Source organism: Sphingomonas trueperi (assembly GCF_040545965.1).
Taxonomy (GTDB): Bacteria; Pseudomonadota; Alphaproteobacteria; order Sphingomonadales; family Sphingomonadaceae; genus Sphingomonas; species Sphingomonas trueperi_C.
Genome location: NZ_JBEPMV010000007.1, coordinates 57,672 through 115,342, shown reverse-complemented (window position 1 = coordinate 115,342; position 57,671 = coordinate 57,672). Strand labels below are relative to the sequence as shown.

The window sequence follows — 57,671 nt, the reverse complement described above, 5'->3', positions numbered from 1 at the left end:
TGAGCAGGAAGCGTGCGCCTGCCTCCGAGGCGAGCCGCAGCAGGCGATCGGTGCCAACCACGTTGGTTAGCATCGTATGCTCGGGATCGACCTGATACTGCGGCGGAGAGGCCGCGCAGGCGAGGTTGTAGATCTGCTTGAAGCGATGCGCGCGTTCCAGGATGGTTGCCGGCAGCTCGTCGACGATGTCCCCGCGGACGAACTCGAAACCGGGCCGCCCCTCCAGCCCGCGCAGGTTGGAGAGGTTCGAGGTCTGGAGATTGTCGAGGCACACCACCTGCTCGCCGCGGTCGAGCAGTTCGGCGCAAAGGTGCGACCCGATGAAGCCGGCGCCCCCGGCGACCAGGATCAGCGACTTTTCTGTATCGTTCGTCATCGGGGCATTCCTCTCCCGGCGCGTGCCGTGCGGCCGCGCTCTGGCTTCGTTGAGATGGGTCTCGAGTTCGACGGCGCGGTGCGCGGCGTCATGGCCTTCGAACAGGCGGCGCCGCGCGGCGGTGCCGATGGCTTCGGCCTCGCGGTGGAGTGCCTTGATGGCGTCCTCGGTAGTATCGGCGAGCAGAATCTCGTCGCCTGGGACGAACAGGCTCTCGATGCCGTCCCAGCGGTCCGAGAGGATCGGCGTGCCGCACGCCGCCGCCTCGAATAGCCGCACCGAGGGCGACCAGCCCGCCGCGATCATGTCGGCGCGGGTGACGTTCAGCGTCATCCGCGAGGCGGAATAGAAGCCGGGATGCTCGGCGGGGGGCAGATGCTCGATCCGCTCGACATTGTCGGGCCAGTCGATGCTGTCCGGATATTGCGGCCCCGCGACGGCGAAGCGCTTCTCCGGGCAGCGGCGCGCGGGTTCGAGCAGCAGTTTCTCCAGCGTCGGCTGGCGATCGGGGCTGTAGGTGCCGAGATAGGTAAGATCCCAGCGCTTCGGCACGTCGAGCGGGTGATAGGCGTCGGTATCCACCGAGCAATAGAGAGCGCGCGCGGCGGGGCTGCCGAGCTCGCGCTCAATGCGGTCGAGCGTCGGGCCGCCCGTAAAGCTTAGATAGACGTCATAGCCGGGAATCAGCGCTGGTGTGAGATACTCGAATTCGCCGCGCGCGAGCTTGGCGAGGGTGACCGGCGTGTCGATGTCGTAAAAGGCGGTGACGCCCTTAGCCGTGCCCTGGACGAACTGTCCGACCTCCACCCCGTCCGGCACATAGGAGCCAACGATGACCGCGTCGGCCTCGGCGATCGCCTCGCGCCAGGCGTCGAGATCGGCGAGCGTGCGGTAATATTCCAGCCGGCAGAAGTCCGGATCGACCAGATCGCGGTGGGCGCCGGCGTACCAGGGCACCTCACGTTCGAGGAACAGGACATCATGTCCCCGTGCGGTGAATGCTCGCAGCAAGGCGCGGAAAGTAGTGGCATGGCCATTGCCCCAAGAGGAGCCGAGGCTGAGGCCGAGGACGATCAGCTTCATGCGGCTTTCCTTTCGCGGGGCTGGTGCGACTTCAAGATCGCATCGACTTGCGCGCCGCGAAGATCGTAGCTGTGTTCCGCGAGCACCCGGGCCTTGGCCGCTTCGCCGATCGCCCGCGCGCGCTCGGGGGTGAGGGTGGCAAGATGCTTGGCAACGTCCTGCCCATCGCGGGCGACGAGCACTTCATGGTCGGGCTTGAGGAACAGCTCGATTCCCTCCCAGGCGTCGGTGATCAGGCAGGCGGCGGCGCCGGCGGCCTCGAACACGCGAGTGGCGGGGGAGAAGCCGATTGCCGCCATCGAATCGCGCGCCACGTTGAGCACCGCCTGGGGCGTGCAGTTGAAGGCGTTGTGGTCCGCGGTGCCGACATGGCCGATCGCGCGGACGTTGGCCGGCAGCCCCTTGTCGTGCCAGCCATTGCCGCCGAGCAGGAAGCGGCGATCGGGCGCCAGCGAGGCGGCGCGGAGGAAGAATTCCTCGATCCGCGCCTCGCGGTCGGGCAGCCGGTTGGCGAGCAGCGCGAGATCGGCGGTAAAGCGCGGATCGGCTGGGGCGGGGTGGTGCGTCTCCGGATCGAGCGCGTTGTAGACCGGGATGCACTCGCGGGCGCCCATTGCCGTGTACGCATCGATCACCGGCGGGCCGCCGCCATAGGTGAGCACCAGGTCGATCTCCGGCAGCATGGCGCGCACCGGATGGGCAGGGTCGCCGCGCATCTCGTCGAGCGTCGCGGCGGCATCCACGTCCCAGAAGATGCGCAGCGCGTCCGGCCGCGGCGCGGTGCGCATCGCTTCGATCAGTTCGCGATCGAACACGCCGACGCCGCTCGCCTTCACCACCACATCGGCATGGCGCGCCTCGGCCAGCACGCTGCGCAGGCCCTCGTCGGTCGCCGGGTAAACAACCACCTTGGCCCAGGACGGCGGATCGATGTCGCGGTGCTGCTGGCGATCGAAGGCGTCGGGCTCGTAGAAGGTGATGTCATAGCCGCGCGCGGCCAGCGCCTTGAGGATGCCGCGATAATAGGTCGCGGCCCCGTTCCAGTAGGAGGAGAGCAGGCTGGATCCGTAGAAAGCGATCTTCATGCGGCGTCCTTGGCAAAATGGGGGCGGGCGAGACCGGCGACGATGGCGAGCAGTTCGTCGACGCGGTGCGCGCAGCTGTGGCGGGTGCGGATCGTCTCCAGGCCGTGGGCTACTAGGGATGCGCGGAGATCCGGGTCGTCGCGCAGCGCCTTGAGGTGGCGGGTCATCTCGGCGCCGTCGCGGGCGACCAGATAATCGGTGCCGGGGCGGAACAGGCCCTCCGCATCGTCCCACGGCGCGGAAACCAGCGGGATGCCGCAGGCGAGCGCCTCGAACACGCGGATCGTCGGGATGCCGGGCAGGATCGTCGCATAATAGCGCCGCGGCACATGGACGGTGGCGAGATGCCGCGCGAAGATCTCGGGTGCGCGGGCATTGGCTGCCCAGCCATGATAGCGTGCGCCGTGCCGGGCGAGCATGGTCTTGGCTTCGTCGGGATAGCGGACGCCGTAGATGTCGAGCGGCAGGCCGGCTTCGGCAGCGGGGTGGAACAGGAAGCGCTCAAGCTCTTCGGTGCGCTCGCCATCGCCCCAGTTGCCGATCCAGACTAGACCCTCGCGCTCGCCTTCCTGCGCGGGCGGCTGGAAGCGGCGCAGGTCGGCGGCTTCGTGCCAGGTCCAGACGCGATTGCCCCAGCCCCAGCCGCGATAGACCTCCGCCAGCGTCTCCCCGAAGGCGAGCACGCCGTCATAGTCGTTCAGGTCATAGGCCTGCATCGCTGCCGGTTCGCTTACCGCGCGGTGGTGGGTGTCGTGGAACAGCAGGGTGAAGTTGCCGCCCATTGCGCGGGCATGGCCGATGCGGGAAACCAGCTTGGGATCATTCCACTCGTGCACGATCACCAGATCGGCGTCCCCGATCATCTCTGCCGGCGTGCACATCGGCGTGTAGGTGTGGGAGTTCAGCTCGGGATAGGCGTCGCGATAGGGCGCCAGGCCAGCCTGGCCATGATCGGCTAGCAGGTTGGTGAGGCTCCAGGCGTCCTCCGGCTCCCAGACCTTCACGTCATGGCCGCGGGCGATCAGCTCGCTGAGTACACCGCGCAGGAAATGGGCATTGCCATGGTTCCAGCACGAGGCGAGCGAATGGGTGAAATAGACGATCTTCATGCCGCGACCTTTCCGGCGGGCGCGCGCTCGGCAACGAGCTGGCGATAGAGGAGGAGCATGGCGTCGGCCATGCGGGTGGGCGTGTAGCGGCCCGCGCGCTCGGCAGCGGCGTCGCCCAGGCTGCGGCGCAGCGCGAGGTCGCCGATCAACTGCTCGATGGCTGCGTGATAGGCGGCGGCGTCGCGGGGCGGGACGAAGGTGGCGGCGCCGTCCCAGAGCTCGCGGAATACCGGGATGTCGGCCAGCACCAACGCGCATCCGGCTGCAGCCGCTTCCAGCACTGCAAGCCCGAAGGGCTCGAAACAGGCGGCGGAGACGAAGATCGGTCGCGCGGCGAGCCGCCTGGCGAGCGCTACGCCGTCCAACTGGCCGAGCAGATGCAGGTTTTCCAGCTGCACCGTTTCGCCGTGCGGGCCGGTCGCGGCGCCGGCGGCATGGAAGGGGACGGAGAGCTGGCCCGCCACTGCGTCGAGCAGTTCGGCGCCCTTCACGGAATCCCACAGCCGGCCAACGGTCAGCACGCAGTCCTGAGCGGGTTCGTGCTTCGGCGTGACCAGCGGCGCGCGGCCGTTGTGCACGACCGTCGGCAGCGCGGGCAGGCGGTAATAGTCCCGCACGGCCTCGGCATAGCCGACCGAAGGCGCGACCACCTGATCGGCTGCGCGGAGCCCGGCGTCGGTCAGGTCCCGGTGCCAGGCGAAGCTGGGGTCGAGCGGGGTGCCGGGCCGGCCATGTTGCCACCAGGTGGAGACGCAGCCATGCGTCACCGCCAGCATCGGCACGCCCGGATCCGCCGACGCCGCAAGGGTTGGCATGTTGAGTTGCACGAGATCGGCGCCATGCAGTCGTGCCAGACGACCGATCTCCGCGCCCGCTGCGCGCACAGGCGCCGGTCCCTCGCTCAACCAGTCGAGCGGCAGACCCGTTTCGAGGAAGGTCACACCGGGAATTGCCCGCGCCTCTGCCCGCTGCGCAGCGCTCGGCGCCGGCCCCAACTGAACCAGCACTATTTCTACGCCGCGCTCGGCCAGCGTCTCGGCAAGGTCGATGCTGTACTGCCACACGCCGCCGACCGCATCGGTGGTGAGCAGCAGTCGCAGCGGCGCGGCCATGGTCACAGGGCGGCCGCCGCCACGCGCTCGCGCTGCGCCGGACGGCCGATCGTCAAACCGCGTTCCTCGCCAAGCCAGCGGGCGAGGGCAGTCACGCCGTCCTGCCAGCCGGTCGGCGCGCCGAGGCCCAGCGCCGCACGCGCCTTGCTAGTGTCGGCGACGAAATAGCGCTGGTCGCCGGCGCGCCAATCGTCGAAATGCAGGTCGAGCGGGCGGCCGGTGATGGTCTCGACATGCGCCAGCAGCGTGCGCAGGCTCACCGCATTGGCGGGGCCGCCGCCGAGGTTGAAGGCCTGGCCCGACACCCGATCGATCTGTCGCCATGCGGCGACATAGGCGTCGACGGCATCCGACACGTCGAGGATGTCGCGCACCTGGTGGCCGTCGCCGTACAGAGTGATCGGCGCACCTTCGAGCGCGCGGATCAGGAAATGCGCTACCCATCCCTGGTCCTCGGTGCCCATTTGGCGCTGACCATAGATGCAGCTCATCCGCAGCACCGCGGTCGGCAATCCATAGCTGCGGGCATAATCGAGCAAATATTGGTCGGCCGCGCCCTTGGAGCAGCCATAGGGCGTGTGGAAGTCGAGCGGCCGCGCCTCGTCGATGCCGTTCGCGTGCACGTCGCGGTCGACGGGCTGATAGCCATTGTCGCCGAGTTCGAAGTCCAGGTCGGCAAGGTCGCCATAGACCTTGTTGGTCGAGGCGAAGATCACCGGTGGCGGGGCAGCGGCGGTGCGGGCGGCTTCGAGCAGCGCGAAGGTCGAGGCGATGTTGATCTCGAAATCGGCGGTCGGATCCGTGAGGCTGGTGGTCACCGCTACCTGCGCCGCGAAATGGAACACCGCGCGGGAAGAACGCACTGCCTCCACCAGCTTGGTCGTCTCACGAATGTCCGCGATCAGCGGGCGAATGCGGTCGCCGTGCCGCGCCTGCAGCCAGGCGAGGTTGCGCTCCACGCCGGGGCGACGCAGCGCGTCGTAGATCACCACCGTCTCGCCCTGGCGCGCCAGCCGGTCGGCGAGGTTCGACCCGATGAAGCCGGCGCCGCCGGTGATCAGGATCGGCCGTTCGTCGCTGCCGTTCATGCGACCAGGCCCCGCTTTTCGAGCTCGGCCCGTGCCTGGCCCACCCGGTCCTCGGCGGTCTGCTGCTGCACCCAGTCGGCGAGTTCGGCGAGACCGGCCTCGAAATCCTGTCGTGCCTCGAAGCCGAGCTTCTCGCGCGCCAGGCTGGTGTCACAGAAGCAATGCCGGATATCGCCGACACGCGTCTTGCCGACGATCTCGGGCGCGGCGTCGTTGCGGCCCATCGCGCGGGCGAGCGCCTCGGCGACCTGGGTCACCGAACGATCGTCGCCCGAGCCGATGTTGAAGGTCTGGCCGGCGGCCTGGGGCAGGGTGAGCGCGTCGGCAAAGGCGCGGGCGACGTCGCTAACATGGACGAAGTCGCGGCGCTGCTCGCCATCCTCGAAGATCATCGGGCGCTGACCGTTGAGCAGCCGCGAGGCGAAGATCGCCAGCACGCCGGTATAGGGGTTCGACAGCGCCTGGCCGGGGCCATAGACGTTGAACAGACGCAGGCAAGCGGTCTCGATGCCATAGGGCGCGCCCATGATATGGGTGGTGCGCTCCTGCACATATTTGTTGAGCGCATAGATCGAGGCGAGGCTCGGCCGCTTCCATTCAGGCGTGGCGACCGGCTCCAGCGGGCGGCCCTGCGCGTCGAGCGGGTTCCACTGCTGCTGGCCGTCGCGGACGATGCCGCGCTCGGCATTCTCGACCAGCTTGCCGTCCGCGTCTCGGTACAGGCCTTCGCCGTAGATGCTCATCGACGAGGCGGTGACCACCCGCCGGACGGGCGTGTCGATCAGCCGCTCGAACAGCACCGCGGTGCCGACGTCGTTGGTGGAAGTATACCGCTCGACCTCGTACATCGACTGGCCGACACCGACTTCGGCGGCGAGGTGGATGACGCTGTCGACGCCCTGCAGCGCACGGGCGACGGCATCCCCATCGCGCACATCTGCGCGGATCAGCTCGACTTCGGAGTTCAGTGCTTCCGGGCGTTCGCGGTTGCCATGGACCTGCTCCAGCATGGAATCGAGCACGCGGACCTGATGACCTCTTCGCAGCAGCTCGGCCGAAACCTGGCACCCGATGAACCCTGCACCGCCCGTTACGAGCACCTTTTCCGCCATGCCGCTGCTTTCCTGCATATAGAACTAACCTAGGTAAGTCGTGGTAAAATCATGACTTGCTAGAGAGTCATTCGCCTATGAAGCAAACAGCTTCTTCTTCATCTTTGTTCCCGATGATTGTCATGTAAAAACTACATTTATCTTGTTGAATATGCGAAGATGATCTAGGTTAATTGGAACTATTGAGGCAGGGAAGTTGTTGCGCAAGCATCTAAGTTGATGCTGATAGGCTGCAAACCTGCTGATGACTGCAAAAGTACATTTGATCCGGCACGGCGCGCATGACGATGTTGGTCAGGTGCTGAGCGGCCGCAGCGCGCGCTCGCCGCTGTCTGCTGCCGGCCATTCGCAGGCGCAGTGGCTTGCCGCCTATTTTGCGCGCGAGGAGCCGATCGCCGCCATCCATGCCAGCCCGCGCGAGCGCACCCGCGCCACCGCCGAAATCATCGGGGGGCGGATCGGCGTGCGAGCACAGGTGGTGGACGCGCTCGACGAAGTGGATTTCGGCGCCTGGACCGGCCGCAGCTTCGACGAACTGGAGCGCGATGCCGAGTGGCGCGAATGGAACCGGCAGCGTTCGGCGGTCCGCCCCCCCAATGGCGAGAAGATGGCGGAAGCCACCGCCCGCGCCGTCGGCCATCTCGATGCGCTGGTCCAGCGCGGGTGGAACGGCACGCTGCTCTGCGTCAGCCACTGCGACATCATTCGGGGCGTGATCGCCCATTATCTCGGGCTGGGCCTCGATCGCCTGCTCGCCTTCGACGTAGACCCCGGCTCGGTCAGCACGCTGCTGATCGGCAATTGGGGCGCGCGTCTGCTCAAGCTCAATGGGGGACAGGAATGAAGAACCTAGCAGCCGCGCGGTCCGTGCCAGCCGACGATCTGCGCGCGCGGATCGACGCACTGGGGCCGTGGTTCCAGAACATCCGCATCCAGGGCGTGGAGACCGCCCCGGACCACTTCCTGGGCGACTATCCCGCCTTCAAGTTCGCCCGTTTCGCCGATGCGCTGCCGGAGGATCTGGAAGGGCGTTCGGTGCTCGATATCGGCTGCAACGCGGGCTTCTATTCGTTCGAGATGAAGCGGCGCGGGGCGGGCGAAGTGCTCGGCATCGACAGCGACGAGCGCTATCTGGCGCAGGCGCGCTTCGCGGCCGAGGCGCTCGGCTTCGACGACGTCCGCTTCGAGAACCGCTCGGTCTACGACGTGGCGGCGCTCGGGCGTCGCTTCGACATCGTGATCTTCATGGGCGTGCTCTACCATCTGCGCCACCCGCTGTTGGCGCTGGACCTGATCCGCGAACATGTCGCTGGCGAGTTCATGCTGTTCCAGACGATGCAGCAGGGATCGGACAGCGTCGCGGAAGTGCCGGAGGATCACCCCTTCCACATGCCCGGCACCTTCGATCCTCCCGCCTATTTCAACGATCCCGGCTATCCCAAGCTGCACTTCATCGAGCGCCAGTTCGCCAACGACTGGACGAACTGGTGGGCGCCCAACGCAGCGGCCAGCCAGGCAATGCTGCGCGCGGCCGGATTCACGATCGAGGCAAACCCGGAGTCCGAGGTCTATTGGTGCCGCGTCGCCGAGGTGCCCTATGCGGAGTACGGCCCCGCCGCCGTCTACCCGGCGAAAGGAGATGCCGCATGATTGAAGCGGCGATGCTCTGGAACGAGCCCAACAACAAGTCGCATTGGGATCCGGCGATCGACCCCAATTGGTCGATGTTCGCCCAGCATGTCATCGCGGCCGGCAACGCCATCCGCGCGGTGAACCCTGTGCTGCCGCGCGTGCTCGGCGGCATGTCGCCGATCGATCCGCACTGGCTGAGGCGCATGGAAGCGCATGGCGCGCTCGATGCGGTCGACGTGGTGGCAGTGCATGGCTTCCCGCTCGACTGGAACCTGTGGCCGCTCTCCGCCTGGCCCGACAAGGTCGCCGAGATCCAGGCGGTCACCGACAAGCCCGTCTGGGTGACCGAAGTGGGCGTCAGCTCGTTCGGCGCCGAGGAAGTCCAGGAGTTCGGTCTGCGCCGCACGGTCGAGCTGCTGCGTGGGCGTGCCGAGCGCGTCTTCTGGTACTCGCTGTTCGACCTGCCGACCAGCTGGGGTGCGGAAACCCGCCACCGCGAGGCGGAAGGCTCCTCCTACTACCGTCACTTTTACCTGGGCCTGATCCGCGAGGACGGGACGCCCAAGCCCGCGCTCGAGGTCTATGCCGAGCATGCCGCCGAAGTGGGGCTGATGCAGTGGTTCCATTTCCACGATCCCCGGCTCGACGAGGCGGTGGCGTGGATGAAGCGGCTCGGCACGCGGCGCATCCGTACGGGGCTAAGCTGGGCGGACAGCTTCCGCGAGAATGCGGTCGACTGGTTCGACCGGCAGATGGAGGCGCTGGCGGATTTCGACGTCACTGTCACCTTCTGCTTCACCCCCGAGCATCTCGGCGTCGCGCCGCACCACACCAGCCCGGCGCGTGATCCCCAAGCTTTTGCCGATTTCTGCGCCTGGATGATCGATCGCTATGCCGGCACCGCGACGGTGACGGCGCCGGTCGCCCCCGTGGCGCTGGCGACCAGCCAACCCGAGCTCAACCCTTTGCTGTTCAACCGCGACGAGCGTCTCGCCGCCGAGAGGAGGTCCGCCTGATGCTGTCCCCAGACCGCCATGCCATCAATGTCGCGCTCGTGGGGGTCGGCAATTGCGCCAGCTCTCTCGTGCAGGGCATCGAGCATTACCGCGCCGGCGCCAACGACATGGTCGGGCTGATGCACCCGGAGCTGGGCGGCTATGCCCCCAGCGACATCCGGGTGGTCGCCGCTTGGGACGTGGACAGCCGCAAGGTGGGGAAGGACGTCGCCGAGGCGATCTTCGCCAAGCCAAACTGCACGGCGGTGTTCTGCGACGAGGTGCGGCATACCGGCGCCAAGGTACGGATGGGCAGGGTGCTCGACGGCGTCGCCGACCACATGGCGGACTACGCTCCGGACCGCACCTTTCTGCTGAGTGAAAGTGCTGAGCCGAGCAAGGACGAGATCGTCCAGGCGCTGCGTGAGACCAACACGCACGTCTTGATGAACTATCTCCCGGTCGGCTCGCAGGCGGCGACCGAATTCTACGCCGAATGCGCGCTCGAGGCCGGGGTGGCGTTCGTCAACAACATCCCGGTGTTCATCGCCAGCAATCCCGAATGGGCGGCACGGTTCGAGACGGCCGGGGTGCCGATCATCGGCGACGACATCAAGGCGCAATTGGGCGCGACCATCGTCCACCGCGTGCTGACCGACCTGTTCCGCAAGCGCGGCGTCAAGCTGGAGCGGACCTACCAGCTCAACACCGGTGGCAACACCGACTTCCTCAACATGCTCAACCGTTCGCGGCTGGCCTCTAAGAAGGAGTCCAAGACCGAGGCGGTGCAGTCGGTCGCCGAAAGCCGGCTTGAGGACGAGAACATTCATGTCGGCCCCAGCGACTATGTCGCGTGGCAGAACGACAACAAGATCTGCTTCCTTCGCATGGAAGGCCAGATGTTCGGCGGCGTGCCGATGAACTTGGAACTCCGCCTGTCGGTGGAGGACAGTCCGAACAGCGCCGGGGTGGCGATCGACATGATCCGCTGCGCCAAACTGGCGCAGGACCGCGGGCTGGGCGGCGCGATCCTCCCCGCGGCGGCGTGGTTCTGCAAGCACCCGCCCGAGCAGATGCCCGACGACGACGCGTATGCGGCGGTGGAAGCGTTCATCGCGGGGAATTGAGGTGGGATCCTCAGTCGATCCCCTTTTCCTTCCGGCTTTCGTCGAGCGCGTCGAGCACCTGAACCGGCTCCACATCGGCGTGGATCTCGGCGAAGGCGGGGTCGTCCGGCCGGATGTCCAGCTTCTCGGCGATCCGTGTGACCAGCCCTGCCAGCTTGGTCAGCTCATGCTCGGCGAGCAGGTTGACGTGCAGGTCCAGGTCCGCGCGACGATCGGCGACCGCCGCCATCCGGTTCTGGCTGATCAGCACGAAGGTCGAGAGGAAGATCGCCTCCACCGACGCGACCATCGCCAGCGCGACGAAGGTCGGGTCGAAGCGCGGCAGCACCGGCAGCACCCCCAGATTTACCGAAATCCAGACCCCGAAGAGGACCAGATGCAGCACCACGAACGTCATCGATCCCGTGAAGCGGGTGATCCGATCCGCGACCTTGTCACTGAGCGGTGCGCGCAGGGCATCCTCGCGCTGCCGCGCCGTGAGGTCTTCGATGTTCTGGCGGAGCGTGGCACCCATGCCCTGGCGTGGTTCGATCATCGTTCGACAACATCGCGTGAAATCAATTGGTTGCATGGAGAATGCGCATGATGCGCGCCGCTATCCTTGAAGGCCCGGAGCAGATCCGGATCGAGACCGCGACGCTGCCCGCGCCGGGCCCCGGCGAAGTGCGCATCCGGCTGGAAGGCTGCGGCGTCTGCGCCTCCAATGTCGAGCCGTGGCAGGGTCAGCCCTGGAGCCAGTTTCCCGGCGATCCCGGCGGGCTCGGCCATGAGGGCTGGGGCGAGATCGATGTGGTGGGCGAGGGCGTGGAGGGGCTGATGCCGGGGGACCGGGTCGCCTCGCTCTCCTTCCGCAGCTTCGCCGATTACGACGTGGCGAAGGCGGACATGGTGGTGAAGCTGCCCGACACGCTCTCCGGCCAGCCCTTTCCCGGCGAGCCCTTGGGCTGCGCCTTCAACATCTTCCGCCGCAGCGACATCCGCGAAGGCCAGACGGTGGCGATCATCGGCATCGGCTTTCTGGGCGCGGTGCTCACCAAGCTCGCCAGCGATGCCGGCGCGCGGGTGATCGCGATCTCGCGGCGGCAGGAATCGCTGGATCTCGCCAAGCATTTCGGTGCGGCCGAGACGATCCCGATGCACGATCACTATGCGATCATCGATGCGGTCAAGGCGCTGACCGAGGAGGCGATGTGCGCGCGGGTGATTGAGGCGGTCGGCAAACAATGGCCGCTCGATCTGGCGGGCGAGCTGGTCGGCTTCGGCGGCAAGCTGGTGGTCGCCGGCTATCACCAGGACGGACCGCGGCAGGTGAACATGCAGGGCTGGAACTGGAAGGGCATCGACGTGATCAACGCGCATGAGCGGGACCCCGAGGTGCAGATGCAGGGCCTGCGCGAGGCAGTGGATGCGGTGGCGAGCGGGCGGCTCGACCCGACGCCGCTCTACACGCATCGTTATGCACTGGAGGAACTGGGCGAGGCGCTGGCCGCCACGCGCGACAAGCCCGAGCATTTCGTCAAGGCACTGGTGATGCTGCGATGAGGCCGCGCGTAGGGTTTCTCGGCACCGGCTGGATCGGGCGTCACCGGATGGAGGCGATGCTCGCCACCGGCGCGATCGAAGCGGCCGCCTTTGCCGATCCCTCTCCCGAGGGGGCCGAGCAGGCGCGGGCACTTGCACCGGACGCGCAGGCGGTCGATGGGCTGGAGGCGATGCTGGCGCTGGGCCTCGATGGAATCGTCATCGCCACCCCCAGCGCGCTGCATGCCGAGCAGAGCATCCGCGCGCTGGAGGCGGGCGTCGCGGTGTTCTGCCAGAAGCCGCTGGGCCGCACCGCCGCGGAGGTGGACGCGGTGATCGCTGCCGCGCGTACCGCCGACCGGCTGCTGGGTGTCGATCTGTCCTACCGCCATACCGAGGGCATGCGCGCGATTGCCGAGTTGGTGCAGGGTGGGGCGCTTGGCCATGTCTTCGCGGTCGATCTGGTGTTCCACAATGCGTACGGGCCGGACAAACCGTGGTTCTACGATCCGGCGCAGTCGGGCGGCGGCTGCGTGATCGATCTGGGCGTGCATCTGGTAGATCTGGCGCTGTGGACGCTGGGCTTTCCGGCGGTGGAGGGCGTTGCGGCGTCGCTGCGCGCGCAGGGGCAACCGCTCGGCGTGATGCAGGTGGAGGATTATGCCACCGCGGCGTTCCGGGCGGGCGATACCGATGTGCGGCTCGCCTGCTCGTGGCGGGTGCATGCCGGCACCGATGCAGAGATTTCGGCGGTATTCTACGGGACCGAGGGCGGGGCGGCGCTGCGCAACGTCGGCGGCAGCTTCTATGACTTCGTGGCCGAGCGGTTCACCGGGACCTCCAAGACGGTGCTGGCGAGCCCGCCGGACGCATGGGGCGGGCGGGCGGCTGCAGCTTGGGCGGAGCAACTGGCCCGCTCGTCGCGCTTCGATCCGGAGGCCGAGCATTTCGCGCGCTCGGCCGAAGTGCTGGATCGCATCTACGGGCGGTAAACCTTAACCCCCCTCTCCCGTTTGCGGGAGGGGGTAAGGTCGATATCTGCTCATCGCGACCTAACCCACGTTATCTCCAATAAAATTTGCAACCAGCACCTGCCCCGGTGGTTACCTTCTGCACCTCCCCCAAGTGCAGGAGACTGGATCATGGCCACCCCGCCGAACGATCCCGAGGTGCGCGACGAACAGCGCGACCCCGGTTCGACCGAGACCAACCCCGCCGCCACCTCGACCCCGGCACCCGCCGAGGGCGACGACGATCTTCCCCCGAAGCTGCCCGGTTCGCCGCAGGGCTGAACCGTCAACGGAGGCATTATGGCCGAGACGATGAACCGCGCGTCGCAGGACGACGCGCCGCTGAGTACTGCCAACAACGAACGCCAGGCGATCGACGAGGCCACGGACGGCCTGATCGTCCAGCGCGGCGACAAGCTCGTCGCGCGTGCGGTGACGATCAATCGCCCGCGCGCCGAACTCTACGCCTTCTGGCGTGATTTCAGCAACCTGCCGCCGATCCTCGACAATGTCGTGCGGATCGACGTGCTCGACAGCGAGCGCAGCCACTGGGTGGTGAAATCCCCCGGCGGCGACACCGTCGAGTGGGATTCGCGCATTACCGAGGATCGCGATGGCGAACTGATCGCCTGGGCATCCGAAGAGGGCGCCGACATCCCGAACAGCGGCCGCATCGAGTTCCGCGATGCCGGCAATCGCGGCACGGTGGTGGTCGCGACGATCAACTACGACCAGCCCTTCGGCACGCTGGGCCGCGTGCTCTCCCGCATCTTCCAGCGCGAGCCGAAGATGCAGGCGCAGCGCGACCTCCGGCGATTCAAGCAACTCATGGAAACCGGCGAGATCGCAACCTCGTCCCGCACCAAGCAACAGCTCGAGGAGGAGCGGAACTGATGCGCGCACTCACCTGGCACGGCAAGCACGACGTCCGCGTGGACTCGGTGCCCGACCCCGAAATCCTCAACCCGCGCGATGCGATCATCAAGATCACCTCCACAGCGATCTGCGGCTCCGACCTCCACCTCTATGACGGCTTCATCCCGACGATGATGGCCGGCGACATTCTCGGCCATGAGTTCATGGGCGAAGTGGTGGAAACGGGCGCTGGCTCGACACTCAAGAAGGGCCAGCGCGTGGTGGTGCCGTTCACCATCTCCTGCGGCTCCTGCTACCATTGCGGCAAGCACCAATACTCGGCCTGCGAGAACGGGCTGCCCGCCGACAATCAGGACCTCGGTCAGGAAATGTACGGCCAGCCAATGGGCGCGCTGTTCGGATACAGCCATCTTACGGGCGGCCATGCCGGCGGCCAGGCCGAATATGTCCGCGTGCCGTTCAGCGATGTCGGCCCGATCGTCATTCCGGACGGAGTCGAGGACGACAAGGTGCTGTTCCTCTCCGACATCCTGCCTACCGGCTGGATGGCGGCGGAAAATGCAGAGATCGAGCCGGGTGACACCGTTGCGGTTTGGGGCTGCGGCCCGGTCGGGCTATTCGCGGTGCAGTCGGCCTTCCTGATGGGCGCCGAGCGCGTCATCGCGATCGACCATTTCCCGCGCCGCCTCGAACTGGCCCGCCGCTTCGGCGCCGAGACGATCAACTTCGAGGAGACGGACACCGCGGCCGCGCTGTTCGAGATGACCGGCGGCATCGGCCCCGATGCAGTGATCGACAGCGTCGGCCTGGAGGCGCACGGCTTCTTCGTCGACAACGTGCTCGATCAGATCAAGAAGTCGACCTTCCTCGGCACCGATCGCATCCACTCGATCCGTCAGGCGATCCTTGCTTGCCGCAAGGGTGGACGCGTCTCGATGCCCGCAGTCTATGGCGGCTTCGTCGACAAGTTCCCGCTTGGCGCGCTGATGGAGAAGGGGCTGACGCTCAAGACGGGCCAGACCCATGTCCAACACTACATGCCCGCGCTGCTTAACGCGATCATGGAAGACAAGATCGATACGACCTTCCTGATCAGCCACACCCTGCCGCTGGAGCAGGCGCCGCAGGGCTACAAGATGTTCCACGACAACCAGAACGAAGTGACCAAGGTCGTGCTGAAGCCCGGCATGGCGCTGGCGGCCGAATAAGGAGGCACGGAAAATGGCGAACAAATTTGCGATAGTGACCGGTGCCTCGAGCGGCATCGGCTTGGAACTGGCGCGGCTGGCCGCGCGCGACGGCTATGACCTGCTGGTGGTGGCGGACACCCCGCTGGTCGACGCCGCCGCCGCGCTGAAGGGCGAGGGCGTCGACGTACAATCGGTAGAGACCGACCTGTCGACCATCGAGGGCGTAGACCGGCTGCTTGTTGCGGCCGATGGGCGGCAGGTTGACCTGCTCTGCGCCAATGCCGGCCACGGGCTGGGCGGTGGCTTCCTCGATCAGGATGTCGCCGAATGGCGACACGTGATCGACACCAATATCACCGGCACCGTCTATCTGCTGCAGAAGGTGCTGCGCCAGATGCGCGATGCGGGCGAGGGCAAGGTGCTGATCACCGGCTCGATCGCGGGCTGGATCCCGGGCAGCTTCCAGGCGGTGTACAACGGCTCCAAGGCGTTCGTGGACAATTTCGCGGCGGCGATCCGCAACGAGCTCAAGGAGGTGAAGGGCATCACCATCACCACCCTGCTGCCGGGCCCGGTCGAGACCGAGTTCTTCGAGCGCGCCGGCATGATGGACACCAAGGTTGGCCAGAGCGAGAGCAAGTCCGATCCGGCCGATGTCGCCAAGGACGGCTGGACGGCGCTGATGAAGGGGACGGACAACATCGTCTCCGGCCTGTCCAACAAGCTGCAGGTCGCCGGTGCCGGCGTGCTGCCGCAATCGGTGACCGCCGAGCAGCACCGCAAGATCGCCGAGCCCGGCAGCGGCGAGTGACCGATACGGTGTGCCGGTTGCCAGCCCGGCCCCGATGATGCCATGGCATCCCTCTCAAAACGGGAGAGGGATGCCATGCGTCTTAGGTCGCTGTTGTTCGTGCCGGGCGATCGGCCGGAGCGCTTTGCCAAGGCGGCGGCGAGCGGTGCCGATGCGCTGATCCTCGACCTCGAGGATTCTGTGCTGGCCGAGCGCAAGGACTTCGCCCGCGATGCCATTGCGGAGTGGTTCGCCGATGCGCCGGACACGCCCTGCTTCGTCCGCGTCAATCCGCTCGGCACCCCCGCGATCGCCGACGATCTCGCCGCCATCGCCACATGCCGCCCCAAGGGGCTGGTGCTCCCCAAGGCCGATGGCGCCGCCGCGATCCGTACCCTGGTGGCGCTGGTCGCGCAGGCAGGCGCTGCGTGCCCGCCGATCCTTCCGATCGCTACCGAAACGCCCGCCGCACTGTTCCACCTGGGCAGCTATGGCGAAGTCGCGGCACATCTCGCCGGTCTCACCTGGGGGGCGGAGGACCTGCCCGCCGCGATCGGCGCGGCGAGCGCTCGGGAAGAAGACGGCGGCTATACCGCGCCCTTCGCGATGGTGCGCTCGCTGGCGCTTTTCGCCGCCCATGCCGCGGGGGTCGCGGCGATCGAGACCGTTTATCCGGACATCGTTGATATCGACGGGCTATCGGCCTATGTCGCGCGGGGCCGCCGCGACGGATTCACCGGCATGCTGGCGATTCACCCGGCGCAGATCGAGGCGATCAACGGCGGCTTCACCCCGAGTGAGGCGGAAATCGCCGCGGCCGAGGAAATCGTCCAGGCCTTCCTCGACCATCCCGAGGCCGGGGCGCTGCGGCTGAACGGCCGAATGATTGACCGCCCACATCTCGAACAGGCACGTCGCCTGTTAGCGCGCGCGGAATAGCGGGCGCATCCCGATCTAGCCAATGTAACCCGTTTCAGTCCAACAGATTGTTGCGCTGCAATAGTCTGGGAAAGCATATTGCAGGCATGAAAGCTATTTGCAGCCTGTAACCTTGAAAACACACTAGACGACAAAATCAAACCTGTCGGACAGCTTTGTGTTTCCAACATTGACAATGTTGGGCCCGATGGTAGCGATACCGGCGTCGCGAAAGCATCGGGGCGTTCGCAACAAAAACGGTTTCCGACGATCAAAGTCGGCAGAGGAGGGGACATGAAGAGCGTATCGCGTTCGACTACATGGTCGCGCTCGGCTTCCATGATGGCAGTGGCTGCTTGCATGGTATTGCCAACGATTGCACAAGCACAGACCGACAACGTTGCCACCGCGGCGCCGCAGCAAGAAGGCGGGCAGGGCGAAGAAATCGTCGTCACCGGTATTCGCGCGTCGCTCGAACGGTCGATCGCGATCAAGCGCGAAGCACCGGGTATCGTCGACGCCATCTCGGCGGAAGACATCGGCAAGTTCCCGGATACCAACCTCGCGGAATCGCTGCAGCGAATTCCGGGCGTGTCGATCAACCGCACCAACGGTGAAGGTTCGCAGGTTACCGTCCGCGGCTTCGGCCCGCAGTACAACCTCGTCACGCTGAACGGCCGCCAGCTGGCCTCGGCGGCGATCTCAGTCGTCGGCGGCGACCAGAATGCCGACGGTGCACAGGGCACCACCCGCTCTTTCGACTTCTCGAACCTCGCGACCGAAGGCGTTCGTACGCTCGAAGTGTACAAGACCGGCCGCGCCGCGGTGCCGTCGGGCGGCATCGGCGCGACGATCAACGTCGTCACCCGTCGTCCGCTCGACAGCGGCAGCAAGCCGGGCTTCAACGGCAGCATCGGCGCCAAGGCGGTGTACGACACCAGCGTCGACGGCTGCCTGGATTGCGGCGCAAAGGTCACCCCGGAGTTCTCCGGCGTGGTCGGCTGGAGCGACGCGGACCAGCGCTTCGGTGTCGAGCTGTTCGGCAGCTACCAGAAGCGTAACTTCACTTCGATCGCGGCGACCTCGAACGACTGGAACATCGTTCCGTACAGCAGCTTCGTCACCGGCGGCTTCACCCGCAACAACACGGTGTGCCCGGCCAGCCAGACGACGCTGAGCTCCAGCTGCACGATCGTCAAGGGCGCGCCGAGCAACGCCAACCAACTGGTCGCGATCCCCAACGACAGCCGCTATCACTATGCCGAGGGCAGCCGCGAGCGCATCAACGGCCAGGCCGTGGTGCAGTTCAAGCCTACCGACGCCCTCACGCTGACCGCGGACGGGCTTTATGCGCAGAACCGCCAGCGCGAGACCCGCTCGGATCTGTCCAATTGGTTCAGCCGTCCGTTCGACGAAGTGCATTTCGACGGCAACACCACCGTCGCCACTGCGAATTATCTCCACGAGACGATCAACGGCTTCAAGGATGAGGGCTTCGAAGCGCAGTCGCGCGCGCAGAAGAACCGCCTGACCGATTTCGGCCTCAACGCCGACTGGCAGCTCGCCAGCAACCTCGACCTGCGCCTCGACGGGCACATCTCGAAGTCGTCGAGCCTGCCCGACAACCCGAACGGCGTCAGCTCGACGCTGGTCGGCATGGGCGCCAACGTCGTGGCCGCGCACTCGGTCGACTATAGCGGCGCCGGCATTCCGAAGCAGGACATCACGCTCGGTTCGGTTCCGCTCGACCTGACCTCGTTCGGCAGCCAGATCGGCCGTACCAACAAGTCGACCCAGGAGCAGCTCGTCCGCGAGGCGCGGGCCGACTTCGGCTGGGATCTGGGCGGCGACAGCAAGTTCGAGTTCGGCGCCAACTATCGCAAGACCGACATGCGCCAGACCTTCGTCAGCACCCAGCAGACGCTGGGCGACTGGGGTATCGCCAATCCGGGCGACGTCCAGCGGCTGGCGCCGGGCCTGGTCCAGTCGTTCTGCCTCGAGTGCAAGTTCGACAAGTACGATCCGGGCTCGGATCCGGACTCGAAGATCGCCTTCCGCGGGGATGCTTCGAAGCTCTATCCTATCCTTTCGTCCTACTATGGTGGCCGCGGCAACGCCGTGGGCATCACCGGCAACAACAACAATCGCGTCAAGGAAGACATCTGGGCGGCCTATGGCCAGCTGACCTGGAAGGGTGAAGTGGGCAATGCGCCGGCTCGCCTGGTGGCCGGCATCCGCTACGAGCATACCAAGTCGCGCTCGATCTCGCAGGTGGCGATCCCGTCCGCCGTCGATTGGGTTTCGGACAACGACTTCACCGTGGTGGTGTCGCTGACCAACACGACCCAGTTCGATGAATCGCATTCCTACGACAACATCCTGCCGCAGGTCGACTTCCAGCTCGAACTGCAGCGCAACCTGCTTGCCCGACTGTCGTACAGCAAGACGATTGCACGTCCGAACTACAACAGCCTGTTCACCGCGACCACGCTGGGCGGTCCGCCGCGCCCGACCAACAATGGCGGTATCCCGACCGCATCGGTGGGCAACGCCAGCCTGTCGCCGCTGATCTCGGACAACTTCGACGCGTCGCTGGAATGGTATTTCAAGCCGGACAGCTATGTCTCGGTGGCCTTCTTCGACAAGCGGGTGCACAACTTCGTCGGTAACGGCCAGTTCACCTCGCCGCTGTTCGGTCTACGCGATCCGAGCTCGGGCGCGGCAGGCACGCGGTCGGGCCAGGCGCAGGACGCGCTGAAGGGGCTGGGTGCCGACATCAGCGACGTCAATCTGTTCGTGATGTCGTCCCTGATTGCGAACCGCGGTTCGGTCGCGGCGGCAACCACGGAGTTCCAGGCGAACTACAACAGCTCGACCCGCGCGCTTGACGACAACTACGTCAAGGCGATCAACAACCAGTATGACTTGCGCGGTACTGCGGCCGATCCGCTGTATCAGTTCCAGGTGTCCAAGCCTGTCAACAACAAGGACGCCGAGATCTACGGCGTCGAGCTGGCTGGCCAGTACTTCCTCGGCAACACCGGCTTCGGTGTCGCTGCGGCGTACACGCTGGTGCGCGGCGACGTGGGCTTCAACCTGGGTGCCGACCCGGGCCAGGACCAGTTCGCGCTGCTCGGCCTGAGCGACACGTTCAGCACCACGCTGATCTACGACAAGAACGGCATCTCGGCCCGTCTCGCCTATAACTGGCGCGACCGGTATCTGTCGGGCATCAACCGCCAGGGCTCGCGCAACCCCGAGTTCACCGCGCCCTTCGGCCAGCTCGACATGAACGTGAGCTACGAGATCACGCCGCAGATCGCGCTGTCGCTGGAAGGCATCAACCTCACCAAGTCCAGCGTGCGGACCTATGCCCGCGACGTCAGCGAGCTGTGGTTCGCGCAGGAACTCGACCGTCGCTTCCTGGCGGGCGTGCGCTTCAAGTTCTGAGCTACCGCGCATCCGCGCGAGTGGAGAGGGAGGGTCGCTGCCGGGGGCAGCGGCCCTTTCCTTTGCCCGCAGCGGATGCGGATGGTTGAGAGGGGCGCGGCTTTGCGCCATGGTCGGGCAGAACCGGGTGGGACGCCCGGAAAGATGGGTATATTTCGAATGACGAACCCGGTCGCGCTGGACAATGTGCTCCACCAGGACCTGCGCGTCGCCTTCCGCCACGGAGCGGAATTCGGCGATGCCGCCAACCAGATCCTTATTTTTCCCACCGAGTTCGAGGCCGTACAGCGCGAATTCCCAATCCTTTTCCGCGAGGCGGAGGGGGAGGGGCTGCAGGCGGTGGCGCTCACCGGCTTCGATCTCGACGAGAATTTGTTCTTCGACGGCGAGCGCTGGACCAGCCGCTACGTTCCTGCGCTTCAGCAGCGCGGTCCCTTTTCGATCGGCATTCCTGCCGATGACCTTGATTCCGATGAGGGGCCGACGGTGCATGTCGACCTCGACGATTCCCGCGTCGGCACGGAGGCTGGCGAACTGCTGTTCCTGCCGCAGGGCGGCGCCAGCCGCTATCTGGAGCATGTCTCGCGGGTGCTGGGGCGGATCCATGGCGGGATCGGCGCAGCCGCGCCGGTCTACGCGCTGTTCCAGGAAATGGGCCTGCTCGAAAGCAACGTCATCGAAGTGACGCTGCACGACGAGCAGCGCTACCGGATCGACGGCTTCCAGATGCTGTCTCACGACCGACTGGCGGCGCTGGCGCCCGAGGCGATCGAGCGGCTGCATCGCGCGAACGTGCTGGGGCTCGCCTATCTCGTCGCCGCCTCGCTCGGCAACATCAGCGCGCTGATCGAGCGCAAGAATGCGGGCGCGGCGCGGTGAACGTGCTTGCCGGTTCTGCGCCCGCGGTGCGGGTGCTCGAGGGCGTTGCGCCGGATGCGATCCCGTTCGACCAGTTGATGGCCGATCAGGCGCCGGTGATCCTCAAGGGAATTGCCGCCGATTGGCCGCTGGTGCGCGCCGGCCTCGCCTCGGCCGAGGACGCGATGGACCTGCTGCAGCGCTTCGACGGCGGTCGCCCGGTGGTGACGTTCACCGGTGCCCCCGAGATCCACGGGCGCTTCTTCTATGATGAGAGCGTCACCGGCCTGAACTTCACGGGCCGCCGCGAACCGCTGACGCCGCTGCTGGACGCGATGCGTCCGTCGATCGGCGACCCGAACGCGCCGAGCATCTATGTCGGCTCGACCGACCTCGACGAGTATCTGCCCGGCTTCCGCGCCGAGAACGACCTGGTGCTCGATCACCCGATGTTCGCCCAGCATCTGGCGAGCATCTGGATCGGCAACCGCACCACTGCGACCTGCCATTACGACATGTCGCACAATCTGGCGGTGTGCGCGGTCGGCCGGCGGCGCTTCACGCTGTTCCCCCCCGACCAGATCGCCAACCTCTACCCGGGACCGCTCGAGCCGACGCCGGGCGGGCAGGTGGTCAGCATGGTCGATTTCGCGGCACCCGATTTCGATCGCCACCCGGGCTTCCGCGAGGCGATGGCGACGGCCCAGGTGGCGGAGATGGAGGCGGGGGACCTGCTCTTCTATCCCGCGATGTGGTGGCACCATGTCGAGGCGCTGGCACCGTTCAACGTGCTGGTGAATTACTGGTGGAACACCAGCCCGGCCTGGCTGGATACGCCGCAGATCACCCTGCTGCATGGCCTGCTCAGCCTGCGCGATCGCCCCGACGCCGAGAAGCAGGCCTGGAAGGCGCTGTTCGATTATTATGTGTTCGGCGACCCCGAGCGCCCGGCTGAACATCTGCCGGAGGCGGCGCGGGGGCCGCTGGGGCCGATCGACGCGAGTGCCGCACGCCGACTGCGCGCCCAGCTGCTCCACCGCCTGAATCGCTGAGGTTCATGCGTAGCTGCGCAAGTGGTCGATGGAATCCGCCGGCCTGCCGTGAAATGGTTAATTTTTCAGCCAAGTTGATCGTTTAGCTCGACAAATCGACGGAACCAGCTGCGCACGCCCCCGGTTCGGGGGCTGCCAAGTTGCGGGCATGATCCATGCGGCCGTTCCCTGGCGTGTTGTACCTTGTTCAGGAGATATCCGGATGATTAAAGGCGCTTTGAGCGCGGCAGCCCTAGTTGCGGGCCTGTCGCTAACCCCCGTGACGGCACAGGCCGCCACTGTGATCGGCGGTGCGACCGCGGTCGACCTTACCGCCACCAGCACCTTCAATTCGCTAGGCTACAAGGTTGCTACCTACGGCACGGCCAGCGCCTTCAAGATCGGCAACGATCTCGTCGCCGCCTTCCTCATCACCGGCGGCTCGCGCAATGATTCCACCGGTGCTACGATCATCGACCATGCCGGCTCGGGCCTGAAATTCTCGCTGGGCGGCAACACGCTCAGCATCGGCAATTTCCAGATCGACACGGCCGCTGGACTGGTCCGCGGCAGCGCCTCGGCCAACGGCTTCACCCTTGGCGACAACATCTCGCTGTTCAATCTCGGCGCCGGCTCGGTGCTGACGCTGACCAACGAGGCGGCCGCGGCGTTCCAGACGACCCTCGGCACCGCCGGCCTCGCCGGTGCGACCATCGGCACAGCGACCCCGGTCGCGGTGTTCGGCCCGAGCGGCGTGCCCGAGCCGGCCAGCTGGGGCCTGATGATTGCTGGCGTGGGCTTTGTCGGCGCGTCCCTGCGGCGCCGTGCCCGCAGCGCCGCGCGTCTCGCCGCCGCCTGAGCGAGACCATCCAAATAGAAACGGCCGGGAGATCGCTCTCCCGGCCGTTTTCTTTTGCGGTCTGCGCAGACTTAGAAGTTCGCCCAATCGTCCGCGTCTGCCCCGGCCATCGCCGCGGCGGGGAGGGGCTTTACCGGCGACACATAGCCACCGCCGTTGCTGCGCTGCGCCTGCTGCCTGGGCTGCGGTTGCGGCATCTGCCGCGCCGGTGCCGCACGCTGGCCGCCCACCTCGAACTGGTGCGCGGAGTCGCTGAGGCTGGTGACCTCGGCATTGAGGTTGCGCGCGGCGGCGGAGGTCTGCTCCACCATCGCGGCGTTCTGCTGCGTGCTGTGGTCCATCGTCTGCACCGCCGAGGCGATCTGCGAGATCGCGGTGGCCTGCGCCTGGTTATCGCTCGCCATCGCGCTGACAAGCTGATGCACTTCCGCGGTCGCGGTCGAGATGGTGTCCAGCGCGCCTTCGACCTGCTGGACGGTCTGCACCGCCTCGACGATGTCCTTCTGCGTTGCGCTCAGCTGGTCGCGGGCGCGGCTGGCTTCCTCTTCCGAGCGCATCGCCAGCTGCGAGACGAGATCGGCGACGACCGCGAAGCCGCGGCCTGCTTCACCCGCACGACCGGCTTCCACCGCGGCGTTCATCGCGAGAACACGCGTCTGGAAGGCGATCTTGTCCAGCCCCTCGATGACGCTGTCGATGCCCTTGGCACCTTCGGAGACGCGGGTCATCGCCTGCACCGCCGTGTCGGTGATCGCCCGGCCGTCATTGACGGTCTGGATCGCGCCGTTGGTACGCTGGACGGTGGTGTCGGCGGCGCGGGCGGTGGCCTTGAGCCGCTGGTCCATCTGGGTGACTGCCGCAGCGGTCTGCTCCAGGCTGGCAGCATTGGCCTCGGTGCGCTTCGCCAGATCCTCCGAGGCGGTTGCGATCTCGCTGGAGCCGGTGCGGATCGTCGTCGCGCTTTCGAGCACCTGGGCAATCAGCGCGCGCAGATTGGCGACGGCGCGGTTGAAGTTGGACTTCACAGGCTCGAATTCCGGCGCCACCGCGATGTCGATGGTGGCGGTGAGGTTGCCGTGCGACAGCGCATCCAGTCGGCTGTCGAGCGCATCGAGCAGGCGGGCCTGCTCGGCATCGGCGGCGGCCTTGGCCTGCTGGGTCGACTGCAGGCCGATCGCGTTCTCGCGGAACACCTCGACGGTGCGTGCCATCGTGCCGAGTTCGTCGCCGCGGTCGGTGCCCGGCACGGTGCGGCGGAGGTCGCCGCCGGCAACCGCCTGCATCGCTGCCTGCAGCGCATTGAGCGGATCGGTGATGCCGACGCGCGCGACCAGATAGCCGGTGCCCATGGCGAGCAGCAGCGAGACCACGTTGATCACGACGAGCATCCAGACGGTCGACTGGCCGGCGTCCTGCAGTTCGTGCGAAGCGTCCGCGGCGGCCTTGGTGCGCGCGGCATTGAAGTCCGCCAGGCTGGTGGTGATCGTCTGGATCTCGGGATCCACCTCGCGCAGCAGCGCCAGCGCGCCGGCATTGTCGTTGCGCAGGCCGCGTTCGATCGCGTCGTGGACCTTGTTCTGCAGCCCGTCCAGCTTGTCGCGGACGGCGCCGATCACGGTCTTGGACGTCGGATCTTCGCGCTCGATGATGTCCAGCAGCGTCTTGGCTTCGGCATAGTGCTTCAGCTCTTCGTCATTGGCTTCGCGGGCCATCGGGCTGTTGCCGTCATAGGCGACGGCACGATAGCCGGCATAGGCCATCGACCCGACCAGTCGGTTGAGCCGCGACGTGTGGGCGGCGCCGGGCAGCGTGCCCAGCGTGAGTTCGGAATAATCGCGATTTGCGCGATTGAGGCTGCTGGCGCCGATCCCGCTGACGACCAGCGTGACGAAGCTGATCATGGCAATCACCGCCAGGATTTTGACGGGCACGCGCACGCGCGCGAGTAACTGTTTCATCCCTTGAATCCCCCATGCACCGGCGTTGGATGCACCGGTGGCAAGTACCCCATTATAGAATCCCCGCGCGTCCCAGGGCGGCGCAGGGCCATAAATGTGCGCGGTAACAGCCTGGCGTAATGGCGGACTTGGGGATCTGCGCGCAGCGGTTAGTGCCAAGGCTGCGTCATGGAACCTAACATCGCCTATAATGCCGAGCGAGGCGTCGCGACGGCGCCCCGGGGGAAAGTTCGCGTGGTACGACTGGCTTTGGTGATGATTGCCCGGAACGAGGCGCGCGCGATCGCGCGGGCGCTCGACAGCGCGCGCCCCTATGTTGACCGGATGATCGTGCTCGATACAGGTTCGACCGACGACACCGTGGCGATCGCCGAGCGCTGTGGCGCGACCGTGCACAAGTTCGCCTGGTGCGACGATTTCGCGGCTGCCCGCAACGCGGCGCTTGATCACTCGGACGCCGATTGGAACCTGATGCTCGACGCCGATGAGTGGCTCGAAGCCGGGTTCGAGGCACTTGCGCCCTCGGCATTGCCGTCGGCATCCGCGGCGCGGCCTGCCTTCATCGGCTGCGCACGGCTGCGCAACGAGGGCGCGGAAGGCAATACGGCTCGGCGGTTCCTGCCGCGTCTCCTGCCTCGCGGCGTGCGCTATGCCGGACGGATCCACGAACAGCCCGTGTCATCGCTTCCGCTCGTGCCGGGTGCATTGCAAATCGGGCATGACGGCTATGCCGAGGCGCAGCTCGCCGCCAAGCACGGACGTAACCTCGCTTTGCTGCAGGCGGCGCTCGCGGAGACGCCCGACGATTCCTACCTCTGGTACCAGCTCGGGCGCGAGCACCTGGTCCGCGGCGCGGCCGAGGCGGCGGTGATGCCGCTGCAGACGGCCTATCGCCTGACGCCGCCCGAGGCTGCCTATCGCCACGCCGTGGTGCTCTCGACCGTTCGCTCCTTGAAGGAAGCGGGGCAGTTGCAGGGTGCGTTGGCGTTGGTCGATGCCGAGCAGGCGGCCTGGCCGTCCTCGCCGGATTTCTACTTCGCCGTTGCCGACCTGTATCTCGCCTGGGCCGGCCATGCGCCGGAGATCGCGTTCGACGAACTGCTGCCGGTGGTGGAGGGCGCATGGCTGCGCTGCCTGGAAATCGGCGAGCAGCCGATGCTGGACGGATCGGTGATCGGCTGCGGCAGCTATCTGGCGGCCGCCAACCTGGCGATGTTCTACGAGCAATTGGGCATTCAGGACGAGGCCAAGCGCTATGCAGCGCTGGAGCGCGACCTGCGCGCGGCCGCCTGAGCCTTTTTCTTCACGGACACCCCCGGCTCCTTCTGCGCATCGTTGATCGCCCTCTTTGCTACCGGTATCAGACGCGTCCGATCGGGGCAGAACAAGGAATCAAGGCGTGGCGGAGCAAGCGGCAGTCGAGCATATTGCCAAGGCCTTCGTGGCGGCGCGCCTCGCCCGCGAGGGTTTCGCCGATTACCCGGGCCCGATGCCGGAGACGCTGGAGGAAGGCTATGCCATCCAGACGCGCGCCATCGCATTGTTTGACAAGCCGGTCGCGGGGTGGAAGGTCGGCCGCGTGCCCGAGGCGCTGATCGAACGTCATGGCGGCGTCAATCGTCTGTCCGGCCCGATCTTCGCCGACAGCGTGGTTTGGGCAGAGGCGGACGAGGCGCCCGAAATGCCCGTGTTCCGCAACGGCTTCGGTGCGGCCGAGGCGGAGTATCTGCTGCGGCTCGGCTCGCTCCCAGCCAGCTTCGACCGCTCATGGACCAACGAGGCCGTGCGGCCCTATATCGACGAGATCCGCGTGGGCATTGAGATCGCCGGTTCGCCCTTCGAAGGCATCAACCGCCACGGCCCCGCAGTCACCATTTCCGACTTCGGCAATAACAATGGCCTTCTAATCGGATACCGTATATATTCTGAGGAGGATTTCCTTCATTGGCCGGTGTCGCTAACGATTGACGGGGAGGTCGCTGGAACCGGCACTGCGAGCGCAATGCTCGACGGACCGATCGGAGCGGTGCGCTTCCTGTTCGAACGCGCAGCCCAAGGGCTGCCCCTGGCGGCAGGCCAGTGGCTATCGACCGGCGCCGTCACCGGCGTCCACCCGGTGCGGCCGGGGCAGAAGGTCGAGGCGCGGTTCGGGCCGGCGCTGTGCGTGCAGTGCTCGATCGGGATCGCCTGATCCCGGGACGGCGGAGTGGGATTGGAGAGTTGATGGCGAGCAAGGGCGAAGCCGCGGTAAGCGGCGCCGTGGAACGGGTGGGGCGGTATCGCTGGGTGATTTGCGGGCTGCTGTTCGCGGCCACCATCATCAATTACATCGATCGTCAGATGATCGGCGTGCTCAAGCCCACGCTGATGGCAGACCTGCACTGGACCGAACAGGACTTTGCCGGCGTCATCATCTGGTTCCAGTTCGCCTATGCCGTCGGCTACATCCTGTTCGGCAAGATCGTCGACCAGGTCGGCGCGCGCGTCGGCTACACCATCGCCTTCATCGTCTGGCAGGTGGCGCACATCTTCCACGGCGCGGCCCACAACATCACCCAGTTCGCCATCGCCCGCTTCGCGCTGGGCATCGGCGAATCCGGCAATTTCCCCGCAGGCATCAAGGCGGTGACCGAGTGGTTCCCGGCCAAGGAGCGTGCCTTCGCGATCGGCGTGTTCAATGCCGGGGCGAACATCGGCGCGGTGCTCACCCCGCTGGTCATCCCGTACATGGTGATCGCCTGGGGCTGGCGCTCGGCCTTCGTCATCACCGGCGTGGTCAGCTTCGTCTGGCTGATCGCCTGGTGGACGCTCTACCGCACCCCGCGCGAGCACCCCAAGGTCACCGAGGGCGAGCTCGCCTGGATCGAGCAGGACCCTGCCGACAAGGTGCAGAAGCTCGGCTATGGTTCGGTCCTCGCCAAGCGCGAGACCTGGGCGTACGCGCTCGGGAAGTTCTTCATCGATCCGGTCTGGTGGTTCTTCCTGTTCTGGCTGCCGGGCTATCTGTTCGAGCGCTACCAGCTCGACCTCAAGACCTTCGGACTGCCGCTCGCCGCGATCTACCTCGTGTCCGACATGGGCAGCGTCGCCGGCGGCTGGCTGTCCTCGCGGTTGATGCGCGCAGGGTACACCGCCAATGTCGCGCGCAAGCTGACGATGCTGGTCTGCGCCTTTGCGGTGCTGCCGGTGCTGTTCGCGGAATCGCTGAGCAGCGTGTGGATGGCGGTGGCCGTGATCGGCATCGCGACGGCGGCGCACCAGGCCTTCTCCGCCAACCTCTATGCGCTGCCGGCAGACATGTTCCCGCGCGGTGCGGTCGGTTCGGTGATCGGCATCGGCGGCACCGTCGGCGCGGTGGGCGGTATCCTGATGTCCTTCTATGCCGGCGAAGTGCTGGCGCGGATCGGTAGCTACTGGCCGCTCTTCGCGGTGGCCGGCAGCGCCTATTTCGTCGCACTCGCCTGCGTGCATTTCCTGTCGCCGCGGCTCGCCCGTGTCGACATGGACGCCTGATTTTCCTCTGACCTACCCGGAGTCTCCGATGGCCAAGCCGCTCAAGCTCGATCCCGACCGGCTGTTGCCGGCCGAGGGGCGCACCCGCGAAATCGCGCGCGAACTCTACCGCGAGGTGGCCGAGCTGCCGATCATCAGCCCGCACGGCCATACCGATGCGAGCTGGTTCTCGACCAACGCCAACTGGTCGAACGCGACCGAGCTGCTGCTCTCGCCCGACCATTATATCTACCGCATGCTCTACTCGCAGGGCGTGTCGCTCGATGCGCTGTGCGTGCCGAGCAAGGCGGGGATGCCCGCCACCGATCCGCGCGCGGCGTGGCGGACCTTCGCCGAGCATCTCTACCTGTTCCGCGGCACGCCGTCCGCCATGTGGCTGGGCCATGTGTTCGGCGAGGTGTTCGGCTTCGACGTCGCGCTCGACGGCGAGACGGCCGATTTCTACTACGACACGATCAACGCCAAGCTGGCGAGCGACGATTTCCGCCCGCGCGCGCTGTTCGATCGCTTCAACATCGAATTCCTCGCCACCACCGAGGGCCCGCAGGACGACCTGTCGGCGCACCACGCGGTGCAGGCATCGGGCTGGCCGGGCCGCGTCGTCACCACCTATCGCCCGGATGCGGTGATCGACGTCGAGCATGAGCAGTTCCACGGCGCGCTCAAGATCTTCGCCGAGAAGACGGGCGAGGACGTGTACAGCTGGGACGGCTATCTCGCCGCGCACGTCAAGCGCCGCGCCGACTTCCGAGCTGCAGGCGCTACCGCGACCGACCATGGCCACCCCACCGCGCGCACCGCGAACCTCAGCAAGACCGAGGCGGCGGCGCTGTTCGCCAAGATCCTCGGCAACGACTGGACTGCCGCCGATGCCGAGCTGTTCCGCGCGCAGATGCTTACCGAAATGGCGGCGATGAGCGTCGAGGACGGGATGGTGATGCAGATCCACCCCGGCAGCTTCCGCAACCATAATGGCGGCCTGTTCGCCAGCCATGGTCGCGACAAGGGCGCCGATATCCCGATGGCGACCGATTACGTCCATGGGTTGAAGCCGCTGCTCGATCGCTTTGGCACCTCGACCGATCTGTCGATCATCCTCTTCACGCTCGACGAGACGGTCTATTCGCGCGAGCTGGCGCCGCTGGCCGGCCATTATCCGTGCCTGAAGCTGGGCCCGGCCTGGTGGTTCCACGACAGCCCCGAAGGCATGCGTCGCTTCCGCGAGCAGGTGACCGAGACGGCGGGCTTCTACAACACCGTCGGCTTCAACGACGATACCCGCGCTTTCCTCTCGATCCCGGCGCGCCACGACGTCGCGCGGCGGATCGACTGCGGCTTCCTGGCGCAGCTGGTCGCCGAAGGGCGGCTGCTCGACTGGGAGGCGGCGGAACTCGCGTTCGAGCTCACCAACGGGCTTGTCCGCAAGGCCTACAAGCTCGATAGAGCCTGATAGACACCGGTGGCATAAGCGCCCGGCAGGGGAGACAGACGATGTTCGACCGCACCTATTACGCCACGCACCCGGATATGATGGACTGCGTGTCGAACGAGGAATTGCGCGACCGCTATCTGATCTCTGGCCTGTTCCGTCCGGGCGAATGCTTGCTCAACTACACCCATGCCGATCGCTTCGTGATCGGCGGGGTGCAGGTGGGAAGCGCCCCGGTGAAGCTGCCCGACCAGACCGAGCCGACCTCGGCCGCGGGCCACCCCTTCCTCGAGCGGCGCGAGCTGGCGATCGTCAATGTCGGCGCGGTCGAGGGCATCGTGACGGTGGATGGCGAGGCGTTCCCGCTGGGCAACAAGGACTGCCTGTACGTCACCATGGGCGCCAAGGACGTGACGTTCTCCGGCGAAGGCGCACGCTTCTATCTGGCGTCGTGCCCGGCGCACAAGGCGTTCACCACGCGCAAGCTCGGCATCGCCGATGCCAATGCGCTGGAGCGCGGGAGCCTGGCCGAGTCCAACGAGCGGACGATCTACCAGCTCGTCATCCCCGGCGTGTGCGACAGCGCGCAGCTGGTGATGGGGCTCACCGTACTCAAGCCCGGCAGCGTGTGGAACACCATGCCGCCGCACGTCCATGAACGCCGCAGCGAGATCTATTTCTACTTCGAGCTCGACGATCTGGAGAAGGATCGGGTGATGCACTTCATGGGCGAGGGCGAGGCCACCCGCCATATCGTCATGGCAAACGAGGAAGCGGTGATCAGCCCGCCCTGGTCGATCCATATGGGGGCAGGCACCAAGGCCTATGCCTTTATCTGGGCGATGGCCGGCGAGAACCAGGATTATACCGACATGCAGGTGCTGGATATCTGCCAGCTGGCGTGAGCGCCTAGCTCCCCCTCCCGCGCGCGGGAGGGGGCTGGGGGGGTGGGCCCCCGGCTTCCCCGCGCGGTGTACTCCATGGATAGCGGGGGCCCACCCCCCGACCCCCTCCCGCAGGCAGGAGGGGGAGAGGGACATGCGATGACCAACCCCTTCGATCTCACCGGCCAGGTAGCCGTCATTACCGGCGCGAATACCGGCATCGGGCAGGGCATCGCGCTGGCGCTTGCAGCCGCCGGGGCGGACATCGCTGCCGTCGGCCGTACGCCCGCCGAGGAAACGGTGCGCAAGGCGCGTGCCCTCGGCCGCAGCGCGGAGATGATTTCCGCCGACCTGTCCACCATTGAGCCTGTGGACAGGGTTGTGGACGAAGTTGTGGATAAGCTGGGGAAAATCGACATCCTGGTCAACAATGCCGGGATCATCCGCCGCGCCGACAGCCTCGATTTCACCGAGGCGGATTGGGATGCGGTGGTCGACACCAACCTGAAATCGGTGTTCTTCCTCTGTCAGGCCGCGGGCAAGTTCATGGTCCGCCGCTTCGGCGAGACCGGCGAGCGCGGGCGGATCATCAACATCGCCTCGATGCTCAGCTTCCAGGGCGGCATCCGCGTGCCGAGCTATACCGCATCCAAGTCGGGCATCGCCGGCCTCACCAAGCTGCTGGCCAATGAATGGGCGGGGAGGGGCGTGAACGTGAACGCGATCGCGCCGGGCTATATCGCCACCAACAACACCTCGGCGCTCCAGGCCGACGAGACCCGCAACCGCCAGATCCTCGAGCGCATCCCGGCGGGGCGCTGGGGCGATCCGGCGGATCTGGGCGGCGCTGCGGTCTTCCTTGCATCGCGCGCTTCGGACTATGTGCAAGGGCATATTCTCGCCGTTGACGGAGGCTGGCTGGCACGATGACGTTCGCATTCTTCGGGGAAATGATGCTGCGGCTCTCGCCGCCGGGCCGCGAGCTGCTGCTGCAGACACCCAAGCTCGACGTTGCGGTTGCGGGGGCCGAGGCGAATGTCGCGACCGGCCTGGCCTGCCTGGGCCATGACGTGCGGATGATCAGCGCGGTGGCGAACAATCCGCTGGGTGCGGCGGCGGTCGGTGAACTGCGCCGACGCGGGGTGGATGCTCGCCAAGTCGTCGCCGAGCCAGGCCGGATGGGTTTGTATTTTCTCACCCCCGGCGCCGGGCTGCGCGCGTCGGAAATCGTCTATGACCGCGCCGGCTCGGTGTTCGCGACGCGTCCCGCCGAGAGCTGGGACTGGGATGCGCTGCTCGAGGGCGCGACCCGGCTGCACCTCTCGGGCATCACGCCCGCGCTGGGGCCGAACACTGCCGCCGCGGCCATCGCGGCGGCCGAAGCGGCGAGCGCGCGCGGAATCGCCGTGTCGTTCGACGGCAATTATCGCGCCAAGCTGTGGGAAGCCTGGGACAGCGATCCGCGCGGCGTGCTGACCGAGCTGATCCGCCACGCGGACGTGCTGTTCGGCAACCACCGCGACATCTCGCTGCTGCTCGGCGAGCATTTCCCGGGCGACGGCGCCGATCGCCGGCGCGAGGCGGCCGAGGCGGCGTTCGCGGCTTTCCCCAAGCTTAAGCTGATCGCCTCGACCGCGCGGCACGTCGACGATGTCGACAGCCACCGCATCGCGGCCCGCGTCGATACGCGCGAGGGCGGGCACCAGACGGAGGAGCTTCGCGTCAGCGGCATCGTCGATCGCATCGGCGGCGGCGACGCCTTCGCGGCCGGCGTGCTCCACGGCCTGCTGGAGGGTGGCGACGCCCGCGCCATGGCTGAGGCTGGGCTGGCGCTGACCGCGCTCAAGCACTCGCTGCCCGGCGACGCGAGCCTGTTCACCCGCGCCGACCTCGCCGCCTTTGCGGAGGGCGGGCTGGACGTTCGGCGGTAACCGGACGGCGCGCGGTGTCTGCAGGCGGTTTCGCGCCTGCACGGCACCGCGCGCGGCGCCCGCTTCCTGTGTCGATTTGGGCAGCCGGAAGCTGCTGTCCATCGGTTTCCGGGGTGTTGTTCTTCTATCGCAATCGTTGCCGCCGCCGTATAGCATGGGCGCATGGAGAAGACGGGCAAGCCCACCATCAACGACGTCGCCCGCATCGCCGGCGTTTCGAAAAAGACCGTCAGCCGCGTCATCAATCGCTCGCCGTTATTGAACCAGGATACCCGCGCCAAGGTGGAGGCGGTGATCGCCGACCTGGGTTATATCCCCAATGTCCAGGCACGCGCGCTGGCGCTGCGGCACAATTTCCTGCTCGGCCTGATCCACGACAACCCCAACGCGCAGATGGTGATGAACGTGCAGGCGGGCATCCTGGAGGCCATCCGCGATACCGAGTTCGAGCTGATCGTCCGCCCGATTGACCGCGGTTCTTCGACCATGCTGGCGGACGTGCGCGCCTTTCTCGAGCGGCAGCGGCTCTACGGCGTGCTGATCCTGCCCCCGGTTTCGGAGAACGACATGGTGGCCGAGCTCTGCCAGAGCCTCGGCACCCGCTATGTCCGCATGGGATCGACGATGCTCGACGCCGCCGAGCATATGGTCGCCTCGAACGACTGCGAGGTGGTGGTGGAGGCGGTGCAGCACCTGATCACGCTCGGCCATCGCCGGATCGGGCTGATCGCGGGGCCGCACGGTTTCCGCTCGGCACGGGAGCGGCGCAAGGGCTTCGAGCAGGCGCTGAGCGATGCCGGCATCAAGCTGCCACGCAGCATGATCGCCGAGGGTACCTATACGTTCGAAAGCGGGCTGGCCGCCGCCGACCGGCTGCTGGACCTCTCGCCGCGTCCCACCGCCATTTTCTCCTGCAATGACGAGATGGCGGCGGCGACGCTCCATGCCGCGCGGCGCAGGGGCATGAGCGTGCCCGAGGACCTGTCGATCATCGGCTTCGACGACACCGCGATCGCCGCGCATATCTGGCCGCCGCTGACGACGGTGCACTGGCCGATCGTGTCGATGGGCAGATCGGCGGCGCTTAAGCTGCTGGCCGATTTCTTCGGGGACGAGCAGGGGGTGGAGGAGCCGTCGCTGTTTCCCTCGACGCTGGTCCACCGCGCCTCGGTAGCGCCGCCGCGGCCGGGGAGCGACTGAGCGGGTCCCATTTGTTGAGCGCCGGCAAACCGTAGATCGCGGCGGGACCCTTGCGCGCGCCGATCCGGCGACCTGCGCGACGTTCAACAAATCGGACCAGAATGACGCGAACAGTTCGGCGCTGCGATGGGCTGCACGGAACTGCCGAACCTGCCGCCCTGGGTTGCATGATCGCGTGCTTCAGCCACGCCGCTCGGCGCTTCTGATCTCCGAACTACCAGCCCAAGCATCTGAGCGAGCTTGGTACTTACAGATGCAGAACTGGACGAATAATGGAGTTCAATTTGAACCTGCGCGACAGCTATGGGGTCGGGAAAGGGTAGATGTAGATCCGTCATCATTCATATTGAAGTAAGATGGCATTGCTCGTCTCGATGGCCGTATCATATCACGCGCAAAACAAAACACAGGGTGCGCGACATGATTGAAGTGCATGACAAGGGAGAGAGAAGAATGGCACAGATCAACATCGTGATGGTGTTCGATGCACAGGCAGTTCTGAACGCAGGATCGCCGAGCAGCAGTCCAACCCAGCCGACGGGCTTGGCGCATCCGCCTTCGCCGCCATATTTCGCCTACATGATCACGGAGCAGCAATATCTTGCGCAACCGGTCCAGAACGCAGGTAATGCGACACCGAACCTGATCATCAATGCGACGGTGGGGGATACCGTCGACTGGTACGCTGTCACCCTCTCGGGGGATCAGCCGACCTACTGCATTCCATACAATATCGTGCAATTTTCCGGCAACACCGTCATGACGACGCCCGTCGGCCTCACCGCGCAACCGACTGTGCCGGTGCCGCCGCCGCAGCAGAGCACGACCAACCCCACTTGGACGCCGACGCAGCAATATCAATATTTCATGACATCGAACGTGCTGTCGCCCGGGACGGAAGGATATCAGGTCTGGTTCCAGGTCGTGCAAATGAGCACCGGCGGCAGCCTCGCGACGCTGGGCTATTATTACTGGGACCCCACGGTTCAGGTCCTCGGATAACCGAAGAACAAGGGGCGGCCTGCATTGCGGCCGCCCCATATCGCGCGTCAGAAGCTGCCGCGCAGGCCGACCAGGAACTGGCGGCCGGGCTTGTACGAGGTGAACGTCGCGTTCGGGAACTGGAAGTAGGAACGCAACGTCGCATTGGTGAAGTTCGACACGTTGATCGTCAGCTGCGGCGCCTTCTTCACGCCCAGGATCTTGTCGAGATCGAAGGCCGAGGAGAAGTCCCAGCTGGTATAGTCGGAATTGAACAGCGCCGCGGCCGGGATGCCGTTCTGGGTGTTGCCGCTGCTCTGCGACCCCTCGCGCGAGGTGGTCGAGACGCGCAGCATCACGCCGTTGCGCTCATAATAGCCGGTGATGTTGTAGGTGAACGGCGCGACGCCGAACGCCTGCGCAGGGCCGTCGCTGGTCTGATCGACGATCGTGGCGTTGGCGTTGAAGCCGAAGCCGCGGATGCCGAGCTTCTCGGTAAGGAAGTCGAGCGGCTGGACCCACTGGAATTCCAGGCCGTTGATCTTCAGCTTGTTCGGCACGTTGACCTGGCTGGTGATCAGCACGCGCGCTGCGTTCGGTCCGCCGCGCGAATTAAGCGCGATCTGCTGGGTCGGATTCAGCGTGTCGTAAGTGATGCCATACTGCGCCAATGCCGAGAACGGAGCGTCGATGTTCTGGTTCTGGGTGAAGCCGGTGATCGACTTGCGGAAGGCGTTGAAGCTCACCACGCCGTCGCGGCCCGTATAATATTCGAAGCCGAGATCGATGTTGGTCGACATGTACGGCTGCAGCGCCGGGTTGCCGATCGTCGCCTGGTCGGCCGAAGGCGCGCCGAAGCTCACGCCCGGCAGCTGGGCCGAGGGATCCGGACGGGTCATCGTCCTCGAGGCGGCGAGGCGCACGACGGCATGCGAGCTCACGTCATAGGCCACCGTCGCGGCCGGCAGCCACTTGGTGTAGTTGTTGCGGGTCGAGACGATGGTGACCAGGTTCGGATAGCGGCTGCCGTCCGCGATCTGGGTGCCGGCCGCGGTGCTGTTGCGCGGATCGGCGACCGAGACGCGGCCTTCGATCGTCTGGATCGTGTTGACGTAGCGCAGGCCGAGGTTGAAGCGCAGCATGTTGCCGCCGACTTCCTGCTCGCCGTTCAGCGTGGCGAAGGCCGACTTGACGATTTCACGGATCAGGCCGCCGCTTGCGCCGGTGTTCGAACCGCCGCTTTCCGGCGCGTTGTCGTGGAAATAGTCATAGTTGCTGGCCTTGCGGAACGCGTCCCAGTTGACGGTCACGAAGCCGGCGGGGCCGGGCTGCAGATAGGTCGGGAACGCCGCGTTCGGGATCAGCGAGCCGGCATAGGTGACCGGGCCGCTCTGGCCGGCGGTGTAGCCGGTGCCCAGACCCGGGTAGGTGGGATAGCCCGCGGGCGCTGCGCCCGGTGCGTTCAGGCCTTCGCAGGGCGGCTGGCCGTTCGGGCTCGGCAGGTTGACGCTGGGATTGTTGCCGCACACCGCGTTCTGCCAAGCCTGGCTGTTGTCATAGCCGCGGATCCGGCGCGAGGTGTCGTCATAGGCACCGCCGACCTTCAGGCTCAGCGCGCGATCGCCCCAGGTCAGGTCGCCGCGAACGCCCTTGTTCTTGTTGAGGCGGCGCTCGTCCTGCAGGTTGACGCGCGCCCCGGTGTACCAGCCGAAATTGGCCGGGTTGTTGAGGTCGATGCTGCTCTGGATGTCCGGGATGCCGCCATTGTTGGTGTAGGTGACGGTGCCGCCCTGGCCCAGCGGGGTCATGCCGCCAACGGTCGGGCTCTCACGGTGGAAGGTCGAGCGGGCATAATTGCCCTGCAGCGTCGCCTTCAGCTTGTCGTTGATCTCCCATTCGGCGCCCGGGTTGACGCTCCACAGCTCGGTGGTCTCGTAATAGGGGCGGAATTCGTCGAAGAACTGGGTGTTGGCGAAGGTACCGCTAGTGACGGTGCAGCCCGCGCTGCAGTCCGACTTGTCGAACTTTAGATTGGTGGGGATCGAAGCGCCGTTGCGGCCGACCCAGGCCATGTCCTCGCGGATCAGCTCGTTGTGCTTATAGCCGTACAGGCCGTCGATGTAGAAATGCAGGGTGTCCGACGGGCGATATTCGGCGCTGACGATCGCGTTGATGCGATCGCGTGGGCCACGGATGTCGGAAATGCGGCCGAGGCGCGGGATCAGCCCGTTGTCGATCTGCTGGATCGTCGCGCCGGGATTGTTGGCGAGCAGGAAGTTCTTGTCGATCACCGTGCCGGCGACCAGGCCTGCGCCGGCGTTCGCGGGCACCACCGCCGGGATCGTCCAATTGCCGCCGCCGGTGGTGTTGCAGCCCGAGCTCGCACCGCACTGCGCGGCCGTCAGCTGCGGGTTGGTGTAGCCGATCGTCTCGAAGCCCTTGGTGCGGGTGTAGAGCCGCTGCGCCGAGACACCGGCGAGGATGCCGATCGTGTCGTTGTGCCAGCTGCCGATCAGCGAGCCGCGGCCGCCGATCTGCTTGGCCGGCTCCTGGTTCGAGCCCTGGATGTTGTAGGCGAGGAACGAGTCGGCGCGGTCGAACGGACGGGCCGAGCGCAGGTCCACATTGCCCGCCGCGCCGCCTTCGAGCAGGTCTGCCGTGTAGCTCTTGTTCACGGTTAGCTTGGTGAACAGGTCGGTCGGGAAGAAGCTGAGGTCGACCGAGCGATCGGTGCCCTGCGCATCGGTAGCACCCGAGGAGGCGACCGCGATCGGCGCGCCGTTCAGGGTGACGTTGGTGAAGTTCGAGCCGAGGCCGCGGATCGCGACGTTCACGCCTTCGCCGGTCACGTCGCGGGTGATGGTGATACCCGGGATGCGGTTGAACGATTCCGCGATGTTGGTGTCGGGGAACTTGCCGATGTCCTCGGCGAAGATCGAGTCGGTGAAGCCGGTGGCATCACGCTTGGCGTTGACCGCCTTGGCCAGCGACGAGCGATAGCCGGTGACGACGATTTCTTGCTCGCCGCCCTGCGCGATCGGCGCTTCGCCCGACTGGGGCGAGACCGAGGGCGCGTCGGGCGCAGTCTCGCCGGCGGGCGGCGTGCTCTGCGCCCAGGCGGTGGAGGCGCAGGCGGCACTCAGGATGGTCGCGCACAGCAGGGCGGTGCGGGCAGGGCGGAAGCTGCGGGTAGTGGTCATGTTCAGGTCCCCTCGAAGTGGTCCGGCGCGCGGCCGGTCCTTTCCTTCAACGTGTGATTCGTCGCGGACGAGATGCTCCGACGGCGGACCAACCGAGTGGCCGCAGGGAGAAGTTCGTTCGCGCTGTTGGTTCAGAGGTGCCGGGTCAGGGTGGATCGGCGCTGCCTGCAACGCCCGCCCTTGCGATCCATTCGCTCGGCATCAAACGCGTTGGTCGGCTCATCCATCCTCTTCCCGGGGTGCGCGCCGACTTATGCTGCCAGCGTCATGTTAGCGGTATCTTCCACGCTTTGGTCTGGCCGTCAATGGCCTGTTGGTCAGGCCATGCGGTTTGAAGTGATCCGAGGTTTTGCGGCAACACCCCTGGCGATGCTGAACAATTGTGTCCCGCGCGGCGGCGTGCCAGACCATGCCAACGCTGGGAGGGACCATCACATGCACGCACTTCGCCTCGGGCTTTTGCTCGCCACCGCCGCCATCCTGCCTGCCGCCGCGCAAACGCAGAAGGCGGACCTGATGACGCCGCCCGCGGGGGCGCGGCACTTCACCATCAGCTCCACCGCGGGGAAGCATGGCGACATCTGGTCGTGGACGCTGGCCGACGGCCGGATCGCCTACCGCATGTCGATGTCGCTGCGCGGCTGGATCACCGAGACCGACGAAGTGGTGAAGCTGGGGCCGGACCTGCGGCCGGTCGATCTCGCCGTACGCGGGTTCACCGACAGCGGCGACGCGACCGAGACGTTCACCGTCGATGCCGGCGGTATCGCCCGTTGGAAGACCGCGGTCGATGCCGGCGAGAAGCCGTTCGGCAAGGCGCGCTACAGCAGCTATGGGGGCCCCTGGCTGGCGTTCGAAAACGACGTCAACGCGCTGGTCGCCGCCGGATCGGCGGGAATTGATCTGCTGCCCAGCGGCCATGCCAGCATCAGCATCGGCAAGGCGGTGGAGATCGACGGGCCGGGCGGCAAAAAGACGGTGAAGCTCGCCTATATCACCGGCACCGGCTTCTCGCCCTCGCCGGTGTGGCTCGACGCGCAGAACCGCTTCTTCGGCGTGTCCGGGGGCATGTTCCTGCTGCCCGAAGGCTATGAAGCGGCCGGACCGAAGCTGAAGGAAGTGCAGGACAAGGAAGCGGCCGAGATGGTTCGCGGCGTGGCGCACCGCTTCCTCGTGCCCGCGAACCGCACGCCGACGCTGGTCGACCATGTGCTGCTGTTCGACTCGGTCGCCGGTAAGTACGTGCCCGATCAGGCCGTGCTGATCGCCGACGGCAAGGTGGCGAATACCGGTCCGGCCGGCAGTATCGCGGCGCCGGCGGGGGCGACGGTGATCGACGGCAAGGGCCGCACGCTGCTCCCTGGGCTGTGGGACTCGCACCAGCATGTCGGCGACGACTGGAACCTGCTCCAGAACGTCGCCACCGGCATGACCAATTATCGCAGCCCGGGCTCGTCGATCGAGGATGCGCAGAGCATCTTCAAGCGTCGCGCCGCCGGTGACCTGCTGGCACCGGACGGCAAGGTCTCGGTGATCATCGACAAGAAAGACCCGCTGGCGGCGCAGGGTGCGCTCACCGTCTCCTCGGCGGCGGAAGCGGTGGCGGCGGTCGACAAGATCAAGGCGGCCGGCATGTGGGGGGTGAAGTTCTACACCTCGATGGACCCGGCCTGGATCGCCCCTGCGGCGGCCGAGGCGCACAAGTTGGGCCTGCACGTGCACGGTCATGTGCCCGCGCATATGCGCCCGCTCGATGCGGTGCGCGCGGGCTATGACGAGGTCACCCATATCAACTTCATCCTGATGCAGGCGATGCCGCAGGACGTGGTCGACAAGGCGAACACCGCGGCGCGGCTGGAAGGGCCGGCGAAGTACGGCAAGGACCTGAACCTCGACTCGCCCGAGCTGCGCGCCTTCTATGCCGAGCTTGCCAAGCGCAAGACGATCATCGACCCGACGCTGACCGTGTGGGAGCCGTTGATGACCTCGGACGGCAGCGCGGTGCCGCCTGAATATGCCGCCTATGTCGACGTCGCACCGCCCTCGGTCGCGCGTGGGTGGAAGATCGGCGGCTACCCGCTGTTCGGCGGCCTGACCCGCGCCGATTTCCGCAAGAGCTTCGGCAAGATGGTGGAAGTGGTCGGACGATTGCACCAGGCGGGCGTGCCGATCGTCGCGGGTACCGACGGCTATGGCCTCGAACTTGTCCGCGAGCTGGAGCTGTACCAGCAAGCCGGCCTGACCAATGTCGAGGCGCTGCAGACCGCGACGATCGTGCCCGCGCGGATGGTGGGGATGGACGACCGCGTCGGCGCGATCGCGCCGGGCAAGACGGCGGACATCATCCTGGTCGAAGGCGACGTCTCCAAGGACATCGGCAATCTTCGCCATGTCCAGACCGTGTTCCTCGATGGCTACCGCCTCGACGGCTACGCGCTGCGCAAGGCGAGCGGGCTGACGGGAATGCCCAAGTAACACTTCGTTACGGCACCATCGCGCGATCGCTGCGTTGATCGCGTGATGGGCCGTTCCTCCACCTCCATGCCCGATCGTGGCTACAGCCGGCGCGCCGCGCTGCCGGTGGCGGTATGGACTTTCGTGCTGGCGCTGCTGTTCGGCGCAGTGGCACCGCTCGGCCCGCCCGACACGCTGGCGCATGGCCCGGCGTTCAACCCCGCGACGACCAGCGTAGCGATCGCCGCCAAGCGCAGCGACCAGACAGCAAGCCTGTGGCAGAGCATCCGCAGCGTGCGGCACGACGGCGCCGCCGGCAATGGTGCCGTACTCGCCTTCGCACCGGCATTCGCGTCGCTCCTTCTCCTCTTCGTGCTGCTCTACGCCTGCACGCCGGCTAAGGTGCTTCGCCCGGTCCGCTGCGGCGCGCGCGGCGCTCGGTCCCCACCGGCGCCTTGCTGCTGAGGCGCCAAACGCGCCCTGACGCCTGAACTTCGTCTTCGCCGCCGCTGCGGCGCGAGAGGAGGACCTATGCGTAGAAGAAGAGGCAAGCGGCCCCCGAAATGGTTCGCCATCGCCGTCTGGTCCGGCATCGCCGGCGCCGCGGCGCTATTGGCAGCCGCGATCGGCGTGGCCCAGTCCTGACCTGCATCGACACCGGTCGCCTTCAGGCGCGACCGGTGTCGAACCAGTTTTTCATTTCAAGGAGGATCGATGCCGCATCATGCGCCCCTGATCGCCACCATCGTCGCCGGACTTGTCGTCGCCTTCATTTTCGGCGCGATCGCACACCGGATCAAAGTCTCACCGATCGCCGGCTATCTGCTTGCCGGCGTCGCGGTGGGGCCGTTCACCCCCGGCTTCGTCGCCAATTCCGGCCTCGCCAACGAACTCGCCGAGATCGGCGTGATCCTGCTGATGTTCGGCGTCGGCCTGCACTTCTCGCTGCGGGATCTCATGTCGGTGCGCCGGATCGCGGTGCCCGGCGCGGTGGTGCAGATTGCCGCGGCGACCGCGATGGGGATCGGGCTCGCTTATGTCGCCGGATGGGGACTGCAGGCGGGCATCGTCTTCGGCCTGGCGCTTTCGGTGGCGAGCACGGTCGTGCTGCTCCGCGCGCTGCAGGGGCACGACATCGTCCAGACCGAGCGCGGGCGGATCGCGGTCGGCTGGCTGATCGTCGAGGATCTGGCGATGGTCGTGGCGCTGGTGCTGCTGCCGGTGCTGGGCGAAGTGATGAGCGGCGAGGGCGGCGGGTCGCTGGTCCAGCCCTTGCTCTCCACCTTCCTCAAGGTCGCCGGCTTCGTCGCGGTGATGCTGGTGGTCGGTCGTCGGGTGATCCCGTGGACGCTGCAATGGGTGGTCGGCACCGGTTCGCAGGAGCTGTTCCGGCTGGCGGTGCTGGCCATTGCGCTGGGTGTCGCGTTCGGCGCGGCGCTGGCGTTCGACGTCTCCTTCGCGCTGGGCGCGTTCTTCGCCGGCATGATCCTGGGCGAGACCTCGCTCAGCCGGCGCGCGACCGAGGAGACGCTGCCGCTGCGCGACGCCTTCGCGGTGCTGTTCTTCGTCTCGGTGGGGATGCTGTTCAATCCGTCGGTGCTGGTCGAGCAGCCGCTGGTGCTGCTGGCGGCGGTGGCGATCATCCTCGTCGGCAAGTCGCTGGCCGCCTACGGCATCGTCCGGCTGTTCGGCTATTCGAACCAGACCGGGCTCACGGTCGCGGTGAGCCTCGCGCAGATCGGCGAATTCTCCTTCATCCTGGCGGGCCTCGGCACCGATCTCGGGCTGATGCCCGCAGCGGCGCGCGACGTGATCCTCGCAGCCGCCATGTTCTCGATCTTCCTCAACCCGTTCCTCTTCGCCTGGGTCGCCAAGCGCTACGAGGCTGCGGAAGCGGGCCGCGAGGCAGTTGCCCCTATCGACCTGCCCAAGGGCCATGTGATCCTGATCGGCTATGGCCGGGTGGGCAAGATGATCGCCGAGGATCTTCAGCAGCACGGCAAGGCCTTCGCGCTGATCGAGGACCAGAACGACATGGCCGAGCAGGCGCGCAAGGCGGGCATCACCGTGGTGGCGGGCAATGCCGTCGACGTGCGGACGCTGGTCGCCGCGCAGATCGGCCAGGCGAGCAAGCTGCTGATCGCCATTCCCGCCGGGTTCGAGGGCGGAGCGATCCTCCAGCATGCCCGCCAGCTCGCGCCCGGCTTGCCGGTGGTGGTGCGCGCCCATTCGGCCGACGAGGTCGCCCACCTCGAGGGGCTTGGCGCCGACGAGGTGGTGATGGGCGAGCGCGAAACCGCCAACCGGATGATCGAGCTCGCTCGCGGCATGCCGGCGGGATCGGATCAGCCGGCGATGAGCCCCGCATAAGCCGGCAGGTGGTAGAGGGTCGGGCCGTTCAGCGCCTCCACCACCGTCAGCCCGTCGAACAGCTCGGGCGGCAGGCCGATGGGTGTGGCCGAGAGGTTGAAGGCGCAGACCAGGCGTGCGTCGCCAACGGTGCGGGCGAAGACCAGCAGCGCCTCGTCGGCATGGAGCACCGCCATCGCGCCTTCGACCAGCGCCGGGTGCTGCTTGCGCAGGTCGATCAGCCGGCGGGTGAGGCGGAGCAACGAGGCGGGATCGGCCTCCTGCACGTCCACCGCGCGGCCGAGATGATCCGGGCCCAGCGGCAGCCACGGTCGGGCGACCGAGAAGCCGGCATTGGGTGCGTCCGCAACCCAGGGCATCGGCGTGCGAGCGCCATCGCGGCTAAGGGTGAGCGGCCAGTTGGCGATCGCCTCGGGGTCCTGCAGATCCTCATAGCCGATCTCGACCTGGGTGAGCCCCAGCTCCTCGCCGTAGTACAGGATCGCATTGCCCCGCAGGCTGAGCAGCAGCAGCATCTTGAGCGCGGCGAAGGCGGCGCGGTGCTCGGGGGCGACCCAGCGCGAGATGGCGCGCGGGGCATCGTGGTTCTCGAACGCCCAACTCGGCCAGCCCACGCCCGGCGCCTCGGGCCATTCGGCAACCGCGTCGCGGACCAGCGCGGGCGTCAGGCGTTCGGCGTAGAGGAAGTTGAAGCCATAGGCGCTGTTCAGGCGGGTCTCCCCGGCAGTGAACAGGTGCATCTCCGCCTCAGGCGACGGCCCGCCGACCTCCGCGACGGTGAAGCGGCCGGGATAGCCATCGGCCAGCGCGCGCAGCTTCTCGAGCAGCAGCGGGATGTCGGCATGGCTCTGATTGTAGACATGCTGCTGGAAGTCGAAGGGGCGGGTGCGCGGGGCGCCCGTATCCGGCGCGGGCGGGTTATCGCGCAGCTGCGGATCGTGCATCGTGAAGTTGATCGCGTCGAGCCGGAAGCCGTCGACGCCGCGATCGAGCCAGAACTTGGCGGTGGCGAGCGTGGCCGCCTGTACCTCCGGATTGTGGAAGTTCAGGTCCGGCTGCTCGCGCAGGAAATTGTGGAGATAGTACTGCCCGCGTCGCGCGTCCCAGGTCCAGGCCGGGCCGCCGAATACCGACTGCCAGTTGTTGGGCGGGCTGCCATCGGGCTTGGCGTCGGCCCAGACATACCAGTCCGCCTTCGGATTGGTGCGGCTGGTGCGGCTCTCCTGGAACCAGGGGTGCTGGTCCGAGCTGTGCGAATAGACCTGGTCGATCAGCACCTTGAGGCCCAGCCTATGGGCGCGGGCGACCAGCGCGTCGAAGTCCGCAAGCGTGCCGAACACGGGATCGACACCGCAGAAATCGGCGATGTCATAGCCGAAGTCCCGCATCGGTGACGTGAAGAAGGGCGAGATCCACACCGCATCCACGCCCAGCGCCGCGACATGATCGAGCCGCGCGGTGATGCCGGGCAGGTCACCGACGCCGTCGCCGTTCGAGTCCGCGAAGCTGCGCGGGTAGATCTGGTAGATCACCGCGCCGCGCCACCAGGGCCGGGTTTCGGTGGAGAGGTCACGCATCGTCATGAGGTTCACTTGGCTGCTCCGGCCGCGCAGACGGTGTAGCCGAACGCGGGAAGGGAAAGGGTGAGGCTGCCGGGGGCAGCGGCGCTGGCTGGGCAGGCGCCTGCGAGTGTGCGGAAGCTGGTGGAGCCGGTTTCGACTTGCACATTGCCGGTCCACGGCTCGGGGCTGGTGTTGAAGGCGATCACGGTCTCTGCGCCGGTTTCCGGATCGAAGCGCGAGACGGCGAACAGGCCGGGCTTGTCGCTGGCGAAGCGGGTGATCTGCCGGCCGCGAGTGAGCGCCGCGTGGCTGGTCCGCAGGCGGGCGAGCGTGGCGATCTGGCGGAACAGCGGGTGGGCGGCGTTGAAGCTCGGCGTGGCGGTGGTCGCATCGGTGCCGAGCAGCTTGTTGTCGTTGTAGCTGGCCACCTTGCTGCCGAACATGTCTTCGCGGGCATCCTGGTCGTTGCCGTCGCTGACGAAGCCTTGCTCGTCGCCGGAGTAGATGGTCGGCACGCCGCGCAGCAGCAGCAGCATCGCCTGGGCAAGCTGCACACGCTGGAGCAGCTCGGCCTGGCTCACCTTGGGCAGGGCCTGCTTGATGAAGGTAGCGGCGCGGCCGGCGTCATGGTTGCTGACGAAGGTGGGCAGCCGGTGCGCGGTCTTCTCGCCGCCTTCGTAGAGCACGTCGGTCGCGAACACCTTGGCGAGGCGATCAGTGCCCTTGCCGCCGGCGACGTCGATCACCGCGTGGTTGAAGGCGAAGTCGAGCACTGCGGGGAACTTGTCCACGCGGGTATGCTGGGCAAGCGCGGCCACCTCGGGATCGGCGACCTCGCCGAAGATGTGGAAGTTGGGGATACCCCTAGCCTTGGCGCGGGCGAGCATCGCCGGGACAAAGGCCTGCCAGAATTCGGGATTCACATGTCGTGCGGTGTCGATGCGGAAGCCGTCGATCCCGAAGTGATCGATCCAACCCCCGAAGATGTCGATCATGCCCGCGACGACGCGCGGATGCTCGGTCATCAGGTCGTCGAGCCCGACGAAATCGCCCATGGTCGAGCTCTCGCCCGCGAAGGTCGAGTTGCCGCGATTGTGGTAGTAGATCGGGTCGTTGAGCCAGGCGGGCACCTTCACGTTCCGCTCCGCCTCGGGCACGACCGGCGTATAGGCATAGTCCGGCCGGGTGAGCTTGGCGAAGTTGGCGGCGCTGTGGTCGTCATCTCCCGCGAACCCGAGGTTGATAGAAGCCCCGGCGACGCCGCCCTTGCGGCTGTACGGATAGTCGGCCCGGCTGCGATAGCTGCAGTCGCCGCATTCGCGATACTGGATCACGTCCGCGGTGTGGTTCACCACGATGTCCATATAGACCTTGATGCCGCGCTTGTGAGCGGCATCTACCAGCGCCTTGAACTCGGCATTGGTGCCGAAATGCGGATCGACCTGGGTGAAATCGGTGATCCAATAGCCGTGATAGCCTGCGGATTCCTGCCCCTTCGGCCCCTGCACGGGCTTGTTCTTGAAGATCGGCCCGACCCAGATCGCGGTGGCGCCTAGCGCCTGGATATAGTCGAGCCGGTTCAGCACGCCCTTCAGGTCGCCGCCATGGTAGAAGCCCTTGGACGCGGGATCGAAGCCGGTGACCAGCCGTTCGCCGGTCAGCCCGCCGCGATCGTTGGCGGTGTCGCCATTGTCGAAGCGGTCCGGCAGGAGGAAGTAGAGCACTTCGTCCTCGGGCAATCGGTCGCGATAGGTCTGTGCCATGGCCGGCGTCGCGGCGAGCGCGGCGGCGAGCAGGGCGAGGGCGGTCGAACGGATCATGCGGCAATCTCCGCGTCCGCGGCGCCGTGCGCGCGGACGAAGTCGCTATGGGAAAGCATCTGCGCGACTTCGCGCGCATTGAGCTTGGCGAGAAGGTCGAGATATTCGGCAATCTGCGCGACCGGCGGCTGATCGGCGAGCGGGTGGTGTCCCCGTGCGGCGATTCCTTGACCGACAAGCACTTGCAGCCAGGCGACGTCGCTGAACAGATCGCCGTCCTCGCGGACGATCTCGCCGGTTTCGCGCCACAGCGCGATCTTCTCGGCGAGGCCGTCGGGCAGGGGCGATTCGCGCCGGTCGCGCCAGAAAGGCTCGTCGCGGTCGTTCGCCCAGTAATGGAGGATGAGGAAGTCCCGAATGCGCTCGCTCTCGTTCGCAGCCTGGCGATTATAGCTGTCCCGCAGCGGCGCGAGCGCACGGCCGCTGGGCAGCAGCTTGAGCACGCGCTCCACCGCGGACTGGATCATGTGGATGCTGGTCGATTCCAGCGGTTCGAGGAAACCGCTGGCTAGGCCCAGCGCGATGACATTGCCCGCCCAAGCGACCTCGCGCCGCCCGGTGCGGAACCGGATCGGGCGGGGGTCGCCGAGCGCGGGCTCGTCCAGCCCGGCGAGCAGCCGCGCCGCGGCCTCGTCGTCGGAAAGATGGCGGCTCGAATAGACGATGCCGTTGCCAGTGCGGTGCTGGAGCGGGATCCGCCACTGCCAGCCGGCATCATGCGCGGTGGCACGGGTATAGGGGGTGAAGTCGCGGGCACGCGCGCTCGGCACCGCAAGCGCGCGGTCGCAGGGCAGCCAGTGTGACCAGTCCTGATAGCCGACGCCCATCGCCTCGCCGATCAGCCGCGCGTGGAAGCCGGTGCAGTCGAGGAACAGGTCGCCCTCGATCCGGCGGTCCCCGTCGAGGTGGAGCGCGGCCACGTCGCCGCCCTCCCCATTGCGAGCGACGGCTTCGATACGTCCCTCATGCCGCACCACGCCGCGCGCTTCCGCATAGCTACGCAGGAAGCGGGCATAGAGACCGGCATCAAAATGAAAGGCATAGGGCATTTCCGGCAGCACGCGAGCGGTGCGGGCGGGACCGCGCTGCATGCGGTTGGCAAGCGCGGCGACATTGTTGAGGGCATAGACGGCCAGCGGCTCGGCCACGCCTTCCGCAAGCCCGCGCAGCCAGGTGTGGCGAAAGGCGAGCAGACCGTTGTCGCGACCGACATCGCCAAAGGCGTGCATGTAGCGGCCGCCCTTGGTCCAGCCGAAGAACTCGATCGCCAGCTTGTAGCTCGCCTGGGTGGCGGCGACGAAGGCGTCCTCGTCGATGCCGAGGCTGGCGTTGAACATCCGGATCTGCGGGATGGTCGCCTCGCCGACGCCTACCGTGCCGATCGCATCGGACTCGACCAGCGTGATCGTGAAGCCCTCACCGAGGAAGCGGGCCAGCGCCGCCGCGGCCATCCATCCGGCCGTGCCGCCGCCGGCGACGACGATGCGATATGGTGCTGCGACTGCCATGGCGCTCCCCCTCCGGTGCCGGCGATAGGGCCCGGTCTCCGCGTGGAAACCGGGCCGACGAACCTCAGAACTTGTACGTGATGCCGAGATAATAATCGCGGCCATAGCGCTGATATTCGCGCACCAGGCGGGTATCGCCCGCCTCGGTGGTGATGAACGGTGCATCCGTCAGGTTCTTGGCCTGCGCCAGGATCGCGAGGCCCTTCAGCGGACCGGTCTGGAACTCATAGCCGATCTGCGCATCGAGCACGCCCTCGGACTTGCCGGTGCGGAATTCCGGATTGGCCGAGAGGCCGGCCAGCTCTGCCAGGAAGCTGTCACGCCAGCGATAGGTGGCGCGCGCCTGGAAGCCGTTCTTCTCGTAATAGGCGGTGCCGGTGGCGATCCACTTGGACTGGCCGGGCAGGGTGACCGGCGCGTTCGGATTGCTGCCATAGACGACGCGGCTGTCGACATAGGAGCCGCTGGCGAAGATGCCGAACCCGTCGAGCGCATTCGCGAACATGCTGAACGGCACCGAGGCGGTAGCTTCCACGCCGAGGATGTCGCCGCGGCCGGTATTGTCCGGGGTCTTAACCAGGCCAAACTGCGCATTCTGCGCCCGCACGATCGCCTGGGCTGCCGGCGGCAGGGCGTTGAGCAGGGCCGAGAAGTCGTACAGCGTGCTGTTGTTCGGATCGACGAAGTCTGTCAGGTGCTTGTAGAAGCCGGCAACCGAGAGATAGCCGCCGCCGCGCAGATACTTTTCCAGCGAGATGTCGATGTTGGTAGACTGGTAGGGGCGCAGGCGGAAATTGCCGCCGTCCGAGCTGAACGGGCTGTTCTGCGGCAGGCTGCCCAGGCCGAGCTTCGACAGGTCGACATTCACCGCCTGGGTGATCCGCTCCTGGTCGAGGCGCGGGCGTACCATCGTCTGCGCCGCGCCCATCTTCACGTAGAAGGTGGGGACGAGTTCGAGGCTGAACGTCGCCGAGGGCAGGAAGTTGGTGTACTTGGTATTGTCCGCCACCGGCGCCACGGTGACCACGCCGCCGTTCAGCGCGGCGATCGCGCCCGACGAGCCCTGATCGGTGTGCACCACCTGCAGGCCCAGCGTGCCCTTGAGCGACTTGCCGCCCACCGTGCCGTCGATGGTCAGCTTGGCATAGCCGGTATAGACCTTCTCGGTGACGATGTTGTCGCGCACCAGCGAGCCGGGGCGATTGTCGAACACCGGCCGCAGTTGGCCATAGACCTTGAGGGGATCATAGGTCAGCATCTTCGGCACGCCGAGATAGGCGAGCGCGACCTGCTCGCCGAGTACCGCATCCGACGGCACCGGGAAGCTGGTGGGCGTGCCGCTGGCGATCGTGCAGCCGGTGCCCGCGCCCGGCGGGCAGAGGAAGTAGGAGGTGTAGCGGCTCTGCTTCTCGCGACGGCTGAAATTGCCGCCGATTTCCCAGCTCTTGACGATGCTGCCGCTGAACTCGCCGTTGAAGCTGGCGCGCAGCGACTTGAGGTCGTCCTCGAAGTCCGGGCGGTTGAGGAAGCCGGCCTGGACCACCGACTGCGTGCCGTTATAGCCCCAGCCGCGCGGATCGGTGAGGCTGATCACGTTCGTGTTGGTATAGTCCAGCGTCGGCACGATGCTGTAGGTGCCGTTCGCATTCTGGTTGATCTTGATCGTGTCCTTCGCGCCGGACTGGTTGTAGCCGGTGCCCGAATAGGTCTCGAGCAGGAAGTCGGTGCGGGTGGCGTGGCTCCAACTGGCATCGACGACGAAATGGATGCTGTCGCTCAGCTTGAAGTCGTTGTTCCAGCCCAGCGAGATATTCTCGGCCTTGCGCTTGTTGTAGTCGTTGCGCTGCACGGCGACGACATCGGAGATCGTGGCAGCAGTCACTAGGCCGTTCTGGACGGTGTAGCCCGGCTGGATCGTCGCGTTGGAACCATAGGCGGGCGCGATCGGGAACTCGATGCCGCGCAGGCGCTGAGTTTCCTCGAAGTGCGAATAGAGGCCGTCGAAGGTCGAGTGGAAATTCTCGCTCGGCTGCCATTCCACCGTCGCGACGCCGCCATAGCGCTTGAGCAGGTTCGACTGCACATAGGGCTTGGCGCCGCCGAGGAAGAGGTTGTTGCCGGCGTTGGACTCGGCCGGGAAGCCCCAGGCGGCGTAGCGCTCGATCTGGGTCGGCGTGTTCTGCGCGGAGACGCCGATCGCGATGCCGAGCGTATCGTTCGCGAACTTGTCGACATAGGTCGCGGAGGCGCGATAGCCGTAGCGGGTGCCGTCAGGGTTGAGCTTCTTCTGCTCGTTCATCTGGCCGCGCGCGGCGACGACGAAGGTCCGCTGCGACTGGGCGAGCGGGCGCAGCATACGCAGGTCGACCGTGCCGGCGATGCCGGCGGCGATCAGCGAAGCGTCGGCCGACTTGTAGACGTTGACGTTCTTGAAGAATTCCGAGGGATATTGGTCGAACTCGACCCCGCGATTGTCACCGACCGTGACCTGTTCGCGCCCGTTGAGCAGCGTGGTGGAGAAGTCCGGGCCGAGGCCGCGGATCGACAGGCGCTGGTCGCGGCCTTCGAGGCGCTGCGCGGTGACGCCCGGGATGCGCGCCAGCGAGTCCGCGATCGAGACGTCGGGCAGCTTGCCGATGTCTTCGGAGGAGACCGAGTCAACGATCATCGTGTTGTTGCGCTTGATGTTCGCCGAGCTGGCGAGCGCGGCGCGGAAGCCGGTGACGACGATCTCGCCGGGGCCGCTATCCTGCGCATCGGCGGCGGGGGTGCCGCTATCCTGCGCATCGGCGGCGGGGGTGCCGCTATCCTGCGCGAAGGCGGCGGTGGTGAAGCTGAAGGCGATCGCGGCGGCGCTGGCGCCGAGGGCGATGCGGGCGGCACGACGGCCGCGGAACGTGCTGAGCAACATGTCTCTCCCCAATTTGTCTCTACCCCGGCTCTTGGGTGGCCGGATGAATGCCCGCCCCATGCGGGCTGCGCCGGATCTGCGCAGTGCTGCATTCAATCTTGCAAAAGGGGGTATGCTGGCCAGCCGCTCACATACGTATTCAGGCTCGATCCGGGCCCGCTATGGCCTTTCGGCACCAGTCTGCCGATTGACGGCACCACCCTGCTACGCCCATGCATAATATGCGATGCGGCGACCACGGCCGTACGCCGGGAGAGGACCAGCATGGGCATGCAGCGCAAGCCTACATCATTCGATATCGCGCAGCTGGCGGGCGTCTCGCAGCCAACCGTTTCGCGCGCGCTGCGTGGCGAGTCGGGCGTGAACCCGGCGACGCGGCTACGTATCGAGTCGATTGCCAAGCAGTTGAACTACCGTGTCGACAAGGCTGCCTCCAATCTCCGCACGAGACATTCGCAGACATTGGCACTGCTGTTCTTCGAGGATCCGACGTCGGATGATTCGCTGATCAATCCCTTCTTCCACTCGATGCTGGGATCGATCATCCGCACCTGCGCCGAGCATAACCATGATCTGCTGATCAGCTTCCAGCAGCTCTCCAGCGACTGGCACACCGATTACGAGGATGCGCGGAAGGCCGATGGGCTGATCCTGCTCGGCTACGGCGATTTCGAGCTGTACCGCGCGCGGCTCAAGGCGCTGCAGGATGCCGGCACGCATTTCGTCCGCTGGGGATCGGTATTGGCCGAGGGCGCAGGGCTGACCATCGGCTGCGACAATCGCGGCGGCGGCGGCGAGGCCACGCGGCATCTGCTCGGGCTCGGTCGCAAGAAAATTGCATTTTTGGGTACGGCGTCGAGCCATTATCCCGAGTTTCACGAGCGCTATCGCGGCCATGCCGAAGCGCTGGCCGGGGCGGAGCTCTCCGCCGACCCCGCGCTGCAGATCGATGCGATCACCACGGAGGAATCCGGGGCGGCCGCGGCGCAGGCGCTGCTCGACGGCGGCGCGGACTTCGACGCGATCCTCGCGGCGAGCGACCTGATCGCGATCGGCGCGATGCGGGTGCTCCAGGCCGCGGGCAAGCGCATTCCAGAGGATGTTTCGGTGATCGGTTTCGACGATATTCCCGCGGCCAGCTCGGCGAGCCCGCCGCTCACCACCGTCATGCAGGACGCCCGGCTTGCCGGCCGCACGCTGGTGGAGACGCTCATCGGGCGGATCCGCGAAAAGCCCGTCGGCCCGGCACTGCTGCCCACCAAGCTGATCGTCCGCAAGTCGTGCGGGGCATGAGCGTGGAGAAACCCCGCCAGTCCTTCGCCGGCCTGTGGAACATCAGCTTCGGCTTTTTCGGCATCCAGATCGGTTTCGCGCTGCAGAACGCGAATATGAGCCGGATCTTCCAGTCGCTCGGCACGCGGCTGGACGACTTGCCGGCGCTGTGGGTGGCGGCGCCGCTCACCGGGCTGCTGGTCCAGCCGATCATCGGACACCTCAGCGACAAGACCTGGCTCGGGCGGCTGGGGCGGAGACGCCCGTATTTCCTCGGCGGCGCGATCCTCGCCGCGCTTGCGCTGCTGCTGATGCCGGAAAGTCCGGCGCTGTGGTTCGCGGCAGGGCTGCTCTGGATACTCGACGCCTCGCTCAATATCTCGATGGAGCCGTTCCGCGCCTTCGTCGGCGACATGCTGCGCAAGGACCAGCACAGCGCCGGCTATGCGGTGCAAACCGCGTTCATCGGCATGGGGGCGGTGCTGGGATCGATCTTTCCCTGGGCGCTCGAGCATCTCGGCGTCTCCAATGCGGCGGTGGCGCACGGCGTACCAGACACGGTGAAATACGCCTTCTGGTTCGGCGGTGCTGCGCTGTTCTGCTCTGTGCTGTGGACCGTGGTGACCACGCGCGAATACAGCCCGGCAGAAATGGCGGCGTTCGACGGGCCCGCCGATGCGGATGACGGCGCGGCAGTCCGGCTCCTCGCAGCTCGGCAGCCGACCGCGGGGGTGTCCTGGATCATCGCAGGCGCGCTGGTCGTGTTTGCCGTCGCGCAGTACCGGCTGGAAAAGGAAGTCTATCTGCTCGGTGCGCTGCTGGCAGCTTATGGCATTGCCCAGATTGTGGCGATCCTGCGGGCGCGGGCAGGGCGCGCGAGCATGCTGGGCCATATCGTCGGCGACTTCGCCGGCATGCCGGTGCTGATGAAGCGCCTGGCGGTGGCGCAATTCTTCAGCTGGTCCGCATTGTTCATCATGTGGATCAACACCACGCCGATCGTCGCGGGCGCCTTCTATGGCTCGCCCGATCCGAAGAGCGCGGGCTATCAGGAAGGCGCCAATTGGGTGGACGTGCTGTTCGCCACCTATAACGGCGTGGCGGCGGTGGCGGCGCTGACCCTGCTGCCCTTGCTCTCCGCGCGCTTCGGCAAGGCGCGCACGCACATCTTCGGGCTGCTGTGCGGCGCGGCGGGCTATGCGAGCTTCTTCCTGGTGCGCGATCCGGCGTGGCTGATCGCCAGCGAGATCGGCATCGGCATCGCCTGGGCGTCGATCCTGGCCATGCCCTATGCGATCCTCGCCTCCAGCCTGCCCCAGACCAAGCTCGGCATCTATATGGGGTTGTTCAACGTCTTCGTGGTGGTGCCGCAGCTGCTGGTGGCGACGGTGATGGGCTCGATCATGAACCGCTTCTTCCCCGGCGAGCCGATCTGGACCATGGCGTTCGCGAGCGGGACGCTGCTGCTCGCGGCGCTGGCGATGCTGCGGGTGGCGGCGCTGTCGCGGGAGTAAGCTATTTCCCGTCGCCGTGAGCCGATGTCTCACACCAAGGCGATGCTGTGGCTTGTCTCGGCTCGCCCACGGCCAGGGCGGCAGCAGGGGTGCTGCGCTTGGTCTCCGAGGCAGCCGAGGAGCGGATGGGCGAACTCGGCGACACGATGATGATGCCGATTGAAAATCAAAGCATACGGGATTCCTTGGTGACGATATCGAGGAAATTCCGGCACGGCAGGCTGGTATCTTCGGAAAGGTGAACTAGCCAAATCGACGTTATGGACTCCGGGTCCCCTAGTGGCCGGTAGGCCAGCTTGGCCGATTGTAGCGCGCAGAGTGACTCTGCGACGACGGCAACGCCCACGCCCGCTGCCGCCATACCGAGCAGCGTTGATACCTCTCGAACCCGATGCTCGATCCGTGGCTCGACGCCCACGCCGCGCAGCATGCCCAGCAATTCGTCGGTAAAGGTGGCGCCGTGCTCGCGCGCATAGACGATCATCGGCTCGCCGGCGAGATCGCGCAGGGTAACGTCCTTGTCGGCCAGCGGGTGATCGGGGCGCAGCGCCACAAACAGGCGTTCGCGCAGGATCGGCGTCACCGCGACGCCATCGCCCATCTCCGGGCGGCACTTGCTGCGGACGAAGCAGGCGTCGAGCGCATGGTCGGCCAGCGCGGTCAACTGCGCCGAACCGGCGACCTCGGTCAGGTTCAGCTTCACGTCTGGGAAGGCCTGCCGGAACGCGAAGATCGAGCGGGCGATCATCGGCACGAACGGAGCCGAAGCGTTGAAGCCGAGGTTGAGCTCTCCCAGTTCCCCGCGGGCCGCGCGGTGAGCGATATTGATCGCCCGTTCGGCTTGCTCCAGCGTCGCCCGCGCAGCGGGCAGGAAGGCAAGCCCGGCGCTCGTCAGTTGCACACTGCGGCTGGTTCGATCGAACAGGCGAACGCCGAGTTCGGCCTCGAGTTGGCCGATCTGCTGGCTGAGCGGCGGCTGGGAAATGCCGAGCCGTGCGGCGGCGCGGGCAAAGTGCAATTCCTCGGCGACGCCGACGAAGTAGCGGAGATGGCGCAGTTCCATTGTTCGATACATAGGGCGTATCGATCATGCCGCAAACGATATTGGACGTGGATGGTTGCACGGATGCAGGGAAATGCTGCGACTGCGAACCGGAAGCAGCGCCGCACTGTCAATCCGGAGTTTCCCTGATGCGCCTGGCCGCTCGCTTTTCTGCCCATTTCGCTGCGCGGGGCCGCGCTTGATCGGGATCGTCCGAGTCGCGCTCACGCGGCCGCTGACCTTCATCGTCATGGCCATCCTGATCCTGATCCTCGGCGTGCTCGCCGCGATCCGGACCCCGGTGGACATCTTCCCGGACATTCGCGTGCCGGTGATCGCGGTCGCCTGGCAGTATAGCGGCCTGTCGCCCGACGAGATGTCGGGGCGGATCGTCACGCCGTTCGAGCGCGTGCTGACAACGACCGTCAACGATATCGACCATGTCGAGAGCCAGTCGATGCAGGGCATCGGCGTGGTGAAGATCTATTTCCAGCCGGGTGCCGACATCCGCACCGCCACTGCGCAGGTGACGTCGATCTCGCAGACCGTGCTGCGCCAGCTGCCGCCGGGCATCACCCCACCGCTGATCCTCAACTACAACGCCTCGACCGTGCCGATCCTCCAGCTCGCGCTGTCGGGCAAGGGCATGTCCGAAGGCCAGCTGTTCGATACCGCGCAGAACCAGGTGCGGCCGCCGCTCGTCACCGTGCCGGGCGCCGCGATTCCCTATCCCTCGGGCGGGCGGCAGCGCCAGGTGCAGATCGACCTCGATCCGCAGGCGCTGCAGTCGAAGGGACTGTCGGCGCAGGATGTCGGCAACGCCATCGCCGCGCAGAACCAGATCAATCCGGCCGGCTTCGCCAAGATCGGCGGCTATCAGTACAGCATCAAGCTCAACAACGCGCCCGGATCGATCGACGAGCTGAACGCACTGCCGGTCAAGGTGGTCAACGGCGCGACGATCTACATGCGCGACGTCGCCCATGTTCGCGACGGCTCGGCGCCGCAAACCAATGTCGTCCATGTCGACGGCGCGCGCTCGGTGCTGATGACCGTGCTCAAGAGCGGCGCGACCTCCACCCTGGCGATCGTGCAGGGCATCAAGGACGCGCTGCCCAAGGCCACCGCGACGCTGCCCGGCCTGAAGGTCGCGCCGATCGGCGACCAGTCGCTGTTCGTGAAGGCCGCGGTGGAAGGCGTGATCAAGGAAGGCGTGATCGCCGCCGGGCTCACCTCGCTGATGATCCTGCTGTTCCTCGGCTCGTGGCGTTCGACGGTGATCATCGCTATCTCGATCCCGCTGGCGATCCTGGCGGCGATCATCGCGCTGTCGGCGACGGGCAATACGCTCAACATCATGACGCTGGGCGGGCTCAGCCTCGCGGTCGGCATCCTGGTCGACGACGCGACGGTGACGATCGAGAACATCAACTGGCACCTCGAGCAGGGCAAGTCGGTGAAGGACGCGATCCTTGACGGCGCGGCGCAGATCGTCACCCCGGCCTTCGTCTCGCTGCTCTGCATCTGCATCGTGTTCGTGCCGATGTTCTTCCTGCCCGGCATCGCCGGCTTCCTGTTCGTGCCGCTGGCGCTGTCGGTGGTGTTCGCCATGATCGCGTCGTTCCTCCTGTCGCGCACGCTGGTGCCGACCATGGCGATGTTCCTGCTCAAGCCGCATGCGCCGGGGCACGGCCATGAGGCGGGCACGCCCGGTTCGCGCAATCCGCTGGTGCGCTTCCAGCGCGGGTTCGAGCATCGCTTCGAGAAGATCCGCACCGGCTATGGCGGGCTGCTGGAAAAGGCGCTTGGCACCCCGCGGCCCTTCATCCTCGCCTTCATCCTCGTGATTGCGGTGACCCTGTTCCTGGTGCCGCTGCTCGGGCAAAATTTCTTCCCGAACGTCGATGCGGGCGCGATGGCGATCCATGTCCGCGCACCGGTCGGCTCGCGGATCGAGGATACCGCGGCGCAGTTCGACCGGATCGAGCGGACCATTCGCGGCGTGATCCCGGCCGACGAGCTGGTGTCGCTGGTCGACAATATCGGCCTCCCGGTCAGCGCGATCAACACGACCTACAACAACTCCGGCACCGTCGGCCCGCAGGACGGCGACATCCTGATCCAGCTCAGCAAGGATCACGCGCCTACCGCCGACTATGTGAAGAAGCTGCGCGAGCTGCTCCCCAAGGCCTATCCGGGCACCCAGTTTGCCTTCCTGCCGGCGGACATCACCAGCCAGATCCTCAACTTCGGCGCGCCGGCGCCGATCGACATCCAGGTTTCGGGCCGCGATGCGGATGCCAATGCCGCCTATGCCCGCAAGATCCTCCGCCGGATCAGCACGATCGGCGGCGTGGCGGACGCGCGCATCCAGCAATCGTCCCGCTACCCGCAGCTCGACGTGAACGTCGATCGCAGCCGCATCGGGCAGTTCGGCCTGACCGAGCGCGACGTGACCACCAGCGTCGCCAGCTCGCTCGCCGGCACCTCGCAGACCGCACCCGTCTTCTACCTGAACCCGGAGAACGGCGTGTCCTATGCGGTGGTCGCGCAGACGCCGGAATATCGCGTCGGCTCGATCAGCGATCTCGCCAACCTGCCCGTCACGGGCACGAGCGGCGGGGGCAGCCAGGTGCTCGGCGGCATCGGGAACATCGAACGCAGCAACGCCGCCGCGGTGATCTCGCACTACAACATCAACCCTGTCATTGACATCTTCGCGACCCCGAACGGGCGCGATCTCGGCGCGGTCTCGGCCGATATCGGCAAGGTGCTCGACGAGCTGAAGGGTCAGGCACCCAAGGGCGTCATCGTCACCATGCGCGGCCAATATGCGACGATGAACAGCGCCTTTTACGGCCTGGGCTTCGGGCTGATCGGCGCGATCGTGCTGATCTACC

General features: G+C 66.5%; 44 protein-coding genes (2 of these 44 cut by a window edge). 30 read left to right on the top strand and 14 right to left on the bottom strand.

Annotation, left to right across the window (positions count from 1 at the left end; genetic code table 11):
* The 6 genes in view from ABIC35_RS18405 to ABIC35_RS18380 are tightly spaced (at most 2 nt apart) and all read right to left on the bottom strand, a layout consistent with a single transcriptional unit that may run on beyond the window.
* Window positions 1–1,459, bottom strand: the 5' portion of a protein-coding gene (locus ABIC35_RS18405; RefSeq protein ID WP_354278550.1) for a bifunctional glycosyltransferase/UDP-glucuronate decarboxylase. Its footprint begins 641 nt before the window's first position; 1,459 of the gene's 2,100 nt are visible here — the first part of the coding sequence; the start codon lies at window positions 1,457–1,459; the stop codon falls past the left edge of the window.
* On the bottom strand, window positions 1,456–2,544 hold the full coding sequence (locus tag ABIC35_RS18400) for a CgeB family protein (RefSeq protein ID WP_121076107.1): 1,089 nt from the start codon (window positions 2,542–2,544) through the stop codon (window positions 1,456–1,458). The genes ABIC35_RS18405 and ABIC35_RS18400 overlap by 4 nt, the downstream gene beginning before the upstream one ends.
* Entirely contained in the window at window positions 2,541–3,653 is a 1,113-nt protein-coding gene (locus tag ABIC35_RS18395) for a CgeB family protein (protein ID WP_121076110.1), read from the bottom strand. The genes ABIC35_RS18400 and ABIC35_RS18395 overlap by 4 nt, the downstream gene beginning before the upstream one ends.
* Window positions 3,650–4,765 carry a glycosyltransferase family 4 protein gene (locus ABIC35_RS18390; protein ID WP_121076112.1) on the bottom strand — a complete coding sequence of 372 codons (1,116 nt, stop codon included), beginning with the start codon at window positions 4,763–4,765 and terminating at the stop codon, window positions 3,650–3,652. The genes ABIC35_RS18395 and ABIC35_RS18390 overlap by 4 nt, the downstream gene beginning before the upstream one ends.
* Window positions 4,766–4,767: 2 nt before the next feature.
* Complete coding sequence (locus ABIC35_RS18385; protein ID WP_121076115.1) at window positions 4,768–5,853, bottom strand: NAD-dependent epimerase/dehydratase family protein; 1,086 nt, start codon at window positions 5,851–5,853, stop codon at window positions 4,768–4,770.
* Window positions 5,850–6,965, bottom strand: a complete 1,116-nt coding sequence (locus tag ABIC35_RS18380) for an SDR family NAD(P)-dependent oxidoreductase (RefSeq protein WP_121079277.1) — start codon at window positions 6,963–6,965, stop codon at window positions 5,850–5,852. Before ABIC35_RS18380 ends, ABIC35_RS18385 begins: the two co-directional genes overlap by 4 nt.
* 244 nt (window positions 6,966–7,209) lie before the next feature.
* Between ABIC35_RS18380 and ABIC35_RS18375 the strand changes: the two genes are divergently transcribed.
* From ABIC35_RS18375 to ABIC35_RS18360, 4 genes are read left to right on the top strand one after another with little or no spacing between them, the layout of a single operon-like run.
* Entirely contained in the window at window positions 7,210–7,809 is a 600-nt protein-coding gene (locus tag ABIC35_RS18375; protein WP_121076118.1) for a histidine phosphatase family protein, read from the top strand.
* Window positions 7,806–8,615, top strand: coding sequence for a TIGR04290 family methyltransferase (locus ABIC35_RS18370; RefSeq protein WP_121076121.1), 810 nt, complete (start codon window positions 7,806–7,808; stop codon window positions 8,613–8,615). Before ABIC35_RS18375 ends, ABIC35_RS18370 begins: the two co-directional genes overlap by 4 nt.
* The gene (locus ABIC35_RS18365; protein ID WP_121076123.1) at window positions 8,612–9,613 is read left to right on the top strand and encodes a glycosyl hydrolase; all 1,002 of its coding nucleotides are present in this window, start codon (window positions 8,612–8,614) and stop codon (window positions 9,611–9,613) included. The genes ABIC35_RS18370 and ABIC35_RS18365 overlap by 4 nt, the downstream gene beginning before the upstream one ends.
* Window positions 9,613–10,719 (top strand): inositol-3-phosphate synthase, encoded by a 1,107-nt coding sequence (locus ABIC35_RS18360; RefSeq protein ID WP_121076126.1) that lies wholly within the window; start codon window positions 9,613–9,615, stop codon window positions 10,717–10,719. The genes ABIC35_RS18365 and ABIC35_RS18360 overlap by 1 nt, the downstream gene beginning before the upstream one ends.
* A 10-nt stretch (window positions 10,720–10,729) precedes the next feature.
* Here the strand turns inward: ABIC35_RS18360 and ABIC35_RS18355 are convergent, their stop codons facing one another.
* Window positions 10,730–11,254 (bottom strand): DUF1003 domain-containing protein, encoded by a 525-nt coding sequence (locus ABIC35_RS18355; RefSeq protein WP_121076128.1) that lies wholly within the window; start codon window positions 11,252–11,254, stop codon window positions 10,730–10,732.
* 47 nt (window positions 11,255–11,301) lie between these two features.
* Here ABIC35_RS18355 and ABIC35_RS18350 point away from each other — a divergent pair, with 47 nt between their 5' ends.
* The 11 genes from ABIC35_RS18350 to ABIC35_RS18300 all read left to right on the top strand — a co-directional run bounded on the left by ABIC35_RS18350 (window position 11,302) and on the right by ABIC35_RS18300 (window position 23,222).
* The gene (locus ABIC35_RS18350) at window positions 11,302–12,261 is read left to right on the top strand and encodes an MDR/zinc-dependent alcohol dehydrogenase-like family protein (protein ID WP_121079279.1); all 960 of its coding nucleotides are present in this window, start codon (window positions 11,302–11,304) and stop codon (window positions 12,259–12,261) included.
* Window positions 12,258–13,232: a Gfo/Idh/MocA family protein gene (locus ABIC35_RS18345; RefSeq protein WP_121076131.1), complete on the top strand. Its 975-nt coding sequence runs from the start codon at window positions 12,258–12,260 to the stop codon at window positions 13,230–13,232. Before ABIC35_RS18350 ends, ABIC35_RS18345 begins: the two co-directional genes overlap by 4 nt.
* Window positions 13,233–13,382: 150 nt before the next feature.
* Window positions 13,383–13,532, top strand: a complete 150-nt coding sequence (locus ABIC35_RS18340; RefSeq protein ID WP_164521791.1) for a hypothetical protein — start codon at window positions 13,383–13,385, stop codon at window positions 13,530–13,532.
* Between the two features lie 18 nt (window positions 13,533–13,550).
* Window positions 13,551–14,144 carry an SRPBCC family protein gene (locus ABIC35_RS18335; protein ID WP_436286790.1) on the top strand — a complete coding sequence of 198 codons (594 nt, stop codon included), beginning with the start codon at window positions 13,551–13,553 and terminating at the stop codon, window positions 14,142–14,144.
* The gene (locus tag ABIC35_RS18330; RefSeq protein WP_121076134.1) at window positions 14,144–15,334 is read left to right on the top strand and encodes a zinc-dependent alcohol dehydrogenase; all 1,191 of its coding nucleotides are present in this window, start codon (window positions 14,144–14,146) and stop codon (window positions 15,332–15,334) included. The genes ABIC35_RS18335 and ABIC35_RS18330 overlap by 1 nt, the downstream gene beginning before the upstream one ends.
* A gap of 13 nt (window positions 15,335–15,347) precedes the next feature.
* Window positions 15,348–16,127 carry an SDR family NAD(P)-dependent oxidoreductase gene (locus ABIC35_RS18325; RefSeq protein ID WP_121076137.1) on the top strand — a complete coding sequence of 260 codons (780 nt, stop codon included), beginning with the start codon at window positions 15,348–15,350 and terminating at the stop codon, window positions 16,125–16,127.
* Between the two features lie 75 nt (window positions 16,128–16,202).
* A complete protein-coding gene (locus ABIC35_RS18320) occupies window positions 16,203–17,045 on the top strand; it encodes an HpcH/HpaI aldolase/citrate lyase family protein (protein WP_121076140.1) in 843 nt (280 codons plus the stop codon).
* 273 nt (window positions 17,046–17,318) lie between these two features.
* Entirely contained in the window at window positions 17,319–20,474 is a 3,156-nt protein-coding gene (locus ABIC35_RS18315) for a TonB-dependent receptor (protein ID WP_121076143.1), read from the top strand.
* A 159-nt stretch (window positions 20,475–20,633) separates the two neighbouring features.
* Entirely contained in the window at window positions 20,634–21,353 is a 720-nt protein-coding gene (locus ABIC35_RS18310) for a SapC family protein (protein ID WP_121076146.1), read from the top strand.
* A complete protein-coding gene (locus ABIC35_RS18305) occupies window positions 21,350–22,384 on the top strand; it encodes a cupin-like domain-containing protein (protein ID WP_354278548.1) in 1,035 nt (344 codons plus the stop codon). Before ABIC35_RS18310 ends, ABIC35_RS18305 begins: the two co-directional genes overlap by 4 nt.
* 202 nt (window positions 22,385–22,586) lie before the next feature.
* Window positions 22,587–23,222, top strand: a complete 636-nt coding sequence (locus ABIC35_RS18300; protein WP_183049363.1) for a PEPxxWA-CTERM sorting domain-containing protein — start codon at window positions 22,587–22,589, stop codon at window positions 23,220–23,222.
* A gap of 71 nt (window positions 23,223–23,293) precedes the next feature.
* On the opposite strand, the gene ABIC35_RS18295 is transcribed toward ABIC35_RS18300, so the two are convergent.
* Complete coding sequence (locus ABIC35_RS18295; protein ID WP_354278547.1) at window positions 23,294–25,180, bottom strand: methyl-accepting chemotaxis protein; 1,887 nt, start codon at window positions 25,178–25,180, stop codon at window positions 23,294–23,296.
* A gap of 234 nt (window positions 25,181–25,414) precedes the next feature.
* On the opposite strand from ABIC35_RS18295, the gene ABIC35_RS18290 reads away from it, so the two are divergent.
* The 9 genes from ABIC35_RS18290 (at window position 25,415) to ABIC35_RS18250 (ending at window position 35,139) form a co-directional block, all read left to right on the top strand.
* On the top strand, window positions 25,415–26,473 hold the full coding sequence (locus tag ABIC35_RS18290) for a glycosyltransferase family 2 protein (RefSeq protein WP_354278546.1): 1,059 nt from the start codon (window positions 25,415–25,417) through the stop codon (window positions 26,471–26,473).
* A 106-nt stretch (window positions 26,474–26,579) separates the two neighbouring features.
* Window positions 26,580–27,371: a 2-keto-4-pentenoate hydratase gene (locus ABIC35_RS18285; protein WP_121076155.1), complete on the top strand. Its 792-nt coding sequence runs from the start codon at window positions 26,580–26,582 to the stop codon at window positions 27,369–27,371.
* 32 nt (window positions 27,372–27,403) lie between these two features.
* Entirely contained in the window at window positions 27,404–28,693 is a 1,290-nt protein-coding gene (locus ABIC35_RS18280; protein WP_121076158.1) for an MFS transporter, read from the top strand.
* A 28-nt stretch (window positions 28,694–28,721) separates the two neighbouring features.
* Window positions 28,722–30,143 carry a glucuronate isomerase gene (uxaC, locus tag ABIC35_RS18275; protein WP_121076161.1) on the top strand — a complete coding sequence of 474 codons (1,422 nt, stop codon included), beginning with the start codon at window positions 28,722–28,724 and terminating at the stop codon, window positions 30,141–30,143.
* Window positions 30,144–30,184: 41 nt separating this feature from the next.
* Window positions 30,185–31,027: a 5-dehydro-4-deoxy-D-glucuronate isomerase gene (kduI, locus tag ABIC35_RS18270; RefSeq protein WP_121076164.1), complete on the top strand. Its 843-nt coding sequence runs from the start codon at window positions 30,185–30,187 to the stop codon at window positions 31,025–31,027.
* A 138-nt stretch (window positions 31,028–31,165) separates the two neighbouring features.
* Complete coding sequence (gene kduD, locus ABIC35_RS18265; protein ID WP_121076167.1) at window positions 31,166–31,936, top strand: 2-dehydro-3-deoxy-D-gluconate 5-dehydrogenase KduD; 771 nt, start codon at window positions 31,166–31,168, stop codon at window positions 31,934–31,936.
* Window positions 31,933–32,937, top strand: coding sequence for a PfkB family carbohydrate kinase (locus ABIC35_RS18260; protein WP_121076170.1), 1,005 nt, complete (start codon window positions 31,933–31,935; stop codon window positions 32,935–32,937). The genes kduD and ABIC35_RS18260 overlap by 4 nt, the downstream gene beginning before the upstream one ends.
* Window positions 32,938–33,099: 162 nt before the next feature.
* Window positions 33,100–34,137, top strand: coding sequence for a LacI family DNA-binding transcriptional regulator (locus ABIC35_RS18255; protein ID WP_121076173.1), 1,038 nt, complete (start codon window positions 33,100–33,102; stop codon window positions 34,135–34,137).
* A gap of 453 nt (window positions 34,138–34,590) precedes the next feature.
* On the top strand, window positions 34,591–35,139 hold the full coding sequence (locus tag ABIC35_RS18250) for an AidA/PixA family protein (protein ID WP_183049364.1): 549 nt from the start codon (window positions 34,591–34,593) through the stop codon (window positions 35,137–35,139).
* Between the two features lie 47 nt (window positions 35,140–35,186).
* Here the strand turns inward: ABIC35_RS18250 and ABIC35_RS18245 are convergent, their stop codons facing one another.
* Complete coding sequence (locus ABIC35_RS18245) at window positions 35,187–38,318, bottom strand: TonB-dependent receptor (RefSeq protein WP_183049365.1); 3,132 nt, start codon at window positions 38,316–38,318, stop codon at window positions 35,187–35,189.
* A gap of 435 nt (window positions 38,319–38,753) precedes the next feature.
* On the opposite strand from ABIC35_RS18245, the gene ABIC35_RS18240 reads away from it, so the two are divergent.
* The 3 genes from ABIC35_RS18240 to ybaL all read left to right on the top strand — a co-directional run bounded on the left by ABIC35_RS18240 (window position 38,754) and on the right by ybaL (window position 43,142).
* Window positions 38,754–40,793 (top strand): amidohydrolase family protein, encoded by a 2,040-nt coding sequence (locus tag ABIC35_RS18240; protein WP_121076179.1) that lies wholly within the window; start codon window positions 38,754–38,756, stop codon window positions 40,791–40,793.
* Window positions 40,794–40,838: 45 nt separating this feature from the next.
* Window positions 40,839–41,237 carry a hypothetical protein gene (locus ABIC35_RS18235; protein WP_147425866.1) on the top strand — a complete coding sequence of 133 codons (399 nt, stop codon included), beginning with the start codon at window positions 40,839–40,841 and terminating at the stop codon, window positions 41,235–41,237.
* Between the two features lie 249 nt (window positions 41,238–41,486).
* Window positions 41,487–43,142, top strand: coding sequence for a YbaL family putative K(+) efflux transporter (gene ybaL, locus ABIC35_RS18230; RefSeq protein ID WP_121076185.1), 1,656 nt, complete (start codon window positions 41,487–41,489; stop codon window positions 43,140–43,142).
* On the opposite strand, the gene ABIC35_RS18225 is transcribed toward ybaL, so the two are convergent.
* From ABIC35_RS18225 to ABIC35_RS18210, 4 genes are all read right to left on the bottom strand, one after another.
* A complete protein-coding gene (locus ABIC35_RS18225; RefSeq protein ID WP_121079286.1) occupies window positions 43,118–44,725 on the bottom strand; it encodes an alpha-glucosidase in 1,608 nt (535 codons plus the stop codon). The two genes, ybaL and ABIC35_RS18225, sit on opposite strands and share 25 nt — an antisense overlap.
* Before the next feature lie 5 nt (window positions 44,726–44,730).
* On the bottom strand, window positions 44,731–46,524 hold the full coding sequence (locus tag ABIC35_RS18220) for an alpha-amylase family glycosyl hydrolase (RefSeq protein ID WP_121076188.1): 1,794 nt from the start codon (window positions 46,522–46,524) through the stop codon (window positions 44,731–44,733).
* Window positions 46,521–48,032 carry a tryptophan halogenase family protein gene (locus tag ABIC35_RS18215; RefSeq protein WP_121076191.1) on the bottom strand — a complete coding sequence of 504 codons (1,512 nt, stop codon included), beginning with the start codon at window positions 48,030–48,032 and terminating at the stop codon, window positions 46,521–46,523. Before ABIC35_RS18215 ends, ABIC35_RS18220 begins: the two co-directional genes overlap by 4 nt.
* Before the next feature lie 64 nt (window positions 48,033–48,096).
* Window positions 48,097–50,943: a TonB-dependent receptor gene (locus tag ABIC35_RS18210; protein WP_121076194.1), complete on the bottom strand. Its 2,847-nt coding sequence runs from the start codon at window positions 50,941–50,943 to the stop codon at window positions 48,097–48,099.
* A gap of 264 nt (window positions 50,944–51,207) precedes the next feature.
* Here ABIC35_RS18210 and ABIC35_RS18205 point away from each other — a divergent pair, with 264 nt between their 5' ends.
* Entirely contained in the window at window positions 51,208–52,236 is a 1,029-nt protein-coding gene (locus tag ABIC35_RS18205; RefSeq protein WP_121076197.1) for a LacI family DNA-binding transcriptional regulator, read from the top strand.
* Window positions 52,233–53,729 (top strand): MFS transporter, encoded by a 1,497-nt coding sequence (locus ABIC35_RS18200; protein ID WP_121076202.1) that lies wholly within the window; start codon window positions 52,233–52,235, stop codon window positions 53,727–53,729. The genes ABIC35_RS18205 and ABIC35_RS18200 overlap by 4 nt, the downstream gene beginning before the upstream one ends.
* Window positions 53,730–53,895: 166 nt before the next feature.
* Here ABIC35_RS18200 and ABIC35_RS18195 read toward each other — a convergent pair whose 3' ends face one another.
* Window positions 53,896–54,792 carry a LysR substrate-binding domain-containing protein gene (locus ABIC35_RS18195; protein ID WP_121076205.1) on the bottom strand — a complete coding sequence of 299 codons (897 nt, stop codon included), beginning with the start codon at window positions 54,790–54,792 and terminating at the stop codon, window positions 53,896–53,898.
* A gap of 178 nt (window positions 54,793–54,970) precedes the next feature.
* Here ABIC35_RS18195 and ABIC35_RS18190 point away from each other — a divergent pair, with 178 nt between their 5' ends.
* A protein-coding gene (locus tag ABIC35_RS18190) for an efflux RND transporter permease subunit (protein ID WP_121076207.1) crosses the window boundary here: on the top strand, window positions 54,971–57,671 show its 5' portion. It continues 497 nt past the right edge of the window; 2,701 of the gene's 3,198 nt are visible here — the first part of the coding sequence; its start codon is at window positions 54,971–54,973; its stop codon lies off the right edge, out of view.

Bases quoted from the DNA above. Each gene is read 5' to 3' on its own strand.
- ABIC35_RS18400 (WP_121076107.1), bottom strand. From the start codon at position 2,544: ATGAAGATCGCTTTCTACGGATCCAGCCTGCTCTCCTCCTACTGGAAC.
- ABIC35_RS18395 (WP_121076110.1), bottom strand. From the start codon at position 3,653: ATGAAGATCGTCTATTTCACCCATTCGCTCGCCTCGTGCTGGAACCAT.
- ABIC35_RS18390 (WP_121076112.1), bottom strand. From the start codon at position 4,765: ATGGCCGCGCCGCTGCGACTGCTGCTCACCACCGATGCGGTCGGCGGC.
- ABIC35_RS18385 (WP_121076115.1), bottom strand. From the start codon at position 5,853: ATGAACGGCAGCGACGAACGGCCGATCCTGATCACCGGCGGCGCCGGC.
- ABIC35_RS18380 (WP_121079277.1), bottom strand. From the start codon at position 6,965: ATGGCGGAAAAGGTGCTCGTAACGGGCGGTGCAGGGTTCATCGGGTGC.
- ABIC35_RS18375 (WP_121076118.1), top strand. From the start codon at position 7,210: ATGACTGCAAAAGTACATTTGATCCGGCACGGCGCGCATGACGATGTT.
- ABIC35_RS18370 (WP_121076121.1), top strand. From the start codon at position 7,806: ATGAAGAACCTAGCAGCCGCGCGGTCCGTGCCAGCCGACGATCTGCGC.
- ABIC35_RS18365 (WP_121076123.1), top strand. From the start codon at position 8,612: ATGATTGAAGCGGCGATGCTCTGGAACGAGCCCAACAACAAGTCGCAT.
- ABIC35_RS18360 (WP_121076126.1), top strand. From the start codon at position 9,613: ATGCTGTCCCCAGACCGCCATGCCATCAATGTCGCGCTCGTGGGGGTC.
- ABIC35_RS18355 (WP_121076128.1), bottom strand. From the start codon at position 11,254: ATGATCGAACCACGCCAGGGCATGGGTGCCACGCTCCGCCAGAACATC.
- ABIC35_RS18350 (WP_121079279.1), top strand. From the start codon at position 11,302: ATGATGCGCGCCGCTATCCTTGAAGGCCCGGAGCAGATCCGGATCGAG.
- ABIC35_RS18345 (WP_121076131.1), top strand. From the start codon at position 12,258: ATGAGGCCGCGCGTAGGGTTTCTCGGCACCGGCTGGATCGGGCGTCAC.
- ABIC35_RS18340 (WP_164521791.1), top strand. From the start codon at position 13,383: ATGGCCACCCCGCCGAACGATCCCGAGGTGCGCGACGAACAGCGCGAC.
- ABIC35_RS18335 (WP_436286790.1), top strand. From the start codon at position 13,551: ATGGCCGAGACGATGAACCGCGCGTCGCAGGACGACGCGCCGCTGAGT.
- ABIC35_RS18330 (WP_121076134.1), top strand. From the start codon at position 14,144: ATGCGCGCACTCACCTGGCACGGCAAGCACGACGTCCGCGTGGACTCG.
- ABIC35_RS18325 (WP_121076137.1), top strand. From the start codon at position 15,348: ATGGCGAACAAATTTGCGATAGTGACCGGTGCCTCGAGCGGCATCGGC.
- ABIC35_RS18320 (WP_121076140.1), top strand. From the start codon at position 16,203: ATGCGTCTTAGGTCGCTGTTGTTCGTGCCGGGCGATCGGCCGGAGCGC.
- ABIC35_RS18315 (WP_121076143.1), top strand. From the start codon at position 17,319: ATGAAGAGCGTATCGCGTTCGACTACATGGTCGCGCTCGGCTTCCATG.
- ABIC35_RS18310 (WP_121076146.1), top strand. From the start codon at position 20,634: ATGACGAACCCGGTCGCGCTGGACAATGTGCTCCACCAGGACCTGCGC.
- ABIC35_RS18300 (WP_183049363.1), top strand. From the start codon at position 22,587: ATGATTAAAGGCGCTTTGAGCGCGGCAGCCCTAGTTGCGGGCCTGTCG.
- ABIC35_RS18295 (WP_354278547.1), bottom strand. From the start codon at position 25,180: ATGAAACAGTTACTCGCGCGCGTGCGCGTGCCCGTCAAAATCCTGGCG.
- ABIC35_RS18280 (WP_121076158.1), top strand. From the start codon at position 27,404: ATGGCGAGCAAGGGCGAAGCCGCGGTAAGCGGCGCCGTGGAACGGGTG.
- uxaC (WP_121076161.1), top strand. From the start codon at position 28,722: ATGGCCAAGCCGCTCAAGCTCGATCCCGACCGGCTGTTGCCGGCCGAG.
- kduI (WP_121076164.1), top strand. From the start codon at position 30,185: ATGTTCGACCGCACCTATTACGCCACGCACCCGGATATGATGGACTGC.
- kduD (WP_121076167.1), top strand. From the start codon at position 31,166: ATGACCAACCCCTTCGATCTCACCGGCCAGGTAGCCGTCATTACCGGC.
- ABIC35_RS18260 (WP_121076170.1), top strand. From the start codon at position 31,933: ATGACGTTCGCATTCTTCGGGGAAATGATGCTGCGGCTCTCGCCGCCG.
- ABIC35_RS18255 (WP_121076173.1), top strand. From the start codon at position 33,100: ATGGAGAAGACGGGCAAGCCCACCATCAACGACGTCGCCCGCATCGCC.
- ABIC35_RS18250 (WP_183049364.1), top strand. From the start codon at position 34,591: ATGGCACAGATCAACATCGTGATGGTGTTCGATGCACAGGCAGTTCTG.
- ABIC35_RS18245 (WP_183049365.1), bottom strand. From the start codon at position 38,318: ATGACCACTACCCGCAGCTTCCGCCCTGCCCGCACCGCCCTGCTGTGC.
- ABIC35_RS18240 (WP_121076179.1), top strand. From the start codon at position 38,754: ATGCACGCACTTCGCCTCGGGCTTTTGCTCGCCACCGCCGCCATCCTG.
- ABIC35_RS18235 (WP_147425866.1), top strand. From the start codon at position 40,839: ATGGGCCGTTCCTCCACCTCCATGCCCGATCGTGGCTACAGCCGGCGC.
- ybaL (WP_121076185.1), top strand. From the start codon at position 41,487: ATGCCGCATCATGCGCCCCTGATCGCCACCATCGTCGCCGGACTTGTC.
- ABIC35_RS18225 (WP_121079286.1), bottom strand. From the start codon at position 44,725: ATGACGATGCGTGACCTCTCCACCGAAACCCGGCCCTGGTGGCGCGGC.
- ABIC35_RS18220 (WP_121076188.1), bottom strand. From the start codon at position 46,524: ATGATCCGTTCGACCGCCCTCGCCCTGCTCGCCGCCGCGCTCGCCGCG.
- ABIC35_RS18215 (WP_121076191.1), bottom strand. From the start codon at position 48,032: ATGGCAGTCGCAGCACCATATCGCATCGTCGTCGCCGGCGGCGGCACG.
- ABIC35_RS18210 (WP_121076194.1), bottom strand. From the start codon at position 50,943: ATGTTGCTCAGCACGTTCCGCGGCCGTCGTGCCGCCCGCATCGCCCTC.
- ABIC35_RS18205 (WP_121076197.1), top strand. From the start codon at position 51,208: ATGGGCATGCAGCGCAAGCCTACATCATTCGATATCGCGCAGCTGGCG.
- ABIC35_RS18200 (WP_121076202.1), top strand. From the start codon at position 52,233: ATGAGCGTGGAGAAACCCCGCCAGTCCTTCGCCGGCCTGTGGAACATC.
- ABIC35_RS18195 (WP_121076205.1), bottom strand. From the start codon at position 54,792: ATGGAACTGCGCCATCTCCGCTACTTCGTCGGCGTCGCCGAGGAATTG.